This window comes from Clostridium algoriphilum, from assembly GCF_020443705.1.
In the GTDB taxonomy this organism is placed as follows: Bacteria; Bacillota; Clostridia; order Clostridiales; family Clostridiaceae; genus Clostridium_AD; species Clostridium_AD algoriphilum.
Window position 1 is genome coordinate 1 of the sequence record NZ_JAIZZK010000033.1, and the last position, 41,548, is coordinate 41,548.

A 41,548-nucleotide genomic window follows, 5' to 3' on the forward strand; every position below is an offset into this window, starting at 1 on the left:
AATACTTTTTTACTCATAATGCTCACAACCTTTCTAATTTAATTGTACAAAAAAAGATCCCATATGAATAGACTTTTTTAGTGTCTATCATATAGGATCCATTTTATTAATTAGATATGGTTTTTAATAATGTTTTAGATTTTTATCAGCTACTAAGTCTTCTGTGACATATATATTATGCTTTCCCGAACAATAATATTATTATAGTGCCGTAGACTACAGTCTTTAAAATTATTGTTATATGTTATAAGTGATAGTATGAAAATGGATATAATATAAAAAAATGAAAATATATTACAAAAAAAGAAGGATTATCATATTTGGTATCGAATATAGAACAAGGGTACATTATTTAGACATATTGAAAAAAATATTTAAATACCAAATGATTTGGGGGGAAGATAATGCATTTAAATTTTGATAATATCGAAGATAAATTAATTGTTTACATGTCTGGAGAACTAGACCATCATAGTGCTGAAGAAGTTAGGAATATCATAGATGATAGACTTGAGCGAGATAGTTATAACAAATTAATTATGGATTTTTGCGATGTAACATTTATGGACAGCTCAGGTATTGGCGTAGTCATTGGGAGGTATAAAAAGTTGCATATGAGAAATGGTAAAGTATGTGTAACTAATATTAAATCTTCAGTAAAAAGAGTATTTGAACTATCAGGAATGTTTAAGATTATTATGTTATATGATGACGTTGAACAAGCTGTAAACAACATTTAGTGGGGGGATTAGTATGTGTTACAATAAAATTAAAATAGAATTTTTAAGTAAATCGCAAAATGAAAGTTTTGCAAGAGTAGCAGTAGCAGCATTTGCTTCACAATTAGATCCTACAATTGATGAAATTACCGATGTTAAAACAGCGGTATCAGAAGCAGTTACTAATGCAATTATTCATGGATATGAAAGCGAAGAGGATATGATCACTATTGAAGCCACTATTAATGGAACTGAGTTAACAGTGATAGTTAATGATGTAGGAAAAGGAATTGATAATTTAGAGCTTGCTATGCAACCATTATACACTTCCCGTCCAGACCTCGAGAGGTCTGGAATGGGATTTACCGTAATGGAAACTTTTATGGACAGCTTAGAAGTAAAGTCTGATAAAGGTAGGGGAACAAGTATAATAATGAAAAAAATATTTAATCCTTTAAGTTAGGTGGAATATTATGGATCAGAAAATTATAAGAAAAAGTAATTATAGTTATGAAGATAATATGCAACTTATTCAGATGGCTAGAAATGGAGAACCTGGTGCACTAGATACTTTAGTAGAAATGAATCTACCATTAGTTGCTTCTATAAGCAAGAAGTTTCTTAATAGAGGATATGAGTATGATGATATCTTTCAAATTGGTTGTATTGGTCTAGTGAAAGCAATCAATAATTTTGATACTAAATATAATGTAAAATTTTCTACATATGCCGTGCCTATGATAATGGGGGAAATCAAAAGATTTCTTAGGGATGATGGAATTATAAAAGTAAGTAGAAGTGTTAAAAATACAGCAAGGCAGTTACATTATGATAAAGATACCTTAACCAAGCAACTTGGTCGCGATCCTACAATAGACGAATTATCGGTTTTTTGTAAGATAGAAAAAGAAGATATAGTATATGCATTAGAGTCTGCTAGCAATATGCTGTATTTATTTGATACAATACACCAAGATGATGGCGCACCAGTTCTGTTAATAGATAAATTAAGTGAAAAATATGAAGAGGACAATCAAGTCTTAGATAAAATTGCACTTAAAGAAGCACTTAGAAAACTTGATGCTAAATCAAGGCAGATAATAATGCTTAGATATTTCAAAGACAATACACAAATTCAAGTGGCAAAAATGATGGGAATTAGTCAAGTTCAGGTATCGAGAATAGAAAAGAAAGTTCTGAAAATTATGAAGGAAAAGTTGACCTAGCAATCTATTAATAAGATGAATTATAGACAAATAATTTCAAGTTTAATCTTGAAGTTTTTATCTATAGTTACATCTTATTTTTTTGACTAAAAATCATATTTTTGCAAATACTAAACAAATGAATAAGTGTATTCTATTTTCATAATGAAATAATTAATGACTAGTAGGACTAAATAAAATAACGAGGAGGATATTTATGAAGGTGGAAGAAAAAACAATAAGAAAAAAATTTGATAAACTAAATTCTGATAATATCCCAAAGCCTAATTTACTGTTACATTGTTTTAATGCTTTCTGGGTTGGCGGGTTAATATGCGTCATTGGACAATTTATCAATGATATTTTCGCTAAAATTGGTGTTCCCAAAGATCAGCTAGGTACATATGTTTCTATTATTATGGTGTTCCTTGGAGCTGTACTCACTGGAATAGGTGTTTATGATAAGCTAGGTGATTTTGCAGGGGCAGGTTCTGTTGTGCCAATTACTGGTTTTGCAAATTCAATTGTTTCGCCAGCTATGGAATTTAAAAAAGAGGGCTTTGTATTTGGTGTAGCAGCAAAAATGTTTACTATTGCAGGTCCTGTTTTGGTATATGGGATCGGTTCATCAGTAATTGTAGGAATTTTATATTATTTTTTAAGGTGGTGATGCAAAATGGGTAGAAGAATTGGACTTCAAACAGTAGAAATTGAAAGTAAACCTAGAATTATTGGTACCTACAATATAGTTGGCCCTAAGGAGGGACAGGGACCATTAAAAGAGTATTTTGATGAAATTATAGAAGATGATCTTAATGGAACTGAAAGCTTTGAAAAGGCTGAAACTAGTCTTTTATATACGGCTATATCAGAGAGTATAAAAAAAGCAAAATTAAAAGAAGCTGATATAAATTATCTACTAGCAGGTGATTTATTAAATCAGCTATCATCTTCATGTTTTGCAGCTAGAGATTTAGATATACCTTTTATAGGTCTTTATGGAGCCTGTTCAACTATGGCAGAGTCTTTAAGCGTTGGGTCAATGATTATGGAAGGTGGACTTGCTAGTTATGTTGTTGCTGCTACTTCATCACATTTTTCATCAGCTGAGAGGCAATTTAGATTACCACTCGAAATGGGAAGTCAGAGAGCACCAACGACGCAATGGACAGTTACAGGTGCAGGATCAATGGTATTGGGAAGAAAAGGAAATTTTCCGTATGTCACACATGTTACAACTGGAAAGGTCAAAGATTACGGAATAGTTGATGTAAATAATATGGGAGTTGCTATGGCACCAGCAGCTGTAGACACTATTAAACAACATTTTATGGATACGGGTAGAAAACCATCGGATTATGATATTATTGCTACTGGAGATTTAGGCATCATAGGAAGAGAATTTACAGAAAAACTACTGCTTGAATATAAGTACGATATGAAAGGTCATTATATTGACTGTGGTGAGAAAATTTTTGATGCAGAGAAACAAGGAACAAATTCAGGTGGTAGTGGTTGTGGGTGTTCGGCGGTTGTTGCGACAGGGTATTTACTTAAAAATATGTTAAGAGGTAAGTTTAAAAGGATACTGTTAGTTTCTACGGGAGCACTTCTAAGTTCTACTTCATCGTTGCAAGGCGAAACGATACCAGGAATTGCTCATGCTGTTTCAATAGAGTTTGGGGGTGAATAGATGAATAATTACATTATGGCTTTTATAGTTGGAGGGATAATTTGTGTAATAGGTCAAATACTTATGGACACTACTAAACTAACTCCAGCTAGAATACTAGTTGTATTTGTAACTGGTGGAGTAATACTCGGCGCATTAAATTTATATGATGTGGTAATAAAATATGGAAAAGCAGGTGGAACTATACCGCTACCTGGTTTTGGATATAGTTTAGCTAAAAGTGTAATGAAGGAAGTGGATGAATTTGGTCTAATAGGAGCATTTACAGGAGGGATAAAGGGTACTGCGGGAGGTATTACGGCTGCAATTTTCTTTGGGTATATTATGGCATTAATATTTAATCCTAAAACTAAGGAATAAATAAAAAGCTACTATTAAATTTTATATTTAATAGTAGCTTTTTATTTATTAAGTAGTAAAATAATTATTTTTTTGTATCAGGTTTAATCTTATCTATTTTATTAGTTCCAGCTTTAGGAGTGGTTGGAGTAGTAACAGGAGGAGTAGTGGGTGTTGTAACTTTTGGAGTAGCTGGAGGAACAACTGGAGGAACAACTGGTGGAACAACTGGTGGAATAACTGGTGGAATTGTAATAGCCTTTGAAAAAGAATCAACAGCTGTTGGTAATACAAAAGCTGAATCTTGTAAAAATACATTAGGTATGTAATTTCTCTTTATAAAGACCTTTGATTCAATTATTCCAGGTGGTGTTAATTTTGATGGCAAAACATATTCGCCATTTGGGTCCTTAACTACTTTAGCAGTAACGTGTATGCTGTCAAGAGTTGTCGGTTGAGTTCCATCAATAAATAGTTCCGAGTATACTCTATTGCCTCTTGGGTCTGCATAAGTTAAATCAGTGGGTATATCACCTGAATCCTTTGATACAGAATATGGTGATATACCAGAGGGCATTTGTACATCCTTCACAGGTAGAGAGGCATGAGCTTTTTTCATGATTTTTCCCCATATGGATGCAGCATCGTTACTACCCAGTTGTTGTATTTTAACTCCTTTATCAGTTCCAATCCAAATAGCTGAAGAGTAATATGGCGTTAAACCAACGAACCATAAGTTTTTTGAATCAGATGAAGTCCCCGTTTTACCTCTAACAGGCATGTCGCTAAATACAGCATTTGTTCCAGTACCGCCCTTGCTCACAGGACCTTGCAACAAATCATACATGATATAAGCACTCTGAGGAGACAAAACAGGTTTTGTTTCAGATTTTGTTTCAAGCAATACTTTTCCAGTTCTATCAACCACTTTAGTGTACAACCTTGAAGTAGTGCGAGACCCATTATTACCAAAAACACCATATGCATCCGCCATAGTAAGAGGATTAGTTCCGGTATAATCACCACCATCTAGTTGACCAAGAGACATAGCAGCTAAACTAGTGGTGTCAGAGTTATCTAGTTGTAATCCAAACTTCTCTCCATATGAAACGCCGGTCTTAAGCCCAATCATATTTTCAATTTTTACTGCGGCTACGTTAACAGAATATTTTAAACAATCTCTTAGAGTTAAATATCCCCTATATATATCAGGTGAGTTTTTAGGGTTATATCCAATGCTTGCAGGTACAGGTGAATCTTCTATAACTGTAGAGGCCGTAGCTATCTTTGAATCAATAGCTGGACTATACACGGTTAAAGGCTTAATACTTGATCCTGGAGCCTTTAAGTAGTCAAGAGACGCGGCTCTGTTATAAGAACCGACAATCTTGGTGGTAGTTCCGCCTATAATAGTTTTAACTTCACCTGTATGGTAATCCATGATAACAGATGCAGCTTGAAGTTCGGGGTTGGTATTTCTGTTGGATTCCACTTCAGCATCAATTATTTTTTGTGATGCCTCTTGCATATTTTTATCCATGGTTGTATAAATTTTTACTCCGTCGTACATAAGCATTGAGTAGGCCTCTTTTTCGCTAATATTATACTGTTTCATTAAATCCTTAGCAACCTGAAGAATTACAGGTTTAGAGAAAGATTCATAATTCATCTTGGTCTTCTTGTCAGGAAACTTAAATGTTAACGGTTCAGCCATAGCTGAATCAAATTCTACTTTGCTAATTTTATTATACTTATACATATTATCAAGAACAGCATTAGTTCTATTAGAATCAAAAGCTTTGCTGGCTTTAAATGCTTTAGAAGCCATGTTATAAGAAACACTAGGATTTTGAGCAGCACTTGCAATAAATGCATATTGTTTTAAGGTCAAATCTTGTATAGGCTTGTTAAAATATTGTTGTGAAGCCGCTTCTATACCATGAGCATTTCCTCCTAGAAAAATAGTGTTCATGTAAGTGCCTAAAATTTGAGATTTGGTCAAAACTTTTTCAATTTGGAGAGATAAAGACATTTCTTGAACTTTTCTCTTTAAAGAAGTTCTGTTTTCCATAGAATCTTCTAAAAATACTCTATATTTTACCAATTGTTGAGTTATAGTTGAGGCTCCTTGTAGACTTTGACCACCGCCTAACACTTTAATTTTTACATCATTAAGTATGGCACCTGCTAATCTTTTAAAATCAACACCTGGATGGGTCTCAAATCTAGTATCTTCAATACTTATAAATGCATCTTGTAGTTTAATTGGAACTTTACTTATATCTACATTAGTCCTTCTCTCTGAGCCCACATATTCATCCATAACATTTCCTGAATTATCTAATAATGTGGTGATCTCATCCAATTTTAGAAATTGATTAATATCTAAAATTGGAGCTGTCTTAATCATTGCGAGGATTACACCTCCTATAGCTACACTAGCTATTAAACCTATAATTAGAATAGCGAAAACAATGCTTTTAAAAACATGCTTTCCAGTTCTTTTTTTCTTTTTATGAGTAGTTTCTTCGTTTCCCATTATGTATCCTCCTTGTTTCTATGGATCAAATAACAAATATTGATTGTTAATCATTTCCCAGAAATTTACGCTGTTTAACTATAATTAGCTTTTAATATTATACCATATAAATAGGGTATATTTTATATGTAATTTTATACAAAATATTGAGTTTTGCTATCAAATCTAAATTCTTTACATTGAAGCAGTAACATATAATAACATATAGCCTTAAATGGAGGTGATAAATATTAAAAAAAATACTAAATATAAAATTAATATCAAAACTAGATTATTAATAATTATAACCATAATAACGATATTTTTTACAATATTAACGTATATGTTTGATAGAAATGCAATGCCTATGGTAATGGCAGTGGCAGATGCAGAGATGAGATCAAAAGCTACAGAAATAGTTAATAGATCAATTATTAATGAGTATTCAAAGCAATTTAATTACGATGAGGTTATAAAAGTAGAAAAAGATTCCCAGGGAAATATTGTAATGCTAAAAGCCGATACACTCAAAATGAATAAAATAGCTTGTGATGTTGCATTAGAATCGCAAAAGGAACTAGTGAAATTGGGGGATGTGGGTATTAAGGTTCCAATTGGGTACATAACAAGAAATAACATTCTATCTTATTATGGACCATGTATAACCATAAAAATGCAACCTATAGGACAAGTAGAAACAAAATATTCCTCTGAGTTTGAAAGTGCAGGTATGAATCAAACGAGGCATAAGATTTATGTAAAAGTAAAAACCACGGTTAGAGTAATGATTCCTACAAAAAACAATGATATTGAGGTAGATAATGAAGTGCCAATTGCTGAAACTATTATAGTGGGGGAAATACCTAATACAGCAGTTCAATTAGATTTAAAGGATACAGGGGCTAAATTAGGTAATAAAATTAGTAAATAATACAAGTAAAAAAATAAAGTGCGCTATAACGTACTTTATTCTCAATGATAAATATATGTACTTTATTACTACTTTTTGCGCGAATTTTGTGGTAGTAAGATTACTAATCTTCCCAATTAAATACGTAAGGTATATTTCTATAGTAGTCACCGTAATTCAATCCATATCCAACTACAAAAACATTGGGAATTTCAAAACAACAATAATCAGGTATTAGGTCAACTTTTCTCCTATCAACTTTATCAAGAAGAACGCAAGATTTAACACTAGCAGCGCCTAAAGAAATAACACGTGATATGATAAAATCCATAGTTATCCCAGTATCAACAATATCATCTACTATTAATACGTCGAATCCAGAAATGTTGTCAGGAATGTCATTTACAACATTAACTGATCCTCTTGATTGTAGTTCATCACCATAGCTTGAGGTTGTCATAAAGCCTATTTTTGTAGGCAAGGTGATTTGCCGTACAAGGTCCGCAGTATAAATAAAGCTACCTCTCAATAATGAAAGAACATATAATTTTTTACCAATATAATCATTTGAAATTTCAATACCGAGTTGCTTTATCCTATCATCAATTTGCTCTTTAGATATAAGAATATTTCTTTTTTTATTATCCAATGTTAATCCCTCCATCTATATATATTTACAATGACGCTACAATGGTATAAAATTATATGAATGTTGTCAAGTATAAGAATAAGAAAACTTGTTAAAATATTAATAGAATGGAGTGATTCATAATGATAAGTGGAAATACTGATGGAGTTAAAAATTCAATTTTAAATAAATTAGAAAAAGCATGCGAAATAAGAATATCTAAAGATTGTATTCTATCTCAAGAATTGGTTGATGTACTAGCCGAGGTAACACAAGATTTGGATAGAGAGGTAAGTGCATCAATAGACAGAAAAGGGAATATAATAAGTATGGCTATAGGAGACAGTAGTACAGTAGAGTTGCCTATAATTGATATAAGAGAAGGGCGATTATCGGCTGTGAAAATAGTACACACTCATCCAAACGGAAATTCAAGATTATCTGCTCTTGATATGTCAGCTTTAATAAAATTAAAGCTAGATTGTATAGTAGCTATAGGAATATCAGAAAAGGAAGACTTAAAATATAATATAGGTTTTTGTGCAATAGATAATGGTATTCTAGTAGAAGAGGAAATAGGACCTTTAAACATAGATGAAGTTATAAAATATGATATAGTAGACAAAGTTAGATATATTGAAAAATTAATGAAAACAAATGTAATTATTGAAGATGATGGGGAACGAGCTATTTTGGTAGGTATAGAAAGTGAAGATGATTTAGTAGAACTCACAGAACTTGCAAGGGCCTGTAATGTAGAAACTATTGATACAATGCTTCAAAAAAGACACAAAATAGATGCAGCGTTATATATAGGTAGAGGTAAAGCGGAAGAAATAGCGGGCGTAAGGCAAGCATTAAGAGCTAATATAGTTATATTCGATGATGAATTATCAGGCTCTCAAGTTAGAAATTTGGAAGAAGTTCTTGGATGCAAGGTTATAGACAGAACTACACTAATACTAGAGATATTTGCTCGAAGAGCGAAAACTAGGGAAGCGAAAATTCAAGTTGAGCTTGCGCAATTAAAATATAGATTACCACGTTTAACTGGACTTGGAACAATGCTCTCAAGAACAGGTGCAGGAATTGGAACAAGAGGTCCTGGAGAGAAAAAGCTAGAAATTGATAAAAGACGAATAAGAGAAGGCATTTTTGATTTAAATAAAGAATTAGAAAAAATAAGAACTACGAGAAATGTACAAAGAGAAAAGAGAAGCCGTGAGAGTATTTCAAAAGTATCCTTAGTTGGGTATACAAACTCCGGTAAATCAACACTTAGAAATGCATTATGTGACGTTGCAGCATTAAAAAGTGTTCAACAAAAAGAAAAAGTGTTTGAAGCAGATATGCTTTTTGCAACATTAGATGTAACAACAAGAGCGCTTATGTTACCGGATAATAGAGTCGCAGCTGTAACAGATACCGTAGGGTTTATAAGAAAACTTCCACATGATTTAGTTGAAGCATTTAAATCAACACTTGAAGAAGTTGTATATTCAGATTTATTGCTACATGTAGTTGATGCATCATCTGATACTGCAGAGCTACAAATAGAAGCTGTAGATGTAGTTCTAAAAGAATTGAATGCAAGTGATAAGCCAATGATATTAGTGCTTAATAAAATTGATATAGCTTCGCAAGAAAATATACTAAAGATAAAAGAAAAATATAAAAACTTAAAAACAATTGAAATATCAGCAAAAGATGGTACAAATTTGGAGGAGCTATTAAAAGAAACATGCAAAGAATTTCCATACACATTAAAGACATTTAAGGTTCTTATACCATATAGTGATCAGGCAATGGTAGCATATTTGCATAGAGGGTCAAAGGTTGATTCAGAAAAGTTCAATGAAGAAGGAACACTTATGTCTGTACAAGGTGACGATGAAGTTTATAACAAGTGTGAAAAGTATATTTTAGTATAGTTGAGGTTGTCTTTATAAATAATTATTTATAAGTGTAATAAAATCTATGCTTATTTTATATAATTTAATATTAGGTCTATAGCATTTATTATAGGATTTAGGAGTAGATATGGGAGATAATGATTTAAATTCAAGTAATGAAAAAGCTAAGAATGTTAATAGAGAAGACAGTCATAGGAGAACATCATCAAATACTACAGGAACAACAGGAACAACAGGTACTTCTAATACATCGGGTACATCTAACACTACCGATACATCAAATAATTTTGATGTTAAAACATTGGCAGAAAAGGCTACAGATATAAATATTTTAAGATTTGAATTGGATAGATTGCCGTTAGATTTTAAAGCAAGGGCTTATTTTGAAAATGATATAAAACCATTAATAGATACTCTATATACCTTAGGGCTTGCATCTCTTGATTTTTCAGCTACTGCAGCTAGTTTAGCAAATACGAATTTTGGTCGTAGTTCTAAAATAAAGGATGCTTTAGATTTAGTAGAAGGAGTTGATGAAATTTCTGGGGATGTACTTAAAGTATTGAGATGTAAAGTTGACAAAATGCTGAAATTTTCAAGTTATGACATTAAATAGATTTTATATTAATAAAGAGAGTTAGTTTAATAATTTAAACTTGATTCTCTTTATTTTTAAATTTTTAATACTAAAGATAAATATGCATTTCTCTTTAGTATTAAAATTAACGTGTAAAAATCTAAAGAAATAAATATGATAAACAATATTTAAGTAAAATTATGGGCATAATAGTTCTGGTTTATAATAATCTAGAAAGGAATAACTGTAACTGTGAAAAATGTAGTGCTATAATGAACGATAAAGGTATATTGCAAGAATTTTTTTGACAATTATACTGATAATATAAACATTTATGACAATAATAGATTTTGAGAGCATATATACCAGTGTTTTATATGCAATTTTTATAAAAGAATTAAGAATAATACAATATTTTTTAAGAAACTTTGTCATAAAATAATAGAATATATTTAGAATTACTTATACATTTTAATTGGGGGAGTGAAAGAAATGACAAAAACTATTTTACAATATCAAAATGCTTTTAATAGTGTGCTAGATAGAATAAAGATTGATGAAACTGTTTTATCAGTAATGATTTTTGGAAGTATGGTAACAGGTGATTTATGGGAAGAATCAGATATTGATTTTATTGTAATTGTCAATGAAAATTATGAAAAAATTAGAGATATATATTCAGAGGAGAAGGGTATTCCTATTCATATTAAACTTATGGGCAAGGAAAAATTCATACAAATTTATTCCGATGATTTAAAAGGTGGGTTTTTACATAGAATTTTATCAGCTTCAAAATTAGTATTTTCGAAAGATATTGATATAACAGTAATTTACGACGGTGGTAGATATTTTCCGGATGTAGATAGAGAACGTTGGGGAATGTATTTTCTAGGGGAATTATTAAAAGATATTGGAGTATGTAAAAAGTATTTATCAAGTAATGGTATTTATACAGCCTATAGTACTTGTATAAGATGTATAGAAAAGTATTCAAGGTTATTCGTTAACTCATCAGGATATATGATTAGTAAGGACGTTATGGCAATGGCCTTAAATTTAAATGATGAACTAAAAAAGTGTGTTGATAAGTTGTTTTTTGAAAAATCTAATCCAGTAGAAACAATTCAAGAGACTATGACATTTTTAGAGAAAAGTATAAATTCAAGTATTAAGAGCAATTGTGCCTTGCTTTTAAACTATATAAGAGAAAAAGATACCTTTTTGAGCTCAGAGGAGATTATGAAGGATGATTTGTTTAAGGATTTTGACATTGATATGGAAGAACTACTAAATAAATTATGGGAAAGAAATATTATTAAAAAAGAAAGTAGAGATTTTAAGATAGACAAAGATAAAATCTTATTTTACCAAAATGTTTATTTTGTTTAATACTTTTAAAATAAATAGGTGGACATATGCATAAGTATGAAATTAAATTTGATCATGATAGTATTAAGTATATAGAAATAACAAAGCACATAAAAAAAATGATTGATGAAAACAATGTTGATGATGGTGAAAAATTACCTTCAATAAGGAATTTATCAAAAATATTAATGGTTAATGAGGTTACTGTAGTCAGTGCTTATAAAAAACTTGAAGCTGAGGGTTATGCATATCAAAAAATGGGCAGTGGCACTTATGCTAAAAGAAGAGATACAAACATTAGGTTTAAAAAGGAATATTCTAATACTTTGAAAAAAATATCTGGGAGAGATCTAAAAAACTATGTGGATTTTACTGGAGAAATTAATTGTAGTGAATTTTTCCCGGTAACAGTATTTAAAGATGTATTAAATGAGGTATTAGATAGAGATGGTACGGAGGCTTTTGCTTATAAAGAATCTTTGGGGTATGAGGGACTTAGAAATAGCATAAGTAGTTTCTTCTGGGATAATAAGGTCAGTAATGAGGATATATTGATACTCTCAGGAGCACAACAGGGTATTGATATAGTCTCTAAGTCTATAATTAATGTACATGATAATGTTGTTGTAGAAAAGCCAACTTACGGAGGTGCACTAACTGTTTTTAAATGGAGAAGGGCTAATATATTTGAAGTCGATATGTTAGAAGATGGCATAAATTTACCTCAATTTGAAAAGGTATTAAAAAAGAACAAAATAAAATGTTTTTATGCCATGAGTTATTTCCAAAATCCTACAGGAGCCACCTATAGTTTAGATAAAAAGCTAAGAATATTAGAACTCGCTGAGTTATATGATTTTTATATTGTAGAGGATGATTATTTATCTGAACTAATATATGATCATAAGTTATATAGGAGTTTTAAGAGCTTAGATATAAATGATAGAGTTATTTACATAAAGAGTTTTTCAAAGATATTTCTTCCAGGAATAAGACTAGGTTATATGATATCACCACAGAAACATAAAGAACATATTCAAAATTCAAAAATAAACACAGATATATCAACATCAAGTCTTATGCAACGTGCTCTAGATTTATATATAAATAAAGATCTTTGGAAAGAACACATAAGTCGACTTAATATGGCTTACAAAGAGAAATATAACTTTATGCTTGATTGTATAGAAAAATATTTAGGTGATAAGGTTAGTTATTATACTCCAGGAGGTGGAATTCATTTTTATTTTAAGATAGCTGTTGAATTTAAAATTGATTCTATGAAATTATTTTATAGGTGCAAAAACAGAAATGTTCTTGTTACGCCAGGAGTTTTATTCTATAAGAATGCTCAGGAGGGTAGTGATTATTTTAGATTGAGCTTTTCTGAAATGAGAAAACCTGAAATAGAAGAAGGAATTAAAATTATATCAGAGATATTAAATGAGGAGACCCAAATAGCTAAAGAGTAAGGAGAGAAGATTTGAGAAAAGGACTAGTGGACATTGATTGGGCAAGTATAAGTAAATATTCCCATGAGGAAATATCTTATTTTTTATTTTTAGAGGGAAAAAACATGGAAGCAATATGTAAAATTAGAAATTTGGATAATGCCATTGTGCAAAAACATATTATAGATGGTAAAATAAAATATAGATTTTTAGTGCATAGCAATGATACTGAAGAACTTTTTAAAAGTATTGCTAAAGCCGGTAAAGAAGATAAAATATTTTTTCTGAATTCAATGAGTGAAGATAATAAAAATATGTTAATTGAGTTAATAAGAACAACATATGTTGAAATGCACCCTAAAGACAAAGAGTCTGCAGTCTGGATTTTGGGAGAATTAAAGGAAGAATCTTGTCTAAATATTTTGATTAAAGCATCTGTTCATAAATACATAAATGTACGTAGAATGGCAGTTTCGGCTATGGGAAAAATGGGAGATATAAGGGCTGAAGGAGCATTAATTAGAGCACTTTGTGACGAGAATCCACAAGTGATAAGTTATGCAATAAAATCTCTAGGAAAAATAAAAAGTGAAAAAGCTATTATAAAGATAAAGGGTATATATGAAAACACAGATAAAAAGTATATAATCGACGCTGCACAGAGTTTTTTATTGCTAATGAAGCAATTATAGATAATAATTAGAGGTTTACCTTAAGTTTTAATCTAGAACAAGTAGGGATTGATAGGAGAAATAAAATGAGCTATTTTACAATAAAAGATGAATCCGTTGCTGAATTTAAAGAGAAAAAGTCTATTTTTATTGGACATAGTAAAAGAGTTGAAAGTGAAGAAGAAGCTAAAGAATTTATTCATTGCGTTAAAAGCAAACACAAACAAGCAAGGCATAATGTTTATGCCTATATAATTGGTGAAAATAGAGAAGTACAAAGGTATAGTGATGACGGAGAACCTCAAGGCACTGGAGGTATTCCAATGCTTGAGGTTTTAAAGAAGAGTGATATAACAGATGTAGCTGTTGTAGTTACCAGATACTTTGGAGGAATTCTTCTAGGAACTGGAGGCCTTGCAAGAGCTTATTCAAAAGGAGCATCTTTAGCTATTAAAGAAGGCGGTATAGTTGAAAAGGTTAAAGGTATACTAATAGAAATATTAATTGAATACGATTTACTTGGGAAGTTACAACATGTGTGTGCTAGAGAAAACTTTTATATAGAGCATATAGATTATACTGACAAAGTAAAAATCAAAATACTTTGTCAGTTTAGTAATTTAGAAAAATTAAAGTCAGAAATAACTGAGGTTACCTCAGGAAAAGCTTTGTTTTACGAAGATGAGATTAAAATATACTTCAAACTAGAAAATAGATTGTACGATAGTGAAGTTATAAATTCTATCATTTAGTCTTGAAAAGAAAAGTAGTATATACTTTTCTTTTTTATTTGAATAGTACTTTATTTCTATGATATAATGGTAATGTAATGTACTTAAACTAATTCATAGAAGTATTGCTATTTATTAGGCTTGCTTAGAAATATTTCACATATAAAATAATTAGTTGGGGGGAATTTAAATGTCTGGACATTCTAAATGGCACAACATACAACAGAAAAAAGGTAAAATTGATGTTATAAGAGGTAAAGTGTTCACAAAATTAGGTAAAGAAATAATAATGGCATCCAAAAATGGTGGCTCTAATTTAGAAATTAATGCCCATCTTAGAGATGTAGTTGCAAAAGCTAAATCTAATAATATGCCACTAGATACAATAAATAGAGCAATTAAAAAAGGCGCTGGGGAGCTTGAGGGCGTAAGTTACGAAGAAATAGTTTATGAAGGTTATGGAGCAGAAGGCGTTGCCGTAGTAGTTGTAACGTTAACTGACAAAAAAAATAGAAGTGTGGCAACTGTAAGGCATGCATTTGATAGACACCATGGAAATATGGGATCAGCTGGATGCGTAAGCTGGATGTTTGCTAAAAAAGGTCAAATTATTATAGAAAGAACCGATGTTATGGATGAAGATGAGATAATGATGTTAGCACTTGAAGCAGGAGCAGAAGATTTCAACGCAGAAGAAGAAATGTTTGAAATTATTACAACTGTTGAAACCTTTGGAGAAGTAAGGGAAGTATTAGAAGCAGCAGGTTTTGAATTTGCTTCTGCAGAAATTACAATGATACCAGATAACATGGTACCAACTAGCATGGAAGGCGCTGTTAAAGTGCAGGCGCTTATAGATACTCTTGAGGAGAATGAAGATGTTCAGGATGTCTATCACAATGCTGAGTACCCAGAGGAATTTGAGGGATAGGGTATGGCAACGGTTTCTAAGATTTTAGGAACTTAAATTGTGATGACAAACGTATTTTCATCGATTCATGAAGGCAAATAACACTTCTAAATGTATGTATTATTTATATATATTTGGAGGTGCTTTTTTTGTTGGAATTAAAAGATATTTTAAGGAAATTCTTATTCGATTGTGAGGTAAATTATGCTAAAAGGACAATTAAAAGTTACAAAAATAGCAATGCCTTATTTCATAATTATTTGAAACAAGAATTAAACATCGAAACTTTAGAAGAATTACAAGGAATACTAAGATAAAAGCTTTGGATGTATTTAAGAAGAATAATAGTAAGGTTAATAATGAAGAGCTATAAATTGATACACTGACTAAAATAATTGAAGATAAGGATAACTAAAGATATTTGCAATAAAGGAATATGATTACACTTATAGAATTATATAGTATAAGTAGTTCTATAGTGGGGAGGTAAAGAATAAATGGATTTGAAAGAAGAAATGGATTGGAAAGAGCAATTAGCTTTGCAGTTTAGAAAATTAACAATTGATACTAATATTATTAGTAAAGCAATGCAAAATTTTGTTGATATTTTTAACGGAAGTTTGGACAAATATAATGTAAAAGATGTCCAAGCAACAACAGATTCAAAGAGTTATATTGAAATACAAGGTTATAAAAAAATTAAAATAGGTTATTATGATGATAGAATTACTTTTAGTAGCATTGATAAAAATGGTCGTGATGATATGGTGTATATTAATTTAAGGATTGTTAAAGAATTAGGAAGATATCTAATTATTTATGTTAATGCTAAAGAAAGTAACCCACAATTGAAAGATTTTATTGATGAAAATACTATTGATGAAATTTTTAAAAACTTAATTCAAGCTAATATACAAGTTACAAGGATATAAAGATTAATAAACCGTTAGTATATAAGAGTATTCATTAATTTGAGTGCTTTTTTATATGCTTAAAATATTTTAAAATAAATAGTAAAAGCTATACAAACTGTGCCTAGAAAAGCTTTGAAGAATAAAATTGATTCGTAGATGCTTGCTATGACAAGTGGCAATAAGAATATTAATAAGGATTGTCTTATTTAGTTAACCGTTAACGAAGCAAAGGTCAACATAGAACAATTAGAAGGGGAATTTACTAAGCTTAAGCAGTAAACAAAACAGAGTTAGGTTAGCAAAATTCCCTTATAAAAAATATATTGAAGACCTTGTAATAGAAGATTTACCAACTGATGCTAAGAAAAAAATAAATATGTTAAGTTCACTTGATTTTATTAAAACAGGTCAAAATGTAATTTTAGCTGGAAATCCTGGAACTGGGAAAACTCATATTTCCGTAGGCCTCGGAATAAAGGCCTGTTTAGCTGGATATAATTAAAATTCGGGGAAATTTTCAGTTGACAAATACAACATTGATGATTTTAATCAATTATGTTTATATTGTTGTATAATTAATCCGCCAAAAGGCGGATTCTTATTTGCAAACTAATTTTATCTTATAATTTATAAGATGCAACAAAATGCACCTAGTAGTATTACAATCTGTGTGATAATATAAACATTAATGACAAAGAATGATATAAATCGACATGGGAGAACTTTAGGAAGAAACAGGTAAAGGAGAATAAGAAAATGAGTATACTAGTTAGTATAAATTATATTACATAGGGGGATGATGTTATGATAACAAGAGCAACAAAAAGGTTGAAAATGCTGAAAGAAATTAATCTTTTAAAGACATTATATTTTTCATTGCTTATTTATAGAAAAAATGAAAAGAAAATATCTATTTTGGCTTATAGGAAAGCAAGAATTAAGATTGCTAGAGACAGTCTTATTAAAATTAATGGGAGATTGAATATAGGAACATTTTGGGATATGGTGACCAACCGAGAAACTATTTTTTTAGCTAAAAAGTCAAGTAGATTAATTATTGATGGAGATTTTACTATATTTAATGGTTGCACTGTAAGCATACAAGAAAACGCTGTTTTAAAAATAGGCAGTGGGTATATAAATTCTAATTCAATGATTTTATGTTTTAATCATATCACAATAGGCACTGGTGTTATTATTGCAGATCAGGTGACCATAAGAGATTCGGATAACCATAATATCATATATGAAGGATATGAAGAATCAAAACCAATTAATATTGGCAATCATGTATGGATTGGAATGGGAGCAACCATTCTAAAAGGAGTAACCATTGGAGATGGTGCAATAATTGCAGCAGGGGCAGTTGTAACAAAGGATGTACCTACTAAGTGTTTAGTTGTGGGAGTGCCTGCCAAGGTAATTAAAAATAATATTGAATGGGAATAATGCAATACTAATTATTTACATATCATTATATTTATATAGGTAGAATAATTATGTAGTGAAATATAAATTTTATGACATTTGATACTAACATCATTGGAATCGCAATATTAAACCCCATATCTAATGGTATGGGGTTATTTGAGATGACATATTAGAATATTATTCATTACCTTTATCTATATATTTATAGATAAATTTATAGATATAAAGTGGCGAACTTGAAATGATTTCAGAAAGGATTCAAACAAAAGCAGCTATTCTTTCATTCACAGTTTTATCGCTATATAAATATATCTTTATAAAATATATCTTTATAAAATATACATCATTTTACTAATCGTTCTCCATTATACCATAAAATCCCTTTAATTTTGCTTTGTGAATATACATATCTTTATCAGCTTGAACAAATGTAGAATATATACTTTCATTTTCATTTTTGTTGTAAAATGCATGTCCATAAGCAAGTACAATTTTAATGTGATTCTTTTGATTTACTTTAATTAATAAGTCATCTAAATTAGATAGAGCACTATCTAATAATTCCCTTGGAATCTCGTTACAAATAACACAAAATTCATCACCGCCGATCCTATAAGCCTTACCAACACCCATAAAGCTTTCCTCTATAATTTTTGCGGTATGAAAAATCATTTCATCTCCAGCTTTATGTCCGTGTTTATCATTAGTACTCTTTAAGTTATTTAAATCAAACACAACAATTGTTGCATTTTTATCTTTACTTATATATTTTTCCATTTCATTTTCAAATGCTGCACGATTTTTAATTCTAGTTTGAATATCATATCTGAATTGTAGCTCAAGCAAAAAAATATAATATATCAGCAAAGATATAGAGGTGCAGCTCCAAATTAGTATTAAATCTTTAAATAAAATCTGAAGAATGCTTCCTAGTATAGGTATAAAAAGAACAAGAATTAAGATTTTTTTATCTTCCATTTCGTATTTAACACTATTTTTGATTACAGCTATTACAAACAATACATAATAAAACATGCAAATTATAGTGGGCAGTAAAAATAAATTTCCTCGTGTATATTGATTTTGAGCATCGACGAAAAAGATGAAGCCTGTTTTATAGCTTAAAACGCACATAAAATCATTAAAACATAATGGTATTGTTAAAAAGCAATTATACAAAAAAATTTTTTCTTTATTGCTATTAAAGAATAAAAGAATAAAAGGAACTATGGGGCTCAAAGAAAATCCTAAGATGTTAGCTATACGGTGGGGTATCATAAGTTTGTTGTTACTTGAAAGTTCCATTAAAATAGTCGTTATTTCTAAAATTAGCAAAATAATTGTAATATCTGCTGCAGATATGTAAATCATATTTTTTTTATTACATATTGCAACGTTCCGCTTAGCAAAACTTATTGTAAAACAAAGTGCAATGATTGCAAGAACATCCGTGCTGATTAATGATATCATATTAGTCATATCACTTCCTTGAATTTAATTCTTAATTTACTTTATGCTTTTGAAATGTTATTAGTTACTTCATCATAGTTTACAAGTATGAAACAATATAATTACTTATGAGCAGTTATATGTTTTATTTTTCACATATAATGTTTAACAAAAGTCCAATTAAAGTTACTATAATTACTCTTATAAAAAAGCCCAAAATATCACCATGCCTTAAATCAGACAAAATAAGTGGGGTGAGGTTATTGGAATTAGAGGGTAATCAACAAAGAGTAACAGATGAGATTATGAAATATAAAGAATTATTAGATGATGGAATTATAACAGAAGAAGACTTTTCTATTAAGGAAAAAGAATTATTAAAATGAAAAAATCAGAAGAGTCTTTGCAGCTAATCACAAATGTGCTTCTGATATTGTTTCAATGTCTAATACTACATAGTTTAATGGAAAATCAATTATATTTTTTCCTTAAAATATGAACATTACGATTTAACAACTATAATAAATCTAATGTAAAATATTTAATTCTATATTTCCACAGAATCCGTAAGCATTGCTAAATTGTTTGGGTGCTTTTATGTACATGCTCATTAATAGTAAATCTACATATATTAATAGTAAGTTTTTAATAGGAGTGATTTATTTGTATAAATATGGAAACCCTTATATGGCACCACGCATAAACTATTCCAACTATGGTATGGATTTTACTCAAGAATCTTTTAACAACTCACTAGACCTTATACAGGAAGCAGTACAAGATGAAAGAGCTGATGAACTTCTCTACGATTACTTGATTAGTGTAGCCTCTACTCAAGAAGAAAAAAACATTATCACATCCATAAGAGATGAAGAAAGAAATCATCGTAAGTGGTTTAGAGAAATGTACAAATATTACACTGGTGTAGAAATTCAAAGTAATAATGGTGAAAATTTCATAAGACCAGCGTCATATATTGAAGGTATAAGCAAATCTGTTTTTGGTGAATTGAGTGCTATGGAAAAGTATAGATTTATAAGAGAAGGTTTGCCTAGCAGGCTATATAGGGATACAGTGTTTAGAATTCTCACTGATGAGATGAAGCATGCAACTAAGTACAACTATATACTGAACAAGAATTCAAATAGTGTAGCAACCAATTTAGACACTGCTAAAACTAACTTTTCTAAGGAGGAAGCTGCAGCTATTGCTTTACTTCTCGGTATTGATTTTGCAAACAGTAAATTTGATTTAAATGAGTACTGGATGGGAGTAACCACTGAACTTGAACATGGAAGAAAATACAATCAGACAAATGTAACTGCCGATGAGCCTATTACTACTGGAAAAATTGCACTGGCTCACCTCAGTGAGTTTCCAGATTATTATACAAGATTAAAATTGCTTGAAGAAGAAGCAAAAGCATATTGGTCAACATCAAGAGGTTTTTGCAGGCAAACAAAGGTATTTACTTTAAATGAACTTGCCCAATATGACGGTACTATGGGAAAACCTGCCTATGTATCAGTTAACGGAATCGTATATGATGTCAGCGATAATTCAAAATGGAGCGGAGCGATACACTATGACTTAACTGCTGGTAAAGATTTAAGCTCGCAGTTTGAAAGCTGCCATGGAGTGGCAAGCAAACTGGCTAAGCTGCCTAAGATTGGTGTACTTAAAGGGTAATCATAGAAATAAAATGCAATAACTTAAATACTAAGTATCGCATTTTATTATTATATTTAGCTTTACACTCTAAAAATAGTAACCCCTTGCCATTTTGCTCTTTGCAAGTAGCTGTGAGACACCTGTTTTTTTTCATTCCTCAACTTGTTCAATGGCTTCCTGAGGAGTCTTTCCAAGTCCAACAAGCACGCCTGATAAAATAAATTCCTGATACAAGTGTTCAGGGTTAAGTCCTTCCTTAGTTTCTGCTAAAGCGCGGATTAATAGCGGAGTGATGTATCTTACCCAGTCATCAGGAGTAAATTTAGAAGTATCTTGTATCGGACTTCTATTCATAGCTGAAAGGTTCGTACCACTTCGTATATCTTCTTTGACTTTTATCCGATATTCATTTATATTTTGTAATTTTTTATTGTTTAATGACAAATAAAAAAAATAACATAAATTGAATAATATGGTATTATAAGGTTGATCTTTAAAGTCAATATAAATAAAAAGAGATTATATACATACAATTAGAATTACTAAGAAGTATATTACATTTACTACTAAACTTTAAAATAATTTTGAAATAAATTAAAAGTTATAGAGGGGAGATTTCATATAGTGAATGAAGTAAAAAAAGAAGATAGCTTTAAAAAATTCCTGATTATCTGGATGGGGGAACTTATATCTAATATCGGTTCTGGAATGACAGCCTTTGGTCTTGGAGTGTATGTGTGGCAGCTGACACATTCAGCTGTGGATGTGTCAATGGTGGAAATGGCAGCACTTCTGCCGGCAATTTTATTATGTCCGGCTGCGGGGGTTCTTGCAGACCGATTTGATAGAAGACTACTCATGCTACTGGGAGATATTGTATCATCGTTTGGGCTGATCGCTCTGCTGGTGCTTATGAACAAAGGACATATTCAGGTGTGGCAAATCTGCCTTTGTGTGGGATTTAGCTCCGCATTTGTAGCTTTGTTAGATCCGGCATATAAAGCAACAATTACGGATTTACTGACAGAGGATGACTATGCAAAAGCAAGTGGAATGGTGTCGATTGCATCCTCTTCAAAGTTTTTGATTTCACCTATTATTGGTGGTTTAATTTTGGCATCTTATGGTATTGAAGTGATAATTATCATTGATATTATGACCTTTGTTGTAACGGTTGCCGCAATCTTTTCCGTAAGAAAGTCTCTTGCGGTAAAGTCACAGGTTAAGAAAGAAATGAATTTTTTTATAGACTTAAAAGAAGGATGGCTGATTATTCTCCAGGCTAAAGGAGTCATGCTGTTAATTATACTTGTTTCCTTTTTAATGTTTTATATGGGATTTATTCAGGTGCTGTCAAAACCGATGATCTTATCCTTTGCCAGTGAGAAAACAACAGGAATTCTGCAGACAATAGTTGCCTGCGGTATGATGGTGTCCAGTATCATGATTGGTAGTGGAATCTTAAAGAGCAATTATGTAAATGTCATGGTGGCAAGCTTTATTGTGTCTGGTATTGCTATGGCAGGCTTTGGCGCAACGACAAGCATTCCGGTCATTATTATTTCAGGGTTTTTATTCTTTGCTTCCCTGCCATATGCGACTACAAGTATTGATGTTCTCATAAGAAAATCCATTGATAATGATAAGCAGGGTAGAGCATGGGGGCTTATTTCTTTGATTTCACAGCTTGGATATGTAATTGCTTATGTTTTGGCAGGTGTTCTTGCAGATTATGTATTTAATCCGGCACTGGTAAAAGGTGGTGTGCTGGCAGATACTGTTGGGAAAATCATAGGAACTGGTGAAACAAGGGGAATCGGATTCTTAATAATTCTTGCAGGACTGGGTCTTGTAATTACGGCACTAATTGTATCTAAATCAAAGACTATCCGTGAAATGGAAACACAGAAAGAAGCAGAAGGTAGTTTGGAGGCATAACAATCATTTCAATGATAAGAGATTTAAAAGCAATGACATATAGTCGGAAGGAGAAAAAATAATGTTTTTTAAAATTGTAAAGAATGATTTCAGCAGGAAGAAAATCATAACTGTGGCAGTGTCTGTATTTATAACCATGGCAGTTATTTTGGGAGCTAGTGCAACAAATATCATTGCAAATCTGATTCAGTCGATGTCGCAGTTGCAGGAACGTGCAGTCCCATCTGACATTACGCAGATGCATTTAGGAAAATATGACCAGGCAAAAATTGATAAATTTACAGAAGAACAGCGTGAGAACATAGCGATGCAGGAGACGATGGTTCTTCTGGATTTAGATGGAATGAATATTTTTTTCGGCAAAAATGAAACGATGGATGGAACGATACAGCAAAGTTCATTTGTTGTACAAAATAAGAAATTTGATTTTATATTGGATCTGGATAATGAAAAGCTGGATGTAAAGGAAGGCGAAGTGGCGGTTCCCATCTATCTCATGAAACAATTTGACTTAAAAATAGGTGATACGATTACAGTGAAAAGTGAAGCGTATCAGAAAGAACTTGTCATTTCAGATTATGCAAGAGATTATGAGATGAACTCTTCCATGATTACTTCGAAACGGTTTGTTATTAATCAGGCGGACTATGATGAAATGCTTAAAAAGCAGGTAGGGGAACTGGAATATCTTATCGAGTTTAAACTGAATAAAAATGGGGATTCTCAGGCTGTTCAGACTGCATATACCAAAGCAGGTCTTCCGGCAAACGGTCCTATAGTCTCAGGAAAGATGTTTATATTGTTTAATGCCATGTCAGATGCGACAGTTGCGATGGTAATTATACTTATCAGTATTCTGCTGATTATTATAGCTTCCTTCTGTATCAGACTTACGTTTCTAGCAACGATTGATGAAGATTTAAGAGAAATCGGTGTTATGAAAGCAATGGGAGTATCCAAAAAGGATATAAATAAGGTATATCTTATCAAATACAGAGTCATGGCAGTGGTAGCCGGTATAATAGGCTATTTGCTTTCCTTTATAGTGGTAAATCTGTTTAACGCTAATATGAGACTTTATATATCTTCGAATTTATCAGGAAACTTAAAATATGGACTATCTCTTATAGCTCCATTATTTGTATATTTCATGATTGTGATGTACTGCAAGAAAGTACTGAAAACAATCGATAAGATTTCTGCGGTGGAAGCATTACGTTCAGATATCATGGAGCGTGGAAAGAACCGAAAATACAGTTTTCCACTGCTTAAGAACAAATTCTTCAGCACCAATATTTACATGGGACTTAGGGATGTATGGAAGCGTTTCAAATTATACAGGTTACTGATTTTAATTTTTGTAGTGAGTACGTTTATTGTAATTCTTCCGATAAATATGTATAACACCATGAATTCACGGTCATTTTCCACATACATGGGAATGGGAAAATGCGACATGAGAATCGATCTTCGAAGGACAGATACGATTACAGAAGATTTTAAAAAGCTGCAGGAAGAGCTGAAGAATGATTCGGATATTAAAAAGTATGCGGCCTACATCACATGTGCCTACCAGGTCAAAAATCCGGAAGGTTCCTGGGACTATATTAATATTGAAACCGGAGATTTTGGCGTATTTCCATTAAATTATCTGGAAGGGAGAGCACCGAAGGGTGAAGGGGAAATCTCAATTTCCTATGTAAATGCGTCAGGAGACCAATTAAACAAGAAAGTGGGAGATGAATTAGTAGTAAAGGTTGCAGGGACGGAAAAGATTATGAAAGTATGTGGTATTTATCAAGATATTACAAATGGTGGGAAAACAGCGAAGGCGGATACCAGTCTTGGTTTAAATGAAGATGCCATTCTTTGGTATATTGCGAACATGGATGTGGCTCCAGGCGTTGATATTAAAAAGAAAGTGGACTACTATCAGAATACCTATGATTCTGCGCAGGCAAATGATATCAAAGAATATACACAGCAGACTAATGGAAATATGATTGATCAGATGAGCACAATTGTTATATGCGGAATCGCAATTGCAGTAATAATTGTTATATTGATAACTGCATTATTCACTAAGATGTTATTGTCAAAGGATATGTCCCAGATTGCAATCATGCGAAGTGTGGGATTAACTTCTAAAAATGTTAAACATCAATATATGGCAGGGATTTTGATGGTACTGATATTGGGAATCATACTTGGAGTGCTGGCTTCTAATTATTTAGGGGAGTTTCTTGTAAGTATGGCAATGTCCTCTATAGGAGCTGCAAGAATTCAATTTGTTGTTGTTGCATGGCAGACCTTTCTGCTATGTCCGTTAGCGCTGATTATAGTAGTTGGAGTTACTATATCTGTGTGCTGTAAGGTAACAGTAGAAGATGATTTATCTGTAGGTTTAAGAAGTTAGAACTGCTGAAAAAGGTCCGGGCAGGAGGCGTATCTGCGAAGGTGGAAGAAGTCTTCTGCGTGAAGGCACCGATACAGATAAGAATGCAGATTCCTGAAAAATAAGGCATTCCGGTGTGCCTCTGTGGATATAGACTTTGATTTAAATATTTTATATTGGAGGAATATGTATGATCAATATATTAGAAGCAAGAAGTATGAACAAAAAAGTAGAATTAGGGAAAGATAATGAGCTTCATATCTTAAAGGATGTAAACTTTGCGATAGAAAAAGGTGAATTCGTATCGGTCATGGGGCCATCCGGAAGCGGGAAGTCAACACTGCTATATAATGTATGCGGTATGGATAGAATTACTTCTGGTAGTGTGAAATTTAAAGGTCGTGAAATCGGTGGACTAAAAGAAGAAGAACTGGCGAAGATTCGACTAAGTAACATGGGATTTATCTTTCAGGATATTAATCTTTTAAAGAATCTGTCATTGATTGACAATGTTATGTTTCCTGCTCTTGTATCAAAAGATGCGGATAAAAATGCGGTAAATCAAAAAGCAAAAAAACTACTTAAAATGACAGGAATTGAAAAGCTTGCGGATAATAATATCACCCAGGCATCTGGTGGACAGCTGCAGAGGGCCGGCATCTGCAGAGCATTGATAAATGATCCGGATATCATATTTGGAGACGAACCGACCGGCGCATTAGATTCCAAATCGGCAGCAGAGATTATGTCAATTCTAGCAGAGATTAATAAAAAAGGCACAACCGTAATGCTCGTTACGCATGATGTAAAGGTGGCAGCAAAAACTGAAAGAATATTGTATATGGTAGATGGAAATATTGTTACACAGAAGAAAATGCGTAAATACGATGCGCAGCATGACGATATTAAGGAAAGAGAAGAAAGCATTATGAAATGGTTAGTGGAAAATGGATTCTAATTTTTCATTGGCATTCGCATAAAGTTCATATAGAAAATTTATTAGGTAAGTTCGAAAGGAAAAGTTCTTAAGAATGTTTGAAAGGAAAGACTTAAGATAATTCAGAAAGAAAGTTTCTGATAAGGAAGAAAGGTCTATTGACCTTTCCCGGATTTGCCGGACATGAAGAAACCGAATATAATATAAGTTAATTATAGGAGGTTTTTGGTAAATGGGCAAGGTTAGAACTTACGATAAGGAGTTTAAGCAAGAAGTACTGTTAAAGTTCAGGCGCTTATAGATACTCTTGAGGAGAATGAAGATGTTCAGGATGTCTATCACAATTCTGAGTATCCAGATGAGTTTGAGGGAGAGGGACTTTAAGGACATAGCATGATGGTATACGAATAGTTTAATTCATCTTAGTAATGAATGTACCAGTTGAACACCTTATTATATTGATAATCAATCAATATGAGAGGGCGTTTTTTTATGTTAATAAATGATGAATTGAAAGAATTTATATTTGACTGTGAAATTAGAAAAATTAGTCCAAGAACTTTAAAAAGATATATAAACAATAATCAAAGGTTTTTCAATTATGTTGAACATGAAGAGGGTTTAAAATAACCTTCTTTTTTACGTATATACAAAATAAGAGGTAACTAAATTATTTTGAGTTAGTCTTAATGAAATTGCAATAGTCATATAATTCAGAATATTTCCCTGGAAATAATTGTTTAATATATATATATATTGGAATGACAATATCATCTCTGAGGTGAAAAAGTTTTAAGACACAAGTATGTCAATCTCAATTATCTATACTATTCAATAAAACAAGAAGCGTGAATAATTGGAATGATTCCATATTTTAATGATATTTTGTCTAACAACAATACAAGACTAAATAAATATAAATAAGAAGATGTGTATGCAAGGAAAAAAGTAGTTAATATAATTTGAGAATAGTATTTATAAGTAAATCAATGTATATAGGTGGTAAAAAGCCGCGATACTTAGTAGATCTTTTATTTGGGGAGGATACAGATCCGGGGATTTTTGAACCAGATGATTGGCATGAACGACTTAATAATTTTATAAATGAACATTAAATATTGTTTGTAAAGGTAGGTACACATTAAGGCGGAAAAGTAATATCTGAGAACTTTTGATATATGACCGGGGTAAGTAATAAAGTGCAACAAATTCTTCTTAAAGTTCGTCATAAATAACTATAAGAATTACTAAAGAAATCAGATGAATTGTAGTATGGAGGTGCAATAGGAAGTATGAGGTGAAGGTGAAAAAGAGCGGTGAGAACAAGCATATAGATGATAGTGTACTTTATAAAGTTTTCATTGAAGCTTTTAATGCAATAGTTGAGAAGATGACTGTATTTGAGGGAGGAAAATTATTGTTACTCTACTAGATAGTACGGAAATTGAGTGTGAAATTGAATAGATTATCAGAGATACCGGCTGGGGTTGCTTTCACCTTAGCCGGATTTTCAGCTATACATCTATTATAGATAAGGCATCTTTTGCAATTTTTTAGTGTAGTAGGGTTTATCGCAAGTTTCGGTTCTATAATTTTGCTTATAAAAAATAACCTATTGACTTAAAGCTAACTTTAAGTGTTATGCTTGTTGTAAATATGAACAACAAATAATAACATAAAAAGGATGATAATCCACGAGTATTTCACTTACTTTGTTAACAAAGCTACAGGAGGAATGTGGCGGGCGACATAGTAATGGTTGCAAGAATTATTAGATAATGAATGAAGCATTGACTTCAGAAAGGAAAAATTTAAATGGAATATAGAGATTTACCTCATGATGGAGGAAAAGTAAGTACAATAGGAATAGGTGCGGGAGGCTTAAGCGAAGCGTCTCCACAGCAGGTGCGTAAAATAATAGAGTATGGTATGGAACAGGGAATCAATCTTATGGATACGGTCATGTATGATTCTAGTGCACAGCCTGCTATTGCGGCTGCACTAGAAGGACATAGGGATAAGATGGTAATGCAGATTCACCTTGGCGCTTATTATCCTCGTGGACAGTATGTACGTACACGAGACCTAAAGCAGTTGCAGAAAGGCTTTGAACAGGAACTTAAAAGCTATCACACTGATTATGCGGATATAGGTATGATTCATTGTGTGGATGAAATGGAGGATTTAGAAAATATTATACATGGTGGCATTTTGGATTATGCTGTGAAATTGAAACAGAATGGTATAATTCGTTATTTGGCAGTTTCTTCTCATTCTCCGAAAGTATGTTTGAAACTTTTAGAAACAGGAAAGATTGATATATTTATGCTCAGTCTTAACGCTGCTTATGATTTTGAGCCAGCTGGTGAAAAATTGACGTTATCAGATACAAGAATGAAACTTTATCAGGAATGTTCTAAGCGTGGTGTTGGAATTACAGTTATGAAACCTTATGGCGGAGGGCAATTACTGAATGATCGTACTTCTCAACTTGGAAGAAAAATGTCAATATATCAATGTTTACAATATGCACTTGACCGTCCAGCTGTTTTATCCTGTTTGCCAGGAGTGCGTAATCTACAAGATTTAAAAGATGTTCTTAAATACTATGATTTAACGCAGGATGAAAAGGACTATTCATTTATAGGCACTATGCAACGACAAGATATACAAGGGAGTTGTATTTATTGCAATCATTGTCAACCATGTCCACAAGAAATTAATATCGGGTCAGTCAATAAATATCTTGATTTGGCAAAGGCAGGGGATGAATTGGCAAGAGATCATTATCAGAACTTGAAACATCATGCATCAGATTGTATAGAATGTGGTTCATGTGAAAAGAATTGTCCATTTCATGTGGAAGTAAGAAAAAAGATGAAGGAAGCTGTGGAGTTTTTTCAATAGTTTAGTTATATCTCAGAGTGCACCTGGAAATGGGTGCATTTTGCTTATTAAACTAAGATGTAATTATTTATACTTTTGTATATAATTATAAGTAATTTAGTAGAATAGGAGCAATATTAATGAATATACGTGATTTAATTATATACAATAAAACAATACCCAAAAGAGAAGCAAAGTACTTGGATTTTCCGAGTACCTTGTCTGCGGAATTATGTGGGTACCTTTCTCAAAAGGGGATTACAAAATTATATTGTCATCAGGCGGAGATGTTTGAAAAAGCAATGCAAGGTCCTAATATTGTAATAACAACATCTACAGCGAGTGGAAAAACACTTAGCTTTTTGCTGCCGGTTCTTCAAGAAATTTTATTAAATCCACTTGCAAGAGCAATTTTTATATATCCTACAAAAGCATTAGCAAGTGATCAGTATCGTGCTATTTTACCGTATTTGGAGTATTTTGGGGAAAATAGGATTTCAGCAGGGGTATATGATGGAGATACGACCGTAAATGAAAGAAGCAGAATTAGAAAAAGCGCCAATATCATTTTAACTAATCCAGAAATGTTAAATGGTGCATTTTTACCGAATCATAGTAAATTTGGATTTGATTTTATACTTTCGAATCTGAAATATGTCGTAATTGATGAACTGCATACGTACAGAGGAGCATTTGGTTCCCATGTGGCAAATGTTTTTCGAAGATTAGGAAGAGTATGCAGATATTATAATTCATCACCACAATATCTATGTAGTTCTGCAACTATAGCAAATCCTGTGGAATTGACTTAGAGTTAGCTCCAAGTGGTAAAGTAAATTATAGATAGTTACAAGACATTTATTTAAAGCAAAGAACAGGAGGTATTAACATGAAAAAAGTAATGAACAAGAAAAATAGTGAGAATGAAAAAACAGCGATTGTTTATATGACTAAGGACATCAGTGCGGAAGGGCTTATGGCCATTTATGAAGCATTGGACCGCAAGGCAATCGGAAAGGTTGCAGTGAAGCTATCTACCGGTGAGCCAGGTGGGCATTATTTTCTTTCTACTAAACTGATACAACCCCTCGTCCAGGCTGTGAACGGTACGATTGTAGAGTGCAATACCGCTTACGGCGGTCGACGTTCCACTACGGAATCTCATAGCCATGTATTAGTGGAGCATGGTTTCACTAGCATTGCACCAGTTGATATTATGGATGCAGATGGTAGCATCAGCCTTCCGGTTACAAAAGGAAAGCATCTGAAAGAAGATTTTGTCGGCTCGCACTTAGCAAATTATGATTTTGTCATGGACCTTTCACATTTTAAGGGACATGCTATGGGTGGCTTCGGTGGAGCTATCAAAAATATGTCGATTGGAATTGCTTCTTCTATGGGAAAAAGCATGATTCATAGTGCAGGAACTGCAACTACTGGCTTTGGTCTTGACACACCGCAGGATGATTTTCTGGAATCAATGGCGGAAGCAGCGAAGGCTGTTGCCGATTATGAAGGTGAAAATATTATTTATATCAGCGTCATGAATAATCTGTCTGTAGACTGCGATTGTGATTCACATCCAGCAAAACCTGAGATGGAAGATATCGGTATACTTGCCTCCCTGGATCCAGTAGCACTTGACCAGGCCTGTGTAGATTTTGTATATGATGCACCGGATGGTAGAGCACTGATTGAGCGTATGGAATCCAGACACGGTATCCACACGTTGGAACATGCGGATTTTATTGGTTTAGGAACCCGCAATTATGATTTGTTTACGATTGATGACTGATATACCATCTTCAATAATATTTTCAGAATGTGTAAATAGAATTATAAAAAGTGGAAATTTTTGACTTTCTAGAAGTGGCGAAGCAGTTAAGTTTCGTCACTTCTTAATTTTAAAAATAAATAGTTAAAAACAGTTTATGACAAATGGTGGATATGTGTTCAAATGGAGAAAATTTTTATTAAAAGGTATTGACTTGGAGTGCACTCCAAGTGGTAGGCTATATATAGTATCAAAAATATAAAATCTAGAAAAGAAATGATAAATACAATGAGTAAGAAAATATTAGTTTTGCCTGAAAGCTCGATTATAAAACAGACTACATAAGTTCAAAAAAATCAGAAAAACACTTGACTTGGAGTTCACTCAAGGTAATACAGTTTATGTTGAAATGAATTAATAAAATACATGAAAGAATTGAGTAGGTTTCATTATGGAATTGATGAACGAAAAAAAATTTGGTTATGGATGTATGCGCTTGTCTTTACTAAATAAGGAAGACCAGACTTCTTTTGACTACGAACTAATTAACAAGTTATTTGATACCTATTTAGAAAAGGGATTCACTTTTTTTGATACTGCCTATACATATCATGGCTACATGCTGAAGAAGCAATGCGTAAAGCTTTGGTAGAACGTCACCCTAGGGATTCGTTTCAATTAGCTACAAAATTGCCACTACGAGACTTCAAATATGTCCGATTTTATCCCTTTGAATGAAGAAGAGAATACCATTATTGAGAAGGTTACTAAAATCATTAACGAAAATACAGACTTGCAATGTACTGCCTGTGAATATTGTACGCATGGATGTCCAAAAGACATTGCTATTCCAAAAAAATTTGCACCGTACAACAGCATTATGCGTACCACTGGTAGTTTCTCAAGTCAGATGGTATATTACAACAATATTGCTATTTACAGATGAAAGTGGCTATTATAAATGGAAGGTTTTGGAGAGGAATAATGAAATGAAAAAAAATGTAAAAATTAGGCGGGCGGGTTTGGATTTAGTTGGAACGCTTGAAAAACCCGAACTTAAAGAAGGGGAGAAATGTCCTCTTGTCATCATAATGCATGGTTTTACGGCAAATCGTCAAGAGCTGATGCATGTATGGATTGCACAGGAACTGTTGAAGAATCATATCGCTTCTGTGCGATTTGATTTCAATGGACATGGGGAGAGTGATGGGATGTTTGAAGACATGACCGTCATGAATGAGGTGGAAGATGCCATGGAAATCTTACGTTATGCAAAGAAACTTGACTTCGTGGAAAGCATCAGCATACTCGGGCATTCTCAGGGAGGTGTGGTAGCCGGGAGGACTGCAGGGTACTATCCAGATGAGATTGCCTGTCTCGTACAGATGGCACCAGCTGCAACTTTAAAGGATGATGCCATAAAGGGTACGATAATGGGTGTGCAATATGATCCGGATCATATACCGGAATACGTTATATTTGGTAATATACGGTTAAGAAGCTTATATTTTGGTATTGCACAACATTTGCCCATTTATGAGGTGTCATCTCAGTATAAGGGGCCTGTATGCCTTATTCACGGGACATCTGATTATGTTGTTAGTTACACTGCATCGAAAAAATACCAAGAGATATACACTGACAGTGAACTACATCTACTTGAAGGGCAGGATCACTGCTTTATGCATAATCTGGATGAGGCAGTGGTATTGGCAGTTGATTTTATTGTAGCAAAAGCAAAACAGATAAAATATAATTTCTAGATGAAAATCACAAACTGGAACTAAGGGGGAATAACTTTATGCACATACTTGATAATTATTTAAGTCCTTCAACTTGTGCTACTTTTGGAGTGTTTATGCTGCCTATATGGAGAAAAGCAAGTTTAAAGGTAAAGAATGAAATAACAAGACAGAAAATGCCTCTTCTTGGAGTAGCAGCAGCTTTTTCATTTTTAATTATGATGTTTAATGTGCCTATTCCAGGAGGAACCACAGCCCATGCTATTGGAGGTGCACTTGTTGCAATTTTGCTTGGACCTTATTCTGCTGTTTTAGCGGTTACTATAGCACTTGTAATTCAAGCATTGTTTTTCGGAGATGGAGGGATTTTAACACTCGGGGTAAATTGCTTTAATATGGCTTTTATAATGCCATTTACAGCATTTTATTTATTCAAACTAACAAAAATAATATTTAAAAATCAAAAAGGAGAATATATTGGAGCTTTCCTAGGTGGTTATATTTCTGTCAATGTAGTAGCTTTATTTGTCGCAGTGGAATTAGGTGTTCAGCCATTACTTTTTAAGGGTTTTTCAGGACAACCCCTATATAGTCCCTATGGGATAGCTATATCTATTCCAGCTATGATGATACCTCATTTATTAGTAATTGGAATTTTGGAAGGAATAATAACTGTGGGAGCGTATAGCTATATAAAAAAGGCATCACCAGATGTAATATATAAAGGAAAAGTAAGCAAAAAAAAATTGTTATATACTATAATAGGAATTCTCATTTTAGCTACTCCTTTAGGACTTTTAGCAAATGGAACTGCCTGGGGAGAAGGGGGCTTAGAAGAAATCAAGCATTTTATAGGATTTGTGCCTAAGGGAATGGAGCAAGAATTTAAATTTAATTCTCCAATTCCGGATTATAGTTTTGGATTTTTAAGTAGTTATTTGGGATATATTTTATCAGCATTATTTGGGGTAATAATAATCTTAATTATTTTTAAGGTTTTAGAGAAAATAAATTTGAAGAGAAATATAAAAGGAGATTAAATGGTTCCAGAATGGCTTTCAGAAAAAGATAATTACATTCCAAAGGAAGAAAAAAACTTATACATTGAAAAAAGTATTTTTTCTTTAATTAAAATAATTTCGATAATCAGGGAAAATAAAAATCAAGATAAATTAATTTATTCAATAAATCCATCCTTAAAGGTTGCAAGTATTATATTAATGATACTGTGTGTATCTATTTCAAGAAGTTTCATATACCTATTAATAATAGATATATATGTGTTAATTAATCTTTTTCTTATAGAAAAGAAATCAAGTAAAAGGATATTGTTTAAAAGTTTTATCTTTCCTTTAATAACTTTAATAACATTAATACCATCTATGATTCATGGAAATATATATAATAGTTTATTGATTTCCCAAAAATTAATTATAACTATATTGCTTATGAATCTATTATCTCATACTACTAAATGGAGTGAAATTAGCAAGTCATTAAAATTACTATTTATACCAGATATATTTATATGGATTATGGATTTAACCATAAAATATATTGTTCTGCTAGGCGAACATTCTATTAACCTGTTACATGCATTAAAACTTAGGTCAATTGGTATAACTCCTAATAAATATAATTCTCTCACAAGAATTATGGGAAACTTATTCATAAAGTCTTATAAAATGAGTGAAGAGATATTCCATGCTATGGAATGTAGGGGCTTTGTAGGAGAATATACTACAAAAGCAAATTTAAAATTAAAGAAAATAGACTATGTATATTTTATAATAAATATAGTCTTGGTTAGTTTATTTATATACTTATAATAAAAGTATATCTAAAAAATTAAGGAGAATTATTGATGATAAAATTAGAGAATAATTCATTTACATACAAGAATAAAGTAGCTCTTGACAATGTAAATGTCCATATAAAAGAAGGGGAATCTATAGCTATTATAGGTCCAAATGGAAGCGGAAAGTCAACTTTTTTAAAACTATTAAATGCCATTATTTTTTCAAGCAAGGGAAAGTATACATTTGATAATACTGAAATAAATGAACATACATTAAAGGATACTAAGTTATTAAAACTATTTCATAAAAGATTAGGGTCTGTGTTTCAAAATTCTGATGCGCAGCTATTTTGTTCTACTGTCTTTGAAGAACTGGCATTTGGACTTATGCAAATGGAATTACCAGAGGAAGCAGTAAATAAAAGAGTAAGAGATTGCCTTAATCTTCTTAATATAGATAAGTTAAAAGATGAACATCCATATAATTTAAGCGGAGGAGAAAAGAAGAGGGTTGCAATTGCTAGTGTTTTAGCTATGAATCCAGAAGTAATAACTTTAGATGAGCCCATGAATGGGATAGATCCAAAAGGGAAAAGATTTTTAAAAGAATTATTAATTGATCTAAATAAATGCGGCAAAACTATAATTTGTGCAACTCATGATTTTGAATATATACAAGGTGTTTTTGATAGAGCTATAGTATTTTCAGAAGATCATAAAATAATAAGAGACGATAAATATGAAAATATCATGAATGATCAAGATTTTTTAAGAAAATATAACATTATATAATTTTAAACATTGGACAAGATATCATTTAAAATTTAAACAGTTAGAAGGAGTGATAAACATGAAGATTTTATATTACGACTGTTTTTGTGGAATAAGTGGCGATATGAATTTAGCGGCACTAATAGATTTAGGAGTTCCTAAAGAATATTTAATACAAGAACTTTCAAAATTAAACTTAAATTCTGAATATGAAATAAAAATTGAAAAATCTAAGAAACTTGGAATAACAGGAACTAGGGTAGACGTCATATTAAAAGATAAATTAGATGATGAGATACATATTTCAGATAAAGATTTACATGGGCATAACCATAGTCACGAACATCATCATAGAAACTTGAAGGATATAGAGAAAATAATAAATTCAAATGATTTAAGTGATAAGGTTAAAAAACTTAGTATAGATATGTTTATGAAGGTTGCAGAGGCAGAAGCAAAGATTCATGGAAAACCATTATATGAAGTACATTTTCATGAGGTAGGAGCAATTGATTCAATTGTAGATATGGTAGGGGGGGCTATTTGTTTAGACTATCTAAAAGTTGATAAAATTATTGCATCTCCAGTTCAAGTTGGAGGAGGATTTGTTAAATGTGCTCATGGTCTTATGCCAGTACCAGCTCCTGCAACAGTAGAAATCTTAAAGAATATTCCTGTAAATGCTGGAATAGTAAAATTTGAAACGACCACTCCTACTGGCGCAGCAATACTCGCGACAAATGTTGAAGAATTTACTCAAAATCTTGATTTTTCAATTAAGAAGATAGCATATGGAATAGGTCATAGAGATTTAGAAATTCCAAATGTCTTAAGAGTATATTTAGGTGAGAAGGAAAGTTCTGAAAAAGTAGGAGAGCATTATATACTTGAAACTAATATAGATGATATGAATCCAGAACTTTATGGATATGTAGAAGAAAAACTTTTTGAAGTAGGATCCTTAGACGTATTTAAAACACCTATATTTATGAAAAAGGGAAGACCTGGGATAAAATTAAGTGTGTTAACTAATGAAAAAGTTGAACAGGATGCTTTAGATGTTATTTTTGAAGAAACTACATCGATTGGTGTTAGAAAATATAAAGTTGAAAAAATAATGCTTAATAGAGATTTTTCAAAAGTAAAAACAGAGTATGGAGATATTACAATAAAGAAATCTTATTATAAAGGGAAGCTAGTCAAATATAAACCAGAATACGAAGAATGTAAGACTATAGCAAAAGAAAAAAATATATCTATAGATAAGGTATATAAGGCAGTTTATAAACAAGATATAAATTAAAATTATGTATTATGAGTGAGAGGTGGAAAGATAAATGATAAACAATGAAAAGTATAATGAATTAATAAAATATATTAAAAGTTTAGGAAAAGTAGTTTTAGCATTTTCAGGTGGAGTAGATAGTACTTTTTTGCTTGGAGTAGCTAAAGAAGCTCTTGGGGATAATGTAAAAGCAGTAACAATTATGTCTCCATATATTCCAAAGTGGGAAATAGCAGAAGCAAAGGAATTAGCTAAAAAATTAGGAGTGCAGCATGAAATTATTGAAGCTCCAATTATTGATTCAATAAAATTTAATCCAGAAGATAGATGTTATCATTGTAAAACTGCAGTGTTTGGTATGATATTAGCTATTGCGAAGGAGCAAGATTATAACTGTGTAATAGATGGAACTAACTTTGATGATATAAGTGATTATAGACCAGGTCTTAAAGCATTAAAGGAATTAGAAATAAAAAGCCCACTTTTAGAATGCAAAGTAGCTAAAGCAGAAATAAGAGCTTTTTCCAAAGAATTAGGACTTAATACTTGGGATAAGCCAGCATACGCTTGTCTTTTAACACGAATACCTTATGGAAATGAATTAAAAGTAGAAGATTTTGAGAAAATCGAAAATGCAGAAAAATATATGATGAGCATAGGGTTTAGAGCTGTTAGAGTAAGATGTCATGGAGATTTAGCAAGAGTTGAAGTAAGCAAAAATGACAGAAGTAAATTATTTGATGAAGAGCTTTTAGACATCATTGCTAAAAAGATAAAAGAATGCGGATTTAAGTATGTAACATTAGACATGCAAGGATATAGAGTAGGGAGCTTCAATGAAACTATAATTAAAAACTCAAATGCGCAAAACAAATAAAAAATAAACAAAAATCTTAGGAGGATAAAGTTAGTGAATAAAGAAGAAATTAGAGCTTTATTGAAAGGTGTTAAAGATAATAAAATAAATTTAGAAGAGGCTCTTGAAAGTTTAGAAGATTTACCTTTTAAAGATTTAGGTTTTGCTAAAATAGATAATCAAAGAGAAATTAGAGTTGGTTATCCGGAAGTAATATATTGTGAAGGAAAGAGCGTAGATCAAGTTAGAGATATTGTTAAATATATGATCACAAAAAATAACAATATATTAGGAACTAGAGCTAACGAGGAAATGTATAATGCAGTAAAAGAAATATGCATCGACGCAGAATATAATAAACTTGGACGAACAATAACTATTAATAGAAAGGGAGAACCCCTTACAGAGAGTTATATAGCGATTGTTGCAGCAGGTACTTCTGACTTACCTGTTGTAGAAGAAGCATTTGAAACTGCTAGAATATTAGGAAATAAAACTATCAAAATAATAGATGTAGGTGTTGCAGGTATACATAGGCTTTTTTCAAAATTAGATGTTATTAGAGGCGCAAAAGTTGTTATAGTGATTGCTGGAATGGAAGGAGCTTTAGCTAGCGTTGTGGGAGGACTTGTAGATAAACCTGTAATTGCAGTTCCAACTAGTGTTGGATATGGAGCAAGCTTTGGTGGGATTTCAGCTTTACTGTCAATGTTAAATAGTTGCGCCAGCGGTGTAAGTGTAGTAAATATAGATAATGGATTTGGTGCAGCGTATAATGCTAGCATAATTAATAAGCTATGAGTTAAATATGATTCATATTGCATTCGCTTATTTGAATGAAGAGGGAAAGAATATAAAATAGAAATATTTGGAGGTCGTAAAAATGGAAAACAGTGCAAAAAAATTAGGATTTGGATTTATGAGACTGCCACTTATAAGCCCGGAAGATCAGAAAAGTGTTGATTATGATCAGTTAAAAAAGATGGTAGATATCTTTATGGAAAGAGGATTTACTTATTTTGATACAGCATATCTGTATCACTCATTTATCAGTGAGAATGTATTACAGGAAGTTTTGGTTAAGAGATATCCTAGAGATTCCTTCACGGTTGCTACTAAGATGCCAATGTTCATGGTAAAAACAGAAGATGATTTGGAGCGCTTATTTAATGAGCAGCTTACAAAGTGTGGTGTAGAATATTTTGACTACTATCTGTTACATAATATTGCAGGACAGTCCTATGATCTTGCGGAAAAAGTCCATGCGTTTGAATTTATTCAGAAGAAAAAAGAAGAAGGAAAGATCAAAAATATCGGATTTTCCATGCATGATTCCGCAGATCATTTAGATAGAATAGTGACAAATCATCCGGAAGTAGATTTTGTTCAGATTCAGTTGAATTATCTCGACTGGGAAAATCAGGGTATCCAGTCAAAGAAATGTTATGAAGTAGCAAAGTTACATGGTAAGCCAGTAATCGTAATGGAACCAGTGAAAGGAGGTACTCTGGCAAATGTGCCTGACGTAGCAGCAGAAATTATGAAAGGATATCATCCAGATATGTCTATACCTTCCTGGGCTATCCGTTTTGCAGCGAGCCTTGACAATGTCATGATTGTATTAAGCGGAATGTCAAACATGGACCAGCTTTTAGATAATACCGGATATATGCAGGATCTCAAACCATTGGATGAGAAAGAGCATGAAGTTGTAAACCAGGTTGTTGATATCGTTAATGAATCTATTTCCATTCCTTGTACGGCATGTCGCTACTGTGTAGATGGATGCCCAAAGAAGATTGCAAATCCTGATTATTTCGCATTGTATAATGCTGAAAAACAGGATACAAAGGGAGGATTTAAATCTCAAAGTATCTATTACACGAGCCTGACAGAGCGTAACGGAAAAGCTTCTGACTGTATTAAGTGTGGAAAATGCGAAAAGATATGTCCACAGCATCTGCCAATCACAGATTACCTAGAAGATGTCCAAGGCATGTTTGAATAAAATAATATGGTATGCAAAAAGTAATTTAAAACAATTTTAACTTTTAAAACCCAGTAGATGGAATATGATTCTGATCTATTGGGTTTATTTTATCATATGATTTTTATCATTGCTATTCGTCTATTCTTTTACGCTTACGAATATTTCTGTTCTCAGCCCAAAATATTGACGATTTCACCAATGATAACAAGTATAATCCTAAAGAGAAAATTAGTCTGTTAAATAAATAATAAGGATGATTATTATTATGTAGTATTAAAGTAGAGAGAGGAGAGAATTTTGAAGAGAAATATGTGGGTTACCTTCTTCCTGAAACCAGCCTCTTCCTCCTGTAACTAACAGAATCTGACCACCTGCATGAAGGTAGCATAATAGACTTTTGTAGAGAAAATGATATTTATTCAGTATATATACATTGAATTATTGTATATTTATATGATTTGATACGTCTAGTTGTTATTTATAGCACTGAAGTTAAGTACAGATTCAACGTAAAAATGTATGTTGAGAGCTAAGATTAACTTGACATGGTACTTTTAATATGCTATTTTTTAATAAAATATGTTAAAGTTAACTTTAAGTTATTGTAAAAAGGAGTGTGCCAAACATGAAATATTCCATTGGAGGGGTTTCAAAAAAATTCAATCTATCAGCTTCAACTTTAAGATACTACGATAAGGAAGGTCTGTTTCCTAATTTGGAACGTTCAGAATCCGGTATCCGCTCTTTTTCAGATATTGATCTCGGATCACTGAAAATTATTGAATGTCTAAAAAATACGGGAATGCCCATTAAAGATATTAAGGTATTCATAGACTGGTGCGGACAGGGAGATGCAACATTGCGTGAACGCTATGAGATGTTTATTGAGAGAAAAATAATTATGGATGAACAGATAGCATCGTTGCAGAAAACACTTGAAGTCATAGATTATAAATGCTGGTACTACCAGACAGCTCTTGAGGCAGGTACAGAAAAGATACATGCAAAAGCAAATCAGCAGGGTACCGAAGAAGTAATATCTTAACCGATGTTTCTAATGATGGAGGCGGTCATATTGACGATGCCTCCATTAATTTTGTCTATAATCCAATAATCCCATTCTACGCAGCAATTTTTGCTGCGTTTTTTTTATAAAAAGGACTTGACTTAAAGTTAACTTTAAGTGCTATGCTGATACAAACACAAGTAAATAAGTGTTTTAAAATGCAATTAGGAAGGGTAAATGGTCTTTTGCCATTGGTTTTTATTTATTGAATCTGGCATAGAAAAGCTTGTCGTTATGGATAAAAAATCTACTGTTACGATGAAAGAATAAATTGATTTGATGAAACAAGGAGGATATGAAAATGAAAAGATTTTTGATCTCTTTCATTTCACTTTTGATGGCTTTATCACTTGTAGCTTGTAAGAGTAGCAAAATCTCAACAAGTGATATCCCATCCTCGCAGACTACTGGGGTTAATGAAAGTGAAACAATAAAAAACGGGTCAACTACAATTTCAGACAACAAGAATACTGAAATAAACAGCAATGAATCTTCCATTACGCACAAAGAAGAACCTGCAAAAGATGTCCGAATCCGGCTGATTTTTAACAATAAGGAAATTATCGTGAAAATGAATGATAACGCCACAAGCTTAAATTTTGTTAAAAAGCTTCCAATGACATTGAGTTTTAAGGATTATGGAGGCACGGAGAAAATCAGTTATCTCCCCCAAAAACTTTCTACTGAAGGTTCTCCATCAGGTTACGACCCTTCAGTTGGGGAGTTGGCATATTATGCTCCATGGGGCAACATATGTTTTTATTATCGTGATTTCGGTTATTCGACTGGGCTGGTTCCATTGGGGAGCATTGAGTCTGGTATAGAATTCCTCAAATCACTTGATGGTGATTTCACAGTTACGATTAAAAAGTATTAATAAGGTCATATCCAAAGCAAAAACATGATAGTGTTAACTAACTTATGAAAAAACAGGAATGTAAATATTAGGGTTTTAATTGCACGTTGAAAAGTGAAAAAATACTTTGAAGAAATACAATGCAGTTTTGTTTGT

General features: G+C 32.0%; 43 protein-coding genes and 2 pseudogenes. 41 read left to right on the forward strand and 4 right to left on the reverse strand.

Annotated features, from left to right (window positions below; all coding sequences use genetic code 11):
• Positions 1 to 404 precede the first annotated feature (404 nt).
• From spoIIAA to spoVAE, 6 genes are all read left to right on the forward strand, one after another.
• Positions 405 to 740, forward strand: a complete 336-nt coding sequence (gene spoIIAA, locus LGK95_RS18035; protein WP_226126306.1) for an anti-sigma F factor antagonist — start codon at positions 405 to 407, stop codon at positions 738 to 740.
• Positions 741 to 753: 13 nt separating this feature from the next.
• Entirely contained in the window at positions 754 to 1,182 is a 429-nt protein-coding gene (gene spoIIAB / locus LGK95_RS18040; protein ID WP_226126307.1) for an anti-sigma F factor, read from the forward strand.
• A gap of 10 nt (positions 1,183 to 1,192) precedes the next feature.
• Positions 1,193 to 1,945: an RNA polymerase sporulation sigma factor SigF gene (sigF, locus tag LGK95_RS18045; protein ID WP_226126308.1), complete on the forward strand. Its 753-nt coding sequence runs from the start codon at positions 1,193 to 1,195 to the stop codon at positions 1,943 to 1,945.
• 196 nt (positions 1,946 to 2,141) lie between these two features.
• Positions 2,142 to 2,594 (forward strand): stage V sporulation protein AC, encoded by a 453-nt coding sequence (gene spoVAC, locus LGK95_RS18050; protein ID WP_226126309.1) that lies wholly within the window; start codon positions 2,142 to 2,144, stop codon positions 2,592 to 2,594.
• A gap of 6 nt (positions 2,595 to 2,600) precedes the next feature.
• Positions 2,601 to 3,617, forward strand: coding sequence for a stage V sporulation protein AD (gene spoVAD, locus LGK95_RS18055; protein ID WP_226126310.1), 1,017 nt, complete (start codon positions 2,601 to 2,603; stop codon positions 3,615 to 3,617).
• The gene (gene spoVAE / locus LGK95_RS18060) at positions 3,618 to 3,977 is read left to right on the forward strand and encodes a stage V sporulation protein AE (protein ID WP_226126311.1); all 360 of its coding nucleotides are present in this window, start codon (positions 3,618 to 3,620) and stop codon (positions 3,975 to 3,977) included.
• A 64-nt stretch (positions 3,978 to 4,041) separates the two neighbouring features.
• Here the strand turns inward: spoVAE and LGK95_RS18065 are convergent, their stop codons facing one another.
• Positions 4,042 to 6,495, reverse strand: a complete 2,454-nt coding sequence (locus LGK95_RS18065; protein WP_226126312.1) for a transglycosylase domain-containing protein — start codon at positions 6,493 to 6,495, stop codon at positions 4,042 to 4,044.
• A 214-nt stretch (positions 6,496 to 6,709) separates the two neighbouring features.
• Between LGK95_RS18065 and yunB the strand changes: the two genes are divergently transcribed.
• Positions 6,710 to 7,405, forward strand: a complete 696-nt coding sequence (yunB, locus tag LGK95_RS18070; RefSeq protein ID WP_226126313.1) for a sporulation protein YunB — start codon at positions 6,710 to 6,712, stop codon at positions 7,403 to 7,405.
• Between the two features lie 103 nt (positions 7,406 to 7,508).
• Here the strand turns inward: yunB and hpt are convergent, their stop codons facing one another.
• The gene (gene hpt, locus LGK95_RS18075) at positions 7,509 to 8,033 is read right to left on the reverse strand and encodes a hypoxanthine phosphoribosyltransferase (protein WP_226126314.1); all 525 of its coding nucleotides are present in this window, start codon (positions 8,031 to 8,033) and stop codon (positions 7,509 to 7,511) included.
• Positions 8,034 to 8,155: 122 nt separating this feature from the next.
• Between hpt and hflX the strand changes: the two genes are divergently transcribed.
• The 11 genes and pseudogenes from hflX to LGK95_RS22880 form a co-directional block, all read left to right on the forward strand.
• Positions 8,156 to 9,943 (forward strand): GTPase HflX, encoded by a 1,788-nt coding sequence (hflX, locus tag LGK95_RS18080; RefSeq protein WP_226126315.1) that lies wholly within the window; start codon positions 8,156 to 8,158, stop codon positions 9,941 to 9,943.
• A 109-nt stretch (positions 9,944 to 10,052) separates the two neighbouring features.
• Positions 10,053 to 10,541, forward strand: a complete 489-nt coding sequence (locus LGK95_RS18085; RefSeq protein ID WP_226126316.1) for a hypothetical protein — start codon at positions 10,053 to 10,055, stop codon at positions 10,539 to 10,541.
• 453 nt (positions 10,542 to 10,994) lie between these two features.
• On the forward strand, positions 10,995 to 11,891 hold the full coding sequence (locus LGK95_RS18090; RefSeq protein WP_226126317.1) for a nucleotidyltransferase domain-containing protein: 897 nt from the start codon (positions 10,995 to 10,997) through the stop codon (positions 11,889 to 11,891).
• Positions 11,892 to 11,917: 26 nt separating this feature from the next.
• Positions 11,918 to 13,342, forward strand: coding sequence for a MocR-like pyridoxine biosynthesis transcription factor PdxR (gene pdxR / locus LGK95_RS18095; RefSeq protein WP_226126318.1), 1,425 nt, complete (start codon positions 11,918 to 11,920; stop codon positions 13,340 to 13,342).
• Between the two features lie 11 nt (positions 13,343 to 13,353).
• Entirely contained in the window at positions 13,354 to 14,013 is a 660-nt protein-coding gene (locus tag LGK95_RS18100) for a HEAT repeat domain-containing protein (RefSeq protein WP_226126319.1), read from the forward strand.
• A gap of 65 nt (positions 14,014 to 14,078) precedes the next feature.
• The gene (locus LGK95_RS18105; RefSeq protein WP_226126320.1) at positions 14,079 to 14,744 is read left to right on the forward strand and encodes a YigZ family protein; all 666 of its coding nucleotides are present in this window, start codon (positions 14,079 to 14,081) and stop codon (positions 14,742 to 14,744) included.
• Between the two features lie 169 nt (positions 14,745 to 14,913).
• Positions 14,914 to 15,654 (forward strand): YebC/PmpR family DNA-binding transcriptional regulator, encoded by a 741-nt coding sequence (locus LGK95_RS18110; RefSeq protein WP_226126321.1) that lies wholly within the window; start codon positions 14,914 to 14,916, stop codon positions 15,652 to 15,654.
• Positions 15,655 to 15,782: 128 nt separating this feature from the next.
• Positions 15,783 to 15,950 carry a hypothetical protein gene (locus LGK95_RS18115; protein ID WP_226126322.1) on the forward strand — a complete coding sequence of 56 codons (168 nt, stop codon included), beginning with the start codon at positions 15,783 to 15,785 and terminating at the stop codon, positions 15,948 to 15,950.
• 180 nt (positions 15,951 to 16,130) lie between these two features.
• On the forward strand, positions 16,131 to 16,565 hold the full coding sequence (locus LGK95_RS18120) for a hypothetical protein (RefSeq protein WP_226126323.1): 435 nt from the start codon (positions 16,131 to 16,133) through the stop codon (positions 16,563 to 16,565).
• 271 nt (positions 16,566 to 16,836) lie between these two features.
• Positions 16,837 to 17,049 (forward strand): annotated as a pseudogene (locus LGK95_RS18125) (ATP-binding protein); the annotation flags it as partial.
• Positions 17,050 to 17,819: 770 nt separating this feature from the next.
• Positions 17,820 to 17,975 (forward strand): annotated as a pseudogene (locus LGK95_RS22880) (DapH/DapD/GlmU-related protein); the annotation flags it as partial.
• A 354-nt stretch (positions 17,976 to 18,329) separates the two neighbouring features.
• On the opposite strand, the gene LGK95_RS18135 reads toward LGK95_RS22880, so the two are convergent.
• A complete protein-coding gene (locus tag LGK95_RS18135; RefSeq protein WP_226126324.1) occupies positions 18,330 to 19,457 on the reverse strand; it encodes a GGDEF domain-containing protein in 1,128 nt (375 codons plus the stop codon).
• Between the two features lie 233 nt (positions 19,458 to 19,690).
• Between LGK95_RS18135 and LGK95_RS18140 the strand changes: the two genes are divergently transcribed.
• Entirely contained in the window at positions 19,691 to 19,813 is a 123-nt protein-coding gene (locus LGK95_RS18140) for an SHOCT domain-containing protein (RefSeq protein WP_226126325.1), read from the forward strand.
• Between the two features lie 277 nt (positions 19,814 to 20,090).
• Entirely contained in the window at positions 20,091 to 21,116 is a 1,026-nt protein-coding gene (locus tag LGK95_RS18145; protein WP_226126326.1) for a DUF5661 family protein, read from the forward strand.
• A 132-nt stretch (positions 21,117 to 21,248) separates the two neighbouring features.
• Here LGK95_RS18145 and LGK95_RS18150 read toward each other — a convergent pair whose 3' ends face one another.
• Positions 21,249 to 21,452 carry a hypothetical protein gene (locus LGK95_RS18150; protein WP_226126327.1) on the reverse strand — a complete coding sequence of 68 codons (204 nt, stop codon included), beginning with the start codon at positions 21,450 to 21,452 and terminating at the stop codon, positions 21,249 to 21,251.
• Between the two features lie 270 nt (positions 21,453 to 21,722).
• On the opposite strand from LGK95_RS18150, the gene LGK95_RS18155 reads away from it, so the two are divergent.
• The 21 genes from LGK95_RS18155 (at position 21,723) to LGK95_RS18250 (ending at position 41,413) form a co-directional block, all read left to right on the forward strand.
• Positions 21,723 to 23,036 (forward strand): MFS transporter, encoded by a 1,314-nt coding sequence (locus LGK95_RS18155; protein ID WP_226126328.1) that lies wholly within the window; start codon positions 21,723 to 21,725, stop codon positions 23,034 to 23,036.
• Between the two features lie 61 nt (positions 23,037 to 23,097).
• Complete coding sequence (locus LGK95_RS18160; RefSeq protein ID WP_226126329.1) at positions 23,098 to 25,452, forward strand: ABC transporter permease; 2,355 nt, start codon at positions 23,098 to 23,100, stop codon at positions 25,450 to 25,452.
• Positions 25,453 to 25,648: 196 nt separating this feature from the next.
• A complete protein-coding gene (locus LGK95_RS18165; protein WP_226126347.1) occupies positions 25,649 to 26,389 on the forward strand; it encodes an ABC transporter ATP-binding protein in 741 nt (246 codons plus the stop codon).
• 453 nt (positions 26,390 to 26,842) lie between these two features.
• Positions 26,843 to 26,998, forward strand: coding sequence for a hypothetical protein (locus tag LGK95_RS18170; RefSeq protein ID WP_226126330.1), 156 nt, complete (start codon positions 26,843 to 26,845; stop codon positions 26,996 to 26,998).
• 332 nt (positions 26,999 to 27,330) lie between these two features.
• Positions 27,331 to 27,483, forward strand: a complete 153-nt coding sequence (locus tag LGK95_RS18175; protein WP_226126331.1) for a hypothetical protein — start codon at positions 27,331 to 27,333, stop codon at positions 27,481 to 27,483.
• Positions 27,484 to 27,665: 182 nt separating this feature from the next.
• Positions 27,666 to 27,800 carry a hypothetical protein gene (locus LGK95_RS22525; RefSeq protein WP_264174600.1) on the forward strand — a complete coding sequence of 45 codons (135 nt, stop codon included), beginning with the start codon at positions 27,666 to 27,668 and terminating at the stop codon, positions 27,798 to 27,800.
• A 383-nt stretch (positions 27,801 to 28,183) separates the two neighbouring features.
• Positions 28,184 to 29,275, forward strand: a complete 1,092-nt coding sequence (locus tag LGK95_RS18180; RefSeq protein ID WP_226126332.1) for an aldo/keto reductase — start codon at positions 28,184 to 28,186, stop codon at positions 29,273 to 29,275.
• Positions 29,276 to 29,394: 119 nt separating this feature from the next.
• Positions 29,395 to 30,066: a DEAD/DEAH box helicase gene (locus LGK95_RS18185; RefSeq protein WP_404814471.1), complete on the forward strand. Its 672-nt coding sequence runs from the start codon at positions 29,395 to 29,397 to the stop codon at positions 30,064 to 30,066.
• Between the two features lie 77 nt (positions 30,067 to 30,143).
• The gene (locus tag LGK95_RS18190) at positions 30,144 to 31,049 is read left to right on the forward strand and encodes a DUF362 domain-containing protein (protein WP_226126333.1); all 906 of its coding nucleotides are present in this window, start codon (positions 30,144 to 30,146) and stop codon (positions 31,047 to 31,049) included.
• Positions 31,050 to 31,479: 430 nt separating this feature from the next.
• Positions 31,480 to 31,680 carry a hypothetical protein gene (locus LGK95_RS18195; RefSeq protein WP_226126334.1) on the forward strand — a complete coding sequence of 67 codons (201 nt, stop codon included), beginning with the start codon at positions 31,480 to 31,482 and terminating at the stop codon, positions 31,678 to 31,680.
• A gap of 60 nt (positions 31,681 to 31,740) precedes the next feature.
• Positions 31,741 to 31,974 (forward strand): hypothetical protein, encoded by a 234-nt coding sequence (locus LGK95_RS18200; protein WP_226126335.1) that lies wholly within the window; start codon positions 31,741 to 31,743, stop codon positions 31,972 to 31,974.
• 43 nt (positions 31,975 to 32,017) lie between these two features.
• Positions 32,018 to 32,791: an alpha/beta hydrolase family protein gene (locus tag LGK95_RS18205; protein WP_226126336.1), complete on the forward strand. Its 774-nt coding sequence runs from the start codon at positions 32,018 to 32,020 to the stop codon at positions 32,789 to 32,791.
• Between the two features lie 38 nt (positions 32,792 to 32,829).
• Positions 32,830 to 33,810: a cobalt transporter CbiM gene (gene cbiM / locus LGK95_RS18210; protein ID WP_226126337.1), complete on the forward strand. Its 981-nt coding sequence runs from the start codon at positions 32,830 to 32,832 to the stop codon at positions 33,808 to 33,810.
• Entirely contained in the window at positions 33,811 to 34,599 is a 789-nt protein-coding gene (locus LGK95_RS18215; protein ID WP_226126338.1) for an energy-coupling factor transporter transmembrane component T family protein, read from the forward strand.
• Between the two features lie 35 nt (positions 34,600 to 34,634).
• Complete coding sequence (locus tag LGK95_RS18220; RefSeq protein WP_226126339.1) at positions 34,635 to 35,360, forward strand: energy-coupling factor ABC transporter ATP-binding protein; 726 nt, start codon at positions 34,635 to 34,637, stop codon at positions 35,358 to 35,360.
• A 58-nt stretch (positions 35,361 to 35,418) separates the two neighbouring features.
• Positions 35,419 to 36,642 carry a nickel pincer cofactor biosynthesis protein LarC gene (larC, locus tag LGK95_RS18225; protein WP_226126340.1) on the forward strand — a complete coding sequence of 408 codons (1,224 nt, stop codon included), beginning with the start codon at positions 35,419 to 35,421 and terminating at the stop codon, positions 36,640 to 36,642.
• A gap of 34 nt (positions 36,643 to 36,676) precedes the next feature.
• On the forward strand, positions 36,677 to 37,501 hold the full coding sequence (gene larE / locus LGK95_RS18230) for an ATP-dependent sacrificial sulfur transferase LarE (RefSeq protein ID WP_226126341.1): 825 nt from the start codon (positions 36,677 to 36,679) through the stop codon (positions 37,499 to 37,501).
• Between the two features lie 33 nt (positions 37,502 to 37,534).
• A complete protein-coding gene (gene larB, locus LGK95_RS18235; protein WP_226126342.1) occupies positions 37,535 to 38,281 on the forward strand; it encodes a nickel pincer cofactor biosynthesis protein LarB in 747 nt (248 codons plus the stop codon).
• Positions 38,282 to 38,363: 82 nt separating this feature from the next.
• Entirely contained in the window at positions 38,364 to 39,488 is a 1,125-nt protein-coding gene (locus LGK95_RS18240; RefSeq protein ID WP_226126343.1) for an aldo/keto reductase, read from the forward strand.
• A 607-nt stretch (positions 39,489 to 40,095) separates the two neighbouring features.
• Positions 40,096 to 40,515, forward strand: coding sequence for a MerR family transcriptional regulator (locus tag LGK95_RS18245; protein WP_226126344.1), 420 nt, complete (start codon positions 40,096 to 40,098; stop codon positions 40,513 to 40,515).
• A gap of 322 nt (positions 40,516 to 40,837) precedes the next feature.
• Entirely contained in the window at positions 40,838 to 41,413 is a 576-nt protein-coding gene (locus LGK95_RS18250; protein WP_226126345.1) for a cyclophilin-like fold protein, read from the forward strand.
• Positions 41,414 to 41,548: the final 135 nt, after the last annotated feature.

What these genes read in the sequence shown, in the direction of transcription:
- spoVAD (WP_226126310.1), top strand. Translation starts at nt 2,601, where the DNA reads ATGGGTAGAAGAATTGGACTTCAAACAGTAGAAATTGAAAGTAAACCT.
- LGK95_RS18160 (WP_226126329.1), top strand. Translation starts at nt 23,098, where the DNA reads ATGTTTTTTAAAATTGTAAAGAATGATTTCAGCAGGAAGAAAATCATA.
- spoIIAA (WP_226126306.1), top strand. Translation starts at nt 405, where the DNA reads ATGCATTTAAATTTTGATAATATCGAAGATAAATTAATTGTTTACATG.
- LGK95_RS18170 (WP_226126330.1), top strand. Translation starts at nt 26,843, where the DNA reads ATGAGAGGGCGTTTTTTTATGTTAATAAATGATGAATTGAAAGAATTT.
- spoVAE (WP_226126311.1), top strand. Translation starts at nt 3,618, where the DNA reads ATGAATAATTACATTATGGCTTTTATAGTTGGAGGGATAATTTGTGTA.
- larC (WP_226126340.1), top strand. Translation starts at nt 35,419, where the DNA reads ATGAAGATTTTATATTACGACTGTTTTTGTGGAATAAGTGGCGATATG.
- LGK95_RS18150 (WP_226126327.1), bottom strand. Translation starts at nt 21,452, where the DNA reads ATGAATAGAAGTCCGATACAAGATACTTCTAAATTTACTCCTGATGAC.
- spoIIAB (WP_226126307.1), top strand. Translation starts at nt 754, where the DNA reads ATGTGTTACAATAAAATTAAAATAGAATTTTTAAGTAAATCGCAAAAT.
- cbiM (WP_226126337.1), top strand. Translation starts at nt 32,830, where the DNA reads ATGCACATACTTGATAATTATTTAAGTCCTTCAACTTGTGCTACTTTT.
- LGK95_RS18190 (WP_226126333.1), top strand. Translation starts at nt 30,144, where the DNA reads ATGAAAAAAGTAATGAACAAGAAAAATAGTGAGAATGAAAAAACAGCG.
- LGK95_RS18240 (WP_226126343.1), top strand. Translation starts at nt 38,364, where the DNA reads ATGGAAAACAGTGCAAAAAAATTAGGATTTGGATTTATGAGACTGCCA.
- LGK95_RS18200 (WP_226126335.1), top strand. Translation starts at nt 31,741, where the DNA reads ATGTCCGATTTTATCCCTTTGAATGAAGAAGAGAATACCATTATTGAG.
- LGK95_RS18135 (WP_226126324.1), bottom strand. Translation starts at nt 19,457, where the DNA reads ATGACTAATATGATATCATTAATCAGCACGGATGTTCTTGCAATCATT.
- LGK95_RS18185 (WP_404814471.1), top strand. Translation starts at nt 29,395, where the DNA reads ATGAATATACGTGATTTAATTATATACAATAAAACAATACCCAAAAGA.
- pdxR (WP_226126318.1), top strand. Translation starts at nt 11,918, where the DNA reads ATGCATAAGTATGAAATTAAATTTGATCATGATAGTATTAAGTATATA.
- yunB (WP_226126313.1), top strand. Translation starts at nt 6,710, where the DNA reads ATGGAGGTGATAAATATTAAAAAAAATACTAAATATAAAATTAATATC.
- LGK95_RS18220 (WP_226126339.1), top strand. Translation starts at nt 34,635, where the DNA reads ATGATAAAATTAGAGAATAATTCATTTACATACAAGAATAAAGTAGCT.
- LGK95_RS18105 (WP_226126320.1), top strand. Translation starts at nt 14,079, where the DNA reads ATGAGCTATTTTACAATAAAAGATGAATCCGTTGCTGAATTTAAAGAG.
- LGK95_RS18215 (WP_226126338.1), top strand. Translation starts at nt 33,811, where the DNA reads ATGGTTCCAGAATGGCTTTCAGAAAAAGATAATTACATTCCAAAGGAA.
- spoVAC (WP_226126309.1), top strand. Translation starts at nt 2,142, where the DNA reads ATGAAGGTGGAAGAAAAAACAATAAGAAAAAAATTTGATAAACTAAAT.
- LGK95_RS18245 (WP_226126344.1), top strand. Translation starts at nt 40,096, where the DNA reads ATGAAATATTCCATTGGAGGGGTTTCAAAAAAATTCAATCTATCAGCT.
- LGK95_RS18085 (WP_226126316.1), top strand. Translation starts at nt 10,053, where the DNA reads ATGGGAGATAATGATTTAAATTCAAGTAATGAAAAAGCTAAGAATGTT.
- hflX (WP_226126315.1), top strand. Translation starts at nt 8,156, where the DNA reads ATGATAAGTGGAAATACTGATGGAGTTAAAAATTCAATTTTAAATAAA.
- LGK95_RS18205 (WP_226126336.1), top strand. Translation starts at nt 32,018, where the DNA reads ATGAAAAAAAATGTAAAAATTAGGCGGGCGGGTTTGGATTTAGTTGGA.
- LGK95_RS18090 (WP_226126317.1), top strand. Translation starts at nt 10,995, where the DNA reads ATGACAAAAACTATTTTACAATATCAAAATGCTTTTAATAGTGTGCTA.
- LGK95_RS18180 (WP_226126332.1), top strand. Translation starts at nt 28,184, where the DNA reads ATGGAATATAGAGATTTACCTCATGATGGAGGAAAAGTAAGTACAATA.
- LGK95_RS18250 (WP_226126345.1), top strand. Translation starts at nt 40,838, where the DNA reads ATGAAAAGATTTTTGATCTCTTTCATTTCACTTTTGATGGCTTTATCA.
- LGK95_RS18165 (WP_226126347.1), top strand. Translation starts at nt 25,649, where the DNA reads ATGAACAAAAAAGTAGAATTAGGGAAAGATAATGAGCTTCATATCTTA.
- larE (WP_226126341.1), top strand. Translation starts at nt 36,677, where the DNA reads ATGATAAACAATGAAAAGTATAATGAATTAATAAAATATATTAAAAGT.
- LGK95_RS18110 (WP_226126321.1), top strand. Translation starts at nt 14,914, where the DNA reads ATGTCTGGACATTCTAAATGGCACAACATACAACAGAAAAAAGGTAAA.
- LGK95_RS18120 (WP_226126323.1), top strand. Translation starts at nt 16,131, where the DNA reads ATGGATTTGAAAGAAGAAATGGATTGGAAAGAGCAATTAGCTTTGCAG.
- LGK95_RS18195 (WP_226126334.1), top strand. Translation starts at nt 31,480, where the DNA reads ATGGAATTGATGAACGAAAAAAAATTTGGTTATGGATGTATGCGCTTG.
- sigF (WP_226126308.1), top strand. Translation starts at nt 1,193, where the DNA reads ATGGATCAGAAAATTATAAGAAAAAGTAATTATAGTTATGAAGATAAT.
- LGK95_RS18065 (WP_226126312.1), bottom strand. Translation starts at nt 6,495, where the DNA reads ATGGGAAACGAAGAAACTACTCATAAAAAGAAAAAAAGAACTGGAAAG.